Source organism: Phaeobacter sp. NW0010-22 (assembly GCF_040365955.1).
Taxonomy (GTDB): Bacteria; Pseudomonadota; Alphaproteobacteria; order Rhodobacterales; family Rhodobacteraceae; genus OMPR01.
The window spans coordinates 57672-115342 of record NZ_BAABWT010000005.1; the positions used below are offsets into that span (position 1 = coordinate 57672).

At 52.1% G+C, this 57671-nt stretch carries 54 protein-coding genes and 2 tRNA genes (1 of these 56 only partly in view); 14 read left to right on the forward strand and 42 right to left on the reverse strand.

The window, feature by feature from the left end; translation table 11 throughout:
• Positions 1-165: the 3' portion of an SDR family NAD(P)-dependent oxidoreductase gene (locus ABWV33_RS12075; protein ID WP_353331009.1), read on the forward strand. It extends 567 nt beyond the left edge of the window; 165 of the gene's 732 nt are visible here — the last part of the coding sequence; the start codon falls outside the window, past its left edge; the stop codon is at positions 163-165.
• The gene (locus tag ABWV33_RS12080; protein ID WP_353331011.1) at positions 162-758 is read left to right on the forward strand and encodes a 2-hydroxychromene-2-carboxylate isomerase; all 597 of its coding nucleotides are present in this window, start codon (positions 162-164) and stop codon (positions 756-758) included. Before ABWV33_RS12075 ends, ABWV33_RS12080 begins: the two co-directional genes overlap by 4 nt.
• Before the next feature lie 38 nt (positions 759-796).
• On the opposite strand, the gene ABWV33_RS12085 is transcribed toward ABWV33_RS12080, so the two are convergent.
• The 9 genes from ABWV33_RS12085 to ABWV33_RS12125 all read right to left on the reverse strand — a co-directional run bounded on the left by ABWV33_RS12085 (position 797) and on the right by ABWV33_RS12125 (position 9742).
• Entirely contained in the window at positions 797-2038 is a 1242-nt protein-coding gene (locus tag ABWV33_RS12085) for a branched-chain amino acid ABC transporter substrate-binding protein (RefSeq protein ID WP_113824232.1), read from the reverse strand.
• Between the two features lie 101 nt (positions 2039-2139).
• Positions 2140-2940 (reverse strand): IclR family transcriptional regulator, encoded by an 801-nt coding sequence (locus tag ABWV33_RS12090; protein WP_353331013.1) that lies wholly within the window; start codon positions 2938-2940, stop codon positions 2140-2142.
• Between the two features lie 11 nt (positions 2941-2951).
• On the reverse strand, positions 2952-3980 hold the full coding sequence (locus ABWV33_RS12095) for a phosphotransferase family protein (RefSeq protein ID WP_353331015.1): 1029 nt from the start codon (positions 3978-3980) through the stop codon (positions 2952-2954).
• 13 nt (positions 3981-3993) lie between these two features.
• Positions 3994-4644 (reverse strand): histidine phosphatase family protein, encoded by a 651-nt coding sequence (locus tag ABWV33_RS12100; protein ID WP_353331017.1) that lies wholly within the window; start codon positions 4642-4644, stop codon positions 3994-3996.
• Positions 4645-4647: 3 nt separating this feature from the next.
• Positions 4648-5658 (reverse strand): NAD(P)H-dependent flavin oxidoreductase, encoded by a 1011-nt coding sequence (locus ABWV33_RS12105; RefSeq protein WP_121999581.1) that lies wholly within the window; start codon positions 5656-5658, stop codon positions 4648-4650.
• A gap of 28 nt (positions 5659-5686) precedes the next feature.
• Positions 5687-6616 carry an SDR family NAD(P)-dependent oxidoreductase gene (locus ABWV33_RS12110; protein ID WP_353331019.1) on the reverse strand — a complete coding sequence of 310 codons (930 nt, stop codon included), beginning with the start codon at positions 6614-6616 and terminating at the stop codon, positions 5687-5689.
• 11 nt (positions 6617-6627) lie between these two features.
• Positions 6628-7449 (reverse strand): SDR family oxidoreductase, encoded by an 822-nt coding sequence (locus ABWV33_RS12115; RefSeq protein WP_353331021.1) that lies wholly within the window; start codon positions 7447-7449, stop codon positions 6628-6630.
• A gap of 9 nt (positions 7450-7458) precedes the next feature.
• On the reverse strand, positions 7459-8574 hold the full coding sequence (locus ABWV33_RS12120; protein ID WP_353331023.1) for an acyl-CoA dehydrogenase family protein: 1116 nt from the start codon (positions 8572-8574) through the stop codon (positions 7459-7461).
• A 4-nt stretch (positions 8575-8578) separates the two neighbouring features.
• Positions 8579-9742 carry an acyl-CoA dehydrogenase family protein gene (locus ABWV33_RS12125; RefSeq protein ID WP_353331025.1) on the reverse strand — a complete coding sequence of 388 codons (1164 nt, stop codon included), beginning with the start codon at positions 9740-9742 and terminating at the stop codon, positions 8579-8581.
• 135 nt (positions 9743-9877) lie between these two features.
• Here ABWV33_RS12125 and ABWV33_RS12130 point away from each other — a divergent pair, with 135 nt between their 5' ends.
• Positions 9878-10873 (forward strand): NADPH:quinone oxidoreductase family protein, encoded by a 996-nt coding sequence (locus ABWV33_RS12130; protein ID WP_353331027.1) that lies wholly within the window; start codon positions 9878-9880, stop codon positions 10871-10873.
• Between the two features lie 4 nt (positions 10874-10877).
• On the opposite strand, the gene ABWV33_RS12135 is transcribed toward ABWV33_RS12130, so the two are convergent.
• Positions 10878-11534, reverse strand: a complete 657-nt coding sequence (locus tag ABWV33_RS12135; RefSeq protein ID WP_353331029.1) for a histidine phosphatase family protein — start codon at positions 11532-11534, stop codon at positions 10878-10880.
• A 56-nt stretch (positions 11535-11590) separates the two neighbouring features.
• Between ABWV33_RS12135 and ABWV33_RS12140 the strand changes: the two genes are divergently transcribed.
• From ABWV33_RS12140 to ABWV33_RS12160, 5 genes are all read left to right on the forward strand, one after another.
• Positions 11591-12415, forward strand: coding sequence for an enoyl-CoA hydratase-related protein (locus ABWV33_RS12140; protein ID WP_353331031.1), 825 nt, complete (start codon positions 11591-11593; stop codon positions 12413-12415).
• A 3-nt stretch (positions 12416-12418) separates the two neighbouring features.
• On the forward strand, positions 12419-13423 hold the full coding sequence (locus ABWV33_RS12145; RefSeq protein ID WP_353331033.1) for an NADP-dependent oxidoreductase: 1005 nt from the start codon (positions 12419-12421) through the stop codon (positions 13421-13423).
• A gap of 19 nt (positions 13424-13442) precedes the next feature.
• A complete protein-coding gene (locus ABWV33_RS12150) occupies positions 13443-13913 on the forward strand; it encodes a MaoC family dehydratase (RefSeq protein WP_353331035.1) in 471 nt (156 codons plus the stop codon).
• A gap of 141 nt (positions 13914-14054) precedes the next feature.
• The gene (aroQ, locus tag ABWV33_RS12155; protein WP_353331493.1) at positions 14055-14513 is read left to right on the forward strand and encodes a type II 3-dehydroquinate dehydratase; all 459 of its coding nucleotides are present in this window, start codon (positions 14055-14057) and stop codon (positions 14511-14513) included.
• The gene (locus ABWV33_RS12160; RefSeq protein WP_353331037.1) at positions 14500-15255 is read left to right on the forward strand and encodes a helix-turn-helix transcriptional regulator; all 756 of its coding nucleotides are present in this window, start codon (positions 14500-14502) and stop codon (positions 15253-15255) included. The genes aroQ and ABWV33_RS12160 overlap by 14 nt, the downstream gene beginning before the upstream one ends.
• A gap of 405 nt (positions 15256-15660) precedes the next feature.
• Here the strand turns inward: ABWV33_RS12160 and tsf are convergent, their stop codons facing one another.
• From tsf to ABWV33_RS12185, 5 genes are all read right to left on the reverse strand, one after another.
• Positions 15661-16536, reverse strand: coding sequence for a translation elongation factor Ts (tsf, locus tag ABWV33_RS12165; RefSeq protein WP_164617170.1), 876 nt, complete (start codon positions 16534-16536; stop codon positions 15661-15663).
• A gap of 77 nt (positions 16537-16613) precedes the next feature.
• Complete coding sequence (gene rpsB / locus ABWV33_RS12170) at positions 16614-17387, reverse strand: 30S ribosomal protein S2 (RefSeq protein ID WP_113824248.1); 774 nt, start codon at positions 17385-17387, stop codon at positions 16614-16616.
• 161 nt (positions 17388-17548) lie between these two features.
• On the reverse strand, positions 17549-18400 hold the full coding sequence (olsA, locus tag ABWV33_RS12175; protein ID WP_353331039.1) for a lyso-ornithine lipid O-acyltransferase: 852 nt from the start codon (positions 18398-18400) through the stop codon (positions 17549-17551).
• A gap of 2 nt (positions 18401-18402) precedes the next feature.
• Positions 18403-19158, reverse strand: coding sequence for an L-ornithine N(alpha)-acyltransferase (gene olsB / locus ABWV33_RS12180; RefSeq protein ID WP_353331041.1), 756 nt, complete (start codon positions 19156-19158; stop codon positions 18403-18405).
• Positions 19159-19266: 108 nt separating this feature from the next.
• Positions 19267-19449 (reverse strand): DUF3553 domain-containing protein, encoded by a 183-nt coding sequence (locus ABWV33_RS12185; protein WP_121999569.1) that lies wholly within the window; start codon positions 19447-19449, stop codon positions 19267-19269.
• 48 nt (positions 19450-19497) lie between these two features.
• On the opposite strand from ABWV33_RS12185, the gene ABWV33_RS12190 reads away from it, so the two are divergent.
• Positions 19498-20094 carry a histidine phosphotransferase family protein gene (locus tag ABWV33_RS12190; protein WP_353331043.1) on the forward strand — a complete coding sequence of 199 codons (597 nt, stop codon included), beginning with the start codon at positions 19498-19500 and terminating at the stop codon, positions 20092-20094.
• A gap of 42 nt (positions 20095-20136) precedes the next feature.
• Here the strand turns inward: ABWV33_RS12190 and ABWV33_RS12195 are convergent, their stop codons facing one another.
• From ABWV33_RS12195 to ABWV33_RS12235, 9 genes are all read right to left on the reverse strand, one after another.
• The gene (locus ABWV33_RS12195; protein ID WP_353331045.1) at positions 20137-21399 is read right to left on the reverse strand and encodes a glutamate-5-semialdehyde dehydrogenase; all 1263 of its coding nucleotides are present in this window, start codon (positions 21397-21399) and stop codon (positions 20137-20139) included.
• A gap of 81 nt (positions 21400-21480) precedes the next feature.
• Positions 21481-22587: a glutamate 5-kinase gene (proB, locus tag ABWV33_RS12200; RefSeq protein WP_353331047.1), complete on the reverse strand. Its 1107-nt coding sequence runs from the start codon at positions 22585-22587 to the stop codon at positions 21481-21483.
• Positions 22575-23609: a GTPase ObgE gene (gene obgE / locus ABWV33_RS12205; RefSeq protein ID WP_353331049.1), complete on the reverse strand. Its 1035-nt coding sequence runs from the start codon at positions 23607-23609 to the stop codon at positions 22575-22577. The genes proB and obgE overlap by 13 nt, the downstream gene beginning before the upstream one ends.
• 172 nt (positions 23610-23781) lie before the next feature.
• Positions 23782-24321 (reverse strand): GNAT family N-acetyltransferase, encoded by a 540-nt coding sequence (locus tag ABWV33_RS12210; RefSeq protein ID WP_121999564.1) that lies wholly within the window; start codon positions 24319-24321, stop codon positions 23782-23784.
• Positions 24318-24926: a LysE family translocator gene (locus ABWV33_RS12215; RefSeq protein ID WP_353331051.1), complete on the reverse strand. Its 609-nt coding sequence runs from the start codon at positions 24924-24926 to the stop codon at positions 24318-24320. The genes ABWV33_RS12210 and ABWV33_RS12215 overlap by 4 nt, the downstream gene beginning before the upstream one ends.
• Before the next feature lie 95 nt (positions 24927-25021).
• On the reverse strand, positions 25022-25291 hold the full coding sequence (gene rpmA, locus ABWV33_RS12220; RefSeq protein ID WP_113824258.1) for a 50S ribosomal protein L27: 270 nt from the start codon (positions 25289-25291) through the stop codon (positions 25022-25024).
• A gap of 11 nt (positions 25292-25302) precedes the next feature.
• Positions 25303-25851 (reverse strand): 50S ribosomal protein L21, encoded by a 549-nt coding sequence (rplU, locus tag ABWV33_RS12225; RefSeq protein WP_164617149.1) that lies wholly within the window; start codon positions 25849-25851, stop codon positions 25303-25305.
• Positions 25852-26082: 231 nt separating this feature from the next.
• Positions 26083-26889, reverse strand: coding sequence for a DUF2059 domain-containing protein (locus ABWV33_RS12230; protein WP_353331054.1), 807 nt, complete (start codon positions 26887-26889; stop codon positions 26083-26085).
• 2 nt (positions 26890-26891) lie between these two features.
• Positions 26892-27737, reverse strand: a complete 846-nt coding sequence (locus tag ABWV33_RS12235) for a DUF2059 domain-containing protein (protein WP_353331056.1) — start codon at positions 27735-27737, stop codon at positions 26892-26894.
• Positions 27738-27860: 123 nt separating this feature from the next.
• Between ABWV33_RS12235 and ABWV33_RS12240 the strand changes: the two genes are divergently transcribed.
• Positions 27861-27950 (forward strand) — tRNA-Ser (locus ABWV33_RS12240).
• A 425-nt stretch (positions 27951-28375) separates the two neighbouring features.
• Here ABWV33_RS12240 and ABWV33_RS12245 read toward each other — a convergent pair.
• From ABWV33_RS12245 to iscR, 18 genes are all read right to left on the reverse strand, one after another.
• Complete coding sequence (locus ABWV33_RS12245; RefSeq protein ID WP_353331058.1) at positions 28376-32734, reverse strand: hypothetical protein; 4359 nt, start codon at positions 32732-32734, stop codon at positions 28376-28378.
• Positions 32735-33639: 905 nt separating this feature from the next.
• Positions 33640-34485, reverse strand: a complete 846-nt coding sequence (locus tag ABWV33_RS12250) for a hypothetical protein (RefSeq protein WP_502930912.1) — start codon at positions 34483-34485, stop codon at positions 33640-33642.
• A 178-nt stretch (positions 34486-34663) separates the two neighbouring features.
• Positions 34664-35728, reverse strand: a complete 1065-nt coding sequence (locus ABWV33_RS12255) for an HlyD family secretion protein (protein ID WP_353331062.1) — start codon at positions 35726-35728, stop codon at positions 34664-34666.
• Positions 35725-36804 (reverse strand): AI-2E family transporter, encoded by a 1080-nt coding sequence (locus ABWV33_RS12260; protein WP_113824265.1) that lies wholly within the window; start codon positions 36802-36804, stop codon positions 35725-35727. The genes ABWV33_RS12255 and ABWV33_RS12260 overlap by 4 nt, the downstream gene beginning before the upstream one ends.
• A gap of 192 nt (positions 36805-36996) precedes the next feature.
• The gene (locus ABWV33_RS12265) at positions 36997-37314 is read right to left on the reverse strand and encodes a potassium channel family protein (protein ID WP_113824266.1); all 318 of its coding nucleotides are present in this window, start codon (positions 37312-37314) and stop codon (positions 36997-36999) included.
• A gap of 492 nt (positions 37315-37806) precedes the next feature.
• The gene (locus tag ABWV33_RS12270; RefSeq protein WP_353331064.1) at positions 37807-42243 is read right to left on the reverse strand and encodes a VWA domain-containing protein; all 4437 of its coding nucleotides are present in this window, start codon (positions 42241-42243) and stop codon (positions 37807-37809) included.
• 100 nt (positions 42244-42343) lie between these two features.
• A complete protein-coding gene (locus tag ABWV33_RS12275) occupies positions 42344-43054 on the reverse strand; it encodes a hypothetical protein (protein ID WP_353331066.1) in 711 nt (236 codons plus the stop codon).
• 1817 nt (positions 43055-44871) lie between these two features.
• A tRNA-Arg gene (locus ABWV33_RS12280) sits at positions 44872-44948 on the reverse strand.
• 133 nt (positions 44949-45081) lie between these two features.
• Positions 45082-46302 carry a cysteine desulfurase gene (locus tag ABWV33_RS12285; RefSeq protein WP_353331068.1) on the reverse strand — a complete coding sequence of 407 codons (1221 nt, stop codon included), beginning with the start codon at positions 46300-46302 and terminating at the stop codon, positions 45082-45084.
• On the reverse strand, positions 46295-46888 hold the full coding sequence (locus tag ABWV33_RS12290) for a YIP1 family protein (RefSeq protein WP_353331070.1): 594 nt from the start codon (positions 46886-46888) through the stop codon (positions 46295-46297). Before ABWV33_RS12290 ends, ABWV33_RS12285 begins: the two co-directional genes overlap by 8 nt.
• Positions 46885-47370, reverse strand: a complete 486-nt coding sequence (locus ABWV33_RS12295; protein ID WP_353331072.1) for a YIP1 family protein — start codon at positions 47368-47370, stop codon at positions 46885-46887. Before ABWV33_RS12295 ends, ABWV33_RS12290 begins: the two co-directional genes overlap by 4 nt.
• The gene (locus tag ABWV33_RS12300; protein ID WP_353331074.1) at positions 47370-48650 is read right to left on the reverse strand and encodes a SufB/SufD family protein; all 1281 of its coding nucleotides are present in this window, start codon (positions 48648-48650) and stop codon (positions 47370-47372) included. The genes ABWV33_RS12295 and ABWV33_RS12300 overlap by 1 nt, the downstream gene beginning before the upstream one ends.
• The gene (gene sufC, locus ABWV33_RS12305) at positions 48650-49405 is read right to left on the reverse strand and encodes a Fe-S cluster assembly ATPase SufC (protein WP_113824273.1); all 756 of its coding nucleotides are present in this window, start codon (positions 49403-49405) and stop codon (positions 48650-48652) included. The genes ABWV33_RS12300 and sufC overlap by 1 nt, the downstream gene beginning before the upstream one ends.
• A gap of 34 nt (positions 49406-49439) precedes the next feature.
• Positions 49440-50258: a polysaccharide pyruvyl transferase family protein gene (locus tag ABWV33_RS12310; protein WP_353331076.1), complete on the reverse strand. Its 819-nt coding sequence runs from the start codon at positions 50256-50258 to the stop codon at positions 49440-49442.
• Between the two features lie 11 nt (positions 50259-50269).
• Entirely contained in the window at positions 50270-50833 is a 564-nt protein-coding gene (locus tag ABWV33_RS12315) for a hypothetical protein (protein ID WP_353331495.1), read from the reverse strand.
• A 94-nt stretch (positions 50834-50927) separates the two neighbouring features.
• Positions 50928-52448 carry a Fe-S cluster assembly protein SufB gene (gene sufB / locus ABWV33_RS12320; protein WP_113824275.1) on the reverse strand — a complete coding sequence of 507 codons (1521 nt, stop codon included), beginning with the start codon at positions 52446-52448 and terminating at the stop codon, positions 50928-50930.
• A gap of 18 nt (positions 52449-52466) precedes the next feature.
• The gene (locus tag ABWV33_RS12325; RefSeq protein ID WP_353331497.1) at positions 52467-53510 is read right to left on the reverse strand and encodes a cysteine desulfurase family protein; all 1044 of its coding nucleotides are present in this window, start codon (positions 53508-53510) and stop codon (positions 52467-52469) included.
• Between the two features lie 58 nt (positions 53511-53568).
• Positions 53569-54027, reverse strand: a complete 459-nt coding sequence (iscR, locus tag ABWV33_RS12330) for a Fe-S cluster assembly transcriptional regulator IscR (RefSeq protein WP_121997404.1) — start codon at positions 54025-54027, stop codon at positions 53569-53571.
• A gap of 182 nt (positions 54028-54209) precedes the next feature.
• On the opposite strand from iscR, the gene ABWV33_RS12335 reads away from it, so the two are divergent.
• The 4 genes from ABWV33_RS12335 to ABWV33_RS12350 all read left to right on the forward strand — a co-directional run bounded on the left by ABWV33_RS12335 (position 54210) and on the right by ABWV33_RS12350 (position 57620).
• Positions 54210-54863 (forward strand): alpha/beta hydrolase, encoded by a 654-nt coding sequence (locus ABWV33_RS12335; protein ID WP_113824278.1) that lies wholly within the window; start codon positions 54210-54212, stop codon positions 54861-54863.
• Complete coding sequence (locus tag ABWV33_RS12340) at positions 54863-55108, forward strand: hypothetical protein (protein ID WP_113824279.1); 246 nt, start codon at positions 54863-54865, stop codon at positions 55106-55108. The genes ABWV33_RS12335 and ABWV33_RS12340 overlap by 1 nt, the downstream gene beginning before the upstream one ends.
• Positions 55105-56271: an HD domain-containing protein gene (locus ABWV33_RS12345; RefSeq protein ID WP_353331079.1), complete on the forward strand. Its 1167-nt coding sequence runs from the start codon at positions 55105-55107 to the stop codon at positions 56269-56271. The genes ABWV33_RS12340 and ABWV33_RS12345 overlap by 4 nt, the downstream gene beginning before the upstream one ends.
• A gap of 134 nt (positions 56272-56405) precedes the next feature.
• Positions 56406-57620: an NADP-dependent isocitrate dehydrogenase gene (locus ABWV33_RS12350; RefSeq protein WP_353331081.1), complete on the forward strand. Its 1215-nt coding sequence runs from the start codon at positions 56406-56408 to the stop codon at positions 57618-57620.
• The last annotated feature ends 51 nt before the right edge of the window (positions 57621-57671 follow it).

Consider the following 57671-nt stretch of genomic DNA (forward strand, 5'->3'; position numbering starts at 1 on the left):
GTGAGGGAACGGATCAAGCAGGCTGGAGGAAATCCTGATACACTCCCGCCTGACACGTTGATGAACCCAAACTCCGTGGCCGAAGCATATTGGATGTTACACCAGCAGAACCGGGATGCCTGGACGTTTGAATTGGATCTACGCCCGTATGGAGAAAAATGGTGAAACAAGTTATTGATTTCTATTTCGATTTTGGAAGCCCGAACGCCTATCTTGTGCATAAGGTATTGCCGAATTTGGCTCAGGCAAATAATGCGTCAGTACGATACCACCCGATCCTGTTGGGTGGTGTTTTCAAGGCAACCAACAATCAAAGCCCGATGGCTGCGTTTGCTAATGTGAAACATAAGCTTGCCTACCAAGCCATTGAAATAAAACGGTTCGTTGAACACCACAAATTGACGTTCCATATGAATCCGTTTTTTCCTGTTGTAACTCTGGGCATCATGCGAGGTGCGGTTTTTGCTCAAGGAAAACCTTGGGAGACGACATATCGCGACGCCATTTTTGAAGCCATGTGGGTACATGGTCAAAAAATGGATGATCCGTCTGTTATACAAGAAGTTTTGAACGAAGCAGGCTTGCCAACTCAAGAATTTCTAGAAGCGACGCAAGATCCTGATGTTAAAAACACCCTAGTGACTGCAACAACGAGTGCGGTTGATCGCGGAGTGTTTGGTAGCCCATTTATGTTTGTTGATGATGAACCATTTTTCGGAAAGAACGCATTGCAAGATATTGAAATATATATGAAGTAGTGATGAGCCCGCCAAGGTTTGACGGGCTCAGAATAGATTTATGGACGCTTCATCTTACACGTTGTGGGGCTGTCGGCTGCAGCCATGTCCACCGTGTTCTCAACCAGAAGCCCATACCCAGAGTTGTCCATATCGTGGGTGACCTGATCGGTATGCCCCTGAATATGAACAGCTTGGATCGCCTGGTGATCAGATTCGCGCATCTTGATTTTGGTTCCCCAAATCGAGTCGTGCTCCATGCCTTCAAGTGCATGCGCAATTGCAACTACATCAGTGGCTGACCCCGCATCATCGATCGCACGTGCAAGCATCTCCATCACATTGGCGATACGTGGCTGCCCTAGATCATCATCAGGGTACCGGGCTTTGAATGCTTTGGAATAAGCATCTGCGCGATCCGAAACTGGTGGGTTGATTTGCCCTTCGCCAACCAACTTCAATGAACCTTTTCCAGATTCACCAAAGGCGGCTGTGATCCCTGTTCCGGCAGCATAATATGTATAAATCGGCCCCTCATACCCGTTTTCCAGAATGGCTTTGCCCAGACCGCGCATATCCGCGCCCCAGTTACCGGTGATCACAGCATCCGCTTCGGCGGCCATGATCTTACGGCCATATGGGGTGAAATCCTTGATCTTCCCGATTGGGTGCAGCTCGTTGCCGACGATTTCGATATCAGGTCGCTTTTCGCCAAGGAACTTGACTGCCGCTGCTGCGACCGCCTTACCAAAGGAATAGTCTTGGCCGATCACATAAACCTTCTTGATTTCATCTTTCTCAGCGATGACATCCGTCAGGGCGTCCATTTTGATGTCAGCGTTGGCGTCGAAACGGAAATGCCAGAAATTACATTTGTCATTTGTAAGCGCCGGGTCGACAGCGGAATAGTTCAGAAACAAAACGCGTTTGTCTGGGTTGCGTTTGTTATGTTTTTTGATTGCGTCAGTCAAAGCATTCGCAACACCTGAAGAATTCCCCTGTGCAATGAACCGGATGCCTTGATCAATAGCTACTTGCAGTTGGATCAGGGATTCTTTGGCGCTGATCTTGTTGTCAAATGGGACGATTTCGAATTCTTGCCCACCAAGAACGCCCCCTTTTTGATTCACCAGCTGATCTGCGGCAAATTCATATTGATGCAAACCATCTTCGCCCGTAGCGGCGAAAGGTCCTGATAACGGATCAATAAAAGCGATCTTGATATTTTCGGCGAAGCCAGCAGATGCACTTACAACCAATGCAAGTGCGGTAGACAAACCAAACCTTGTAATAGTGCGCATTTTGGATTTCTCCTCCCTAATCCAAGCCCGGCGTTTGTTGTTTGCCGTGGCTTTCTTAGGCTTGCACATACTCTCACAAAGTCAACAGTTTGATCCATTTGTCAGGGCTTGAGGCTGAGGAAATTGGCCGCTTCGATCAATTGAGGGGAATATTCGCGTTCTAGTTGCTCTGGTGAAACATGAAAACTTGGCCCACCGACATTCAACCCATAAACCCGGGCATTGTTCAACGATCGCACTGGCACTGCGATCCCGTTTACATCCGCGCGCCAATCACCAAATCCAGAGCAGTAGCCCTTTTTATCATACTCAGCTTGTGCCGCAGCATAGCTGTCCCACAACTCAGACGCAGGCACGCCTAGATCATTTGCGCTTTGTTTTATCATGATTTCGCGATCTTGTTCGGCAAGGCCAACAAGAATGGCCCGACCAATGGCGGATCGAAACAAGGGCAACCTTGACCCAACGTGCATCGATAAAGACACATCTTCGCGTGACCGGTGAACAGCAACATAGATGACGTCGCTGCGATGTGCCTCACCCAGAGCGGCGGTGATGTAAGAGTTGCCGCTGTTACGGAGGGATCGCAATACATCTGATGCGCGGTCACAAATATCCATACCGGACAGAACCCCAAATCCAAGGTTCAAAACCCCGACCCCCAACCGATACGTCCCGGATTGGGAGTCGTTAACAAGATAACCCAAACGACACAGGGTATAGGTCAACCGAGATATTGTCGGTTTGGGTAGATCGGTCCGCTCCGAAAAATCCAGGTTACTCAGAGAAACCTCTCCTGGGCGAAAGCAACACAACAGGTCCAGCCCACGAGAAAGAGCCGTAACAAAATTGCGATCTTTAGGATCCTCAAGACCCGCAGCGTTATTTCCCTGACCACCCATACCAAGCTCCGTTACATGTCCAGCGCCTCTAACCCGCGTTTTGCAAAGACCGGCACATACTGGCCTAGCGTGATCGCGCGTTCAGGGTTGGATGCATTGCCATCTAGGGCGCGTTTAAGGACCCCCTGAATAATGGCTGCCATTCGAAAAAAGTTGAAAGACAGATAGAATCCGAAATTTTCAATTCCATTCAAGCTACGGCGCTCGCAATACTTGGCAATAAACTCTGCATCAGAGGGCAAGCCAAGGGCAGCCCGGTTAATCCCTGCCATGCCACGTCCTTCGTTTCCAACGGGCATCTGCCATTGCATGATTACCGCGGCAAGATCCGCATAGGGATGACCAATGGTCGAAAGCTCCCAATCCAGAATGCCAAGGCATTTGGTTCCGTCTTTTTCAAACATCATGTTATCGATACGATAGTCGCCATGCACCAATGTACGTTGTCCATCATCTGCTGGCATGTTTGATTGCAAAGCCTCGATCAACTGGTCCATTTCCGGGACTTTATCAGTTTCAGATGCCCTATATTGCTTGGACCAGCGCCCGATCTGACGCTCGAAGTAATTGCCCGGTGGGCCATAATCGGACAATCCAATAGCATCGATATCAACCATATGCAGGGCTGCAAGCACCCGGTTCATTTCATCAATCACCGCTGTGCGGGTCTCATTGCTTTCATCAGGCATGGTCGGTTCAGAGAAATTGCGCCCGTCCAAATGATCCATAATATAAAATGAGGACCCAATGATCGCATCATCTTCACAAAGAAGATGCATCTTGGCGACAGGCACTTCGCTGTCAGCAAGCGCGCGCTGGACGCGAAATTCCCGATCAACTGCATGGGCGGATTTAAGCAAAACACCGGGTGGTTTGCGACGCAACACATAATTGCGCGTCGGTGTTTTCAACAAAAAGGTTGGGTTCGACTGCCCTGTTGCAAACTTGTCGGCCTCCAATGGGCCTTGGTATCCTGGCAAATTGGCGCTCAAATACGCATCAACGGCCGTCAGATCTAGCGTTTGTGCTGTATTGCTCATGTTGGGCTCCTCATCAGCTGTAGGTCAGCAATTTTGCTGCATCAGGTGTAGCAAAATGGGGTGTGGTATTGAATTCATGCAGAAAGAAAGCGCGGCTTGAAAAAATGAATTTTGTCATAGCCGTGTTTTTGACCTGTAGATTCAACGCAATCATCTGTTCAGGCGGAGCATTTAGACAATTTGCGACCAGCTGCCCAATTGCGCCACCTGAGCTGACAACCAACACTCGTTGTTTATCCGTGTCCACAGCGAACGTTTGTGCGTCCTGCAAGCGCGTCTTAAAGTTGATCCAGGTTTCGCTTGCACCTTCTAAGCCGCCAGCTTGCCATTCCCGCAAGGTTTCTCGCAACGTGCGAAAATGCGTTTTGCGATCTCCACGCACAAGATCGGGGATCGTTCCCCCAAATTTAACGCGCAACAGATCATCAAAGTCATACTCATTGAACCCGGGATGTTCTTCGGGGATCGCATCATACCCCATCGACGCAACCGTTTCTTTTTGGCGGGTCAACGAGCCAGTCACCAAGCGGTCAGGGACCCATCCCATCTCTCGCAGGGCGGCACCAGCCATCTCTGATTGCTGGTGGCCCAGATCGCTTAGACGATCATAATTGTCAGTTCCGAAAGACGCCTGAGCGTGCCGGACAACCAGAAGTTCAGCCATGATTCACCCGGTGAACTCGGATGCCAGCCGTGCACCTGCAGCGCGGTATTCCTGATCGATCCGATCGACCAGCTCCCCTGCAGTTACTACGTCTTGGACGTCGCCAATACCTTGCCCCGATCCCCAGATTTCTTTCCAGGCTTTTGGTTTGGAAGACCCCTGTCCGAAATTCATCGACGAAGAGTCTGCAGATGGCAGATCATTTGGATCCATTCCCGCTCGTTCGACGGATTTTTTAAGATAGTTGCCATGTACACCCGTAAACAGTGACGAATAAATGATGTCTTCCGCTGTGCTGTCCACGATCATCTGTTTGTATTCTTCTTGGGCGTTGGCCTCTTTTGTCGCAATAAAGGGAGAACCTGCGTAGCCAAAGTCAGCCCCCAAAGCGCGCGCTGCCAGCAATGCCTCGCCACTAGCGATGGCCCCGGACAGGGCAAGAGGCCCGTCAAACCACGACCGGATTTCACGGATCAACGCCAACGGCGATTGTTGGCCAGCATGACCGCCGGCACCCGCGGCAACAGCAATCAAGCCATCCGCACCTTTTTCAATCGCCTTTTTTGCGAATGTGTTGTTGATGATATCGTGCAGAACCACGCCACCACAGGAATGCGCTGCTTCGTTTACTTCGACCCGTGCACCCAACGACGTAATCCAAACAGGCACCTCCCATTTGGCGGATATCTCCAGATCTCGTTCCAGACGCGTGTTTGACCGATGCACGATTTGGTTCACCGCATAGGGCGCGGCTGGATTATCTGGATTTTGTTGATTGTGACGGTCCAGTTCTTCGGTGATTTGCTTGAGCCACGCATCCAGCAAGGGAGGTTCACCCTCGGCTTCGCGGGCGTTCAGTGCGGGAAACGACCCGATAATGCCCGCTTTGCATTGTGCAATCACCAATTCGGGAACCGAAATGATAAACAACGGTGAACCGATCAATGGGATCCGCAGCCCACGCAGGGCTTTCGGCAGATGGCTGTCGTCGCGTGTCCAGTTACTGTCTTTCATTTCAACACCTTGTCGTGAAAAATTAAGGTCACTCACCCCAAGGGAGAGAAAGGCCACGCGCTTCGGCAGCTTTGCGGGCATATTTTTTTGTTTGGCTAAAGGCATCTGTCAGCTCTTGCTGATTGATTGCATTCTGCATTTGGTCCATCTGCGCGGCCACGTTTTCAGGAGTGATTTCATCCCCCTGCAACAAGATTCCATCCGTTTCATAAACGCGCGTTTGAGCGAAACAGCCAGCGCCTGCCGACATAATCACACGAGACGGAGCATCTTCGCTGACAAGATATAGCAGACCGGGAGTGATGGTTTCTGGTGCGAGCAATTCAAGGGCTTCAGGTGGCATTAAGCTTTCAGTCATGCGCGTGGCGGCCGTCGGAGCCAGACAATTCACGCGGATATCTTCGCGAGCGCCTTCCAGATGGAGAACATTCATCAGGCCCATCATGGCGGCCTTGGCGGCCCCGTAGTTGGCCTGACCAAAATTCCCATACAGGCCGGACCCGGATGAGGTCAGCACCACGCGCCCGTATCCTTGGGCACGAAAAATTGGCCAACACGCGTGCGTGCAGTTCGCGCTGCCGATCAAATGGACATCAACCACTTTTCGGAAATCATCCATCGTCATTTTGCCGAACGTTTTGTCGCGAAGAATACCGGCATTATTGACCAGAATGTCGATGCGGCCCCATGTGTCCATGGTTTTAGCGACCATATCGGCCACTTCCGCCTCAGAGGAGACATCCGCTCCGTGCGCAAAGGCTTCGCCCCCGGCTGCACGAATTTCTTCGGCCACAGCTTCAGCGGCATCGGACGAACGACCCTGACCATCTGTTGAGACGCCTAGATCGTTGACCACAACCTTTGCACCGCGTGCCGCCAGACCCAATGCATGACTGCGTCCAAGGCCCGTTCCAGCACCCGTTACAATCGCGACGCGATCGTCAAATCGAATATCCATAACTGCGTCCCTTAATGCATTGCTTTTTCGAAAAGATTATGACCCGACATCACATTAATACCGCCAGAAACGGGGATAACCGCGCCTGTGATATAAGCGCCGCCGCGTCCGCAAAGGAACAACATGCATCCGGCGATATCTTCGTCACGTCCGACGCGCCCCAAAGGAACATCGCCTCCAACTTTTTCACGCATATCCTCATCTGCAGTCGCAAAGGCGGTCATCCGCGACACAAAGGGGCCCGGTGCAAGAGAATTGACAGTCACGGCTTGTCCCGCCAATTCTTTAGCTAAAATCTTGCTCATATGGATCACCGCGGCTTTTGATGCGGCATAGCTATAAGCGCCATCTCCCATAGGGATTTCGCCCATGACAGATCCAACGTTCACAACACGCGCTGGATCATCGACAGATCCAGATTCAATCAACATTGGCAATAGTTTCTGAGTGAGATCAAACACGCCAGAGACGTTGACGGCCATCACTTTTTCCCACGCTTCGTGCGGAAATTGGCCAAGCGGTGCGCCCCAAGTAACCCCAGCATTATTCATAAGAATATCAAGTGTTTCAGTCCGCTCTTTTACGCTAGCAACGAGCGCATCAACCCCTTCTTTGGTGCCAACATCGCCAGCGAACCCTTCGGCGGTGCCAGGCGCATCTAGATCGTTCAGTTGCTGCGCCACGGCTTCGCAAGCGTCTGCTTTACGAGACGCAATAAGGACGCGTGCCCCTGCACGCACGAGCGATTCGGCCGCCATGCGACCAATGCCAGTTGCGCCGCCCGTAACCAGAGCTGTTTTACCGTGAAGTGAAAAAAGTGCTTCGGGTGTCATAGTTAATCCTTAGAATCCGCGCGCTTGCGCGATAATGTTAGCGTGATATCCATAGTCGCCCAACCATTCCGTAGCGACACGTGCGCGCTTCATGTAAAAGCCCATATCAAAGGCGTCGGTCATGCCGATGCCCCCATGCATTTGCACGCCTTCTTGAACCGCGAGCTGTGCTGTCTCTGTTGCGCGGGCTTTGGCAAGAGACACAGCCATAGAGGCGTTCTCTGGGTCTTGGTCCAATGCGCGACCAGCGTTCAAGATCGCTGAAGCTGTCACTTCACACTCGCACCACAGATGCGCAGCACGGTGTTGCAAGGCCTGAAACGCTCCAATCGGAATACCGAACTGCTTGCGCTCTTTCAGGTATTCAACCGTCATTCCAAACGCGCCAGCGGCAAGGCCAGCCATTTCAGCCGCAAGTGCGGCCTGCCCGGCTTCGAGTGCTGGTTTCAGAACACGCATTGCGTCATCGACCTCTCCCAACACATCCTCACCGTTCGCTTCGACATTGTCGAAATTGACCAAAGCCGCATTTCGGTTATCAATCATCGCTTTGGCTTCGCGTGTGATACCTGGTCGATCGGTCGGTAAATCAAATAGGGTCAACCCATCATTGGTTCGAGCCAGAACCAGCATGCGATCCGCGTTCCCACCATCAACAACAAACCGCTTTTCACCTGAAAGACGGAAACCATTGCCTTCGCGACGCGCTTCGAGTTGCGAGGCTTCCGGATTGAACTTGGCGCTTTCGTCAACAGCAAGCGCATATGTAACGTCGCCCGACGCAATCTGGCGCAGAGCCTCGGTTGCGCGTGTATCACTGGCCTGTCGCAACGCCGTCGCAGCGATCACCGCTGTCGCAATAAAAGGTGATGATACAAGCGTTTTGCCCATTTCACCAGCCAGAACACCGGCAGCGGCATGGCCCATATCTGAGCCGCCCGCGTCTTCGGGAACAAGAATACCAGCCCAGCCCATTTCGGCCATGGACTTCCACAATGCCGCATCTTGAGTTTGCCCAGAATCGCGCAATCCGCGCAGATGTGAAACGGGTGCAGCATCGTCAAGAAAACCGCGTGCCGCATCCGCGAGCATGACTTCTTCTTCTGTTATTACCAGTTTTGCCATTTTCTTACCCCGGAAGCCCAAGAACGCGTTTGGATAGGATTGACAGCATCACTTCGGATGTCCCGCCTTCGATTGAATTAGCTTTGGTGCGAAGCCAATTGGGTGCGCGCCCGTCATCCCATTCCAAAGCGTCTGCACCACCGGCCGCCATAACAAGCTCCAACCGTCGTTTGTTCAGCTCGGTGCCCATGTATTTCAACATGGCCGAAGCATCGCCCGTGCCCTGCCCGGATTCGGATTGATCTTTGTAGCGTTCCAGCGTCAGCTCGACCGCCAATGTGTCAACTTCGGCGCGCATCGCGTCTCCGCGGAGTATCGGATCGCTAAGCCCCGTCTCACTGTCAGCCAACACAGCCCCCAAGGCACGACCACCGCCCATGGATCCGCCACCGGCTGAAATCATCTCGCGCTCGTGGGTCAGTAGGTATTTCGCAACATCCCAACCCCGATTGATTTCACCAACAACTTGTTTCTTGGGAAAGGGCACATCATCAAAGAACGTTTCGCAAAACGGAGATACACCAGAAATCAGCTGGATTGGTCGTGTAGAAACACCCGGTGTTTCCATATCGATCAATACAAAAGAGATCCCTTTGTGTTTGGGCGCATCCTTATCTGTGCGAACCAGTGCAAAGATCCAATCAGCTTTGTTTGCGTATGAGGTCCAGATTTTTTGACCATTGACCAACCAGTGATCGCCATTGTCCTCACATTTGGTTTGGACGTTGGCCAGATCCGAGCCAGCACCCGGCTCAGAATAGCCCTGGCACCATCGCACTTCGCCTCGTGCAATCGGTGGAAGATAGTGCAGTTTCTGCTCATGAGTCCCAAAGTGCAAAAGAGCGGGTCCAAGCATCCAAATGCCAAAACTCTGCAAGGGATAGCGGGCGTCAATCGCCGCCATTTCTTCGTGGAAAACCTTCTCTTGCGCCCGGCTCAGACCTGCTCCACCGTACTCGACCGGCCACGTCGGCACTGTATACCCTTTGGTGACGCAGCGTTGTAGCCAGGTACGCTGGTCATCTGACGTAAAGTCCCAGTTCTTTCCGCCCCAGCAGATGCTAGCCTCGTCATTGCCACCATCACGCATCGATGCAGGGCAGTTTTGTTCAAGCCAGTCACGCAATTCGCTGCGAAATACCTCTAGCTGATCCGCGTCCTCTGTCATGCTTCCTCCTACCCGCATATATCTGTTTCGCTATGCAGAATTGCATTTCGAAATTCGGTTGACAACAGGCAGAGCGGTCCCAAGACTTCACGTCAAATGGCAGTACGGTGGTTTTTCCACCAAGGAGATTGACGAATGGAAGCGATGTTGAGCGTGGCCGTAGGTGGCCCCGAAACACTTGAATTGACTAAAATGGCAGACCCGACACCGGGTAAGGGCGAGTTGTTGATCCGGGTTCGTGCGGCGGGTGTGAACTTTCCAGATACATTGATAATCCGGGATCTTTACCAGATGAAGCCGCAGCGCCCGTTTGCGCCGGGTGGGGAGATTGCGGGCGAGGTTTTGGCCATTGGCGAAGGCGTTAGCGGTTTCACCGAAGGGGATCGCATTCTGGCCCTCACAGGGCATGGCGGCTTTGTCACGCATCTAAACATCAAAGCCAGCGCAGCAGTCAAAATACCCGATGAAATGACTTTTGAGGATGCCGCCTGTTTCATTTTCACCTATGGGACGTCGCACCATGCGCTTAAGGATCGCGCTCAAATTCAACCGGGTGAAACTTTGCTGATCCTCGGTGCGGCAGGCGGTGTTGGTGCGGCTGCTATTGAATTGGCTAAGGCTGCCGGGGCCAAAGTCATCGCCGCAGTATCGTCAGATGAAAAAGCTGAGTTCTGCCGCCAGATTGGCGTCGATGAAACTATCGTATACCCGAGAGAGTTAGACCGCGATGCCCAGCGTGCCCTTTCAGCCGAAATCAAAAAGCTATCAGGAGGCCAAGGTGTCGATGTCGTTTATGATGCTGTCGGCGGAGATTATGCAGAACCCGCCCTACGCGCGATGGCTTGGAAAGGACGTTTTCTGGTCGTTGGCTTTCCTGCAGGCATCCCAAAAATTCCATTGAATCTGACCTTGTTGAAAGGCAGCCAGATCGTGGGCGTTTTCTGGGGGGCATCCGTATTTCAGGAACCCAAGGGTCATGCCGAAAATATGGCAGACCTGTTCCGCCTCTATGCAGAGGGTAAGATCAAACCGCAGATTTCGGCGCGTTTCCCATTGGTTGGGGTCCCGCAAGCATTGGAGATGATGCAGGACCGCAAGGTGATGGGCAAAGTGGTTATCACGCTGGACTAAAGGCTCAGGTGAGATGCGCGCAATCGTTAAAGCCCCGGATTTCCATTCGATCGCCCAGGATAACCAGGCGGCTAATGGACCCATTGGCGGCCCCATTGAACGCAAAGGGCGCGGCACCGCTGGCAACCGCCATCGCCGCGCCAATTACACCACCGTGAACAAACGCCGCGACCCGTTGATCCCCATGGTTCTTGGCAATGCGAAGCAATCCCGCACGCACACGTTGGTGCAAAGTAGCTGTGGTTTCTGCGCCGGGGATTTCGCCCCACTCCTGCCCTTCTTTGGCACGCTGAAATGCCGGATCGTTGTTTGCTGCACGAACCCGGTATTCCCCACCGTCCCAATCGCCCAGGTACACTTCGCGCAGGTCGGGTTCAATAATCGGTTCAATCCCCAAATGCCCTGCCAAAGGGGCGGCCGTTTGATGAGTCCGTACCAACGTCGTGACATACAAGGCGTCCAGCGGTTCAGATTTCAATCGATTGCCCACGGCAATCGCCTGCGCTTCGCCATTGATATGCAACGCCGGATCGCCATGGCCATCCTTCAACGGAAAGCTTTCACCGGGACGTGCCGGTTGGCTTTCTCCATGACGGACCAGCAAAAGATCTACGGCGCCTTTGGGCGGTTGATACACGTGCTGCCTGTATTCCTGAGCCATCTCGGCCTCCCTTATTTTGTTTCTCGCATCCTGCGCCAAAGCTGAAAGGATTTGCAATGACCACTCGAACCTTGGACACGGGCACCGATATGTTGCTGTGTTCTGTCACCGATCACGTAGCAACAATCACCCTGAACAATCCCAAAAAGCGCAATGCGTTGGGGGATGAAATGACCCCTGCCTTGCGCAAAATGCTGACCGAGACCGAGGCCGACCCCGATGTCCGTGTGTTGGTTCTGACCGGATCGGAAGGCGCATTTTGTGCCGGGGGTGACATCACCAGCATGGGCAGTGCACTGGCCGGTGGAGGATCACCAGACGCAGATGCTATGATCCGTCGACTGCGCGAAGCGCAAAATACCTGCAGTTTGCGGCTGTATGAATATACCAAGCCCACTATCGCGGCCCTTCCTGGCGCTGCTGCTGGGGCTGGCATGTCGATTGCTTTGGCCTGTGATTTACGGATCTGCGCGGCAAGTGGCTTTATGCTGCCCGCGTTTGGGGCGATTGCGCTCAGTGGTGATTTTGGCGGCAGCTGGTTACTAAGCCATTACATCGGCCCTGCGCGCGCCAAGGAATTCTATTTTACCAATCGGCGTATTCTCCCCGAAGAGGGCTTTGAATTGGGGCTTTTCAACCGATGTGTCGCAGATAAAGACCTGCAAAAAGAAACGCATGCGATGGCCCAAGAGATTGCGCAATTTGCGCCAATGGCCCTGCGTTACATGAAAGAAAACCACAATCGTGCGCGGTCAGTTGATCTACGCACAGCATTGGACATGGAAGCTGATCGTATGATCCGCACCATGCTAAGCGCGGACCATTCCGAGGGCGCACGTGCCTTTATTGAAAAGCGGCAACCTGATTTCAAAGGACACTGAGACATGCAAAACCGACAAATCGCTGTGGCTGAATTGCCAACCGGCACGCTGACCGAGGCCAACTTCGCACTCGAAAAGGCGATCATGCCAACGCCAAAGGACAATGAGGTTTTGCTACGCACAATCCTGATGTCGATTGATGCCGCGAACCGCTCTTGGATGCAGGGTGCAACCTACCGCGCGGCGGTAAAAGCCGGAGACGCAATGCCGACCTATTCAATCTGTGAAGTGGTCGAAAGCAAATCTGAACGTTTTTCCGCGGGTGATATCGTTGCAACTGAGTCTGTATGGGCAGATTATGTCGTGTGCCCTGCCCGACAGTTGCAAAAGCTGCCAGACATGGCCCCGCTATCTAATTTGATGTCTGTCTATGGTATTGCAGGGAAAACTGCGTTTCACGGGCTGGTTGGCGTTGGCAAACCTATCGCCGGTGAGACAGTTTTGGTTTCAGCTGCGGCTGGGTCTGTTGGCGGATATGTTGGGCAAATCGCTAAGGCGCTGGGCTGTCGTGTTGTTGGCATCGCCGGTGGACCCGATAAATGTGCCAGTGTTGTGCAAGACCTTGGGTTTGACGCCTGTGTTGATTACCAAGATCCTGGCCTGTTCAAAGCACTCAAGGCCGCTTGCCCAAATGGGGTCGATATCTATTTTGATAATGTTGGCGGCAAAGTTCTGGAAACAGCCCTGTTCCACATGAATGAACGCGGTCGTGTAGTGTGTTGTGGGGCGATAAGCCAATACGACACCAACAATGCAACGGGACCCCGCAATTTGCCCGGACTAGTGGTGGTCAAGCGTTTGCGGATGGAGGGGTTCATCGTCATGGATTTTGCCGATCAAGATGCGACTGCCCTGCGTGCGCTAAAACATTGGGTTTCGACGGGACAGATCAAAGTTCAGGAAGACATAGTTGAAGGGCTAGAAAACGCGCCTTCAGCCCTAATCGGTCTTCTGGCTGGGCAAAATCGTGGCAAGCGCATGGTTCGAGTCTCAGCTGACCCTTCTTAATAGCCGAAAAGGAAATGACATGACCGCGATAGACGCAGCGCTTGCCGCAGAAGAATTGAAACTGAATACCGAAATTGGTGTCGCCAACTGGATAACCGTAGATCAGGCAATGATCGACCAATTTGCAACGACGACCCAAGATGAACAATGGATCCATATTGATCCAGATCGTGCTGCAACCGAGACCCCATTTGGCGGTGCGATAGCACATGGGTTCCTGACGCTCTCGTTAGCAAGTCGCTTTGCATATGACTGCTTTGAGGCACATGATGGACAAGTCATGGGGATCAACTATGGCTTTAACAAACTGCGCTTTCTTTCACCGGTTCTAGCTGGTTCGAAAGTTCGTGGCCGTTTCGAACTCAAATCCGTGCGAAAACGGTCAGAGACAGAACTGCTGCGGGAACATCAACTCACCATCGAAATCGAGGGTAAGGAAACTCCAGCTTTGATTGCCGAATGGCTGGGATTGAGCATTTTCGAGGCTTGAACTTCGACAACCCCATTCAAGGGCGTGAATCTGTTTCTTATTAGCGTCACCTTCGCAGGAACACGCCCTCTTTCTGTCAGGAAATCTAGACAGATCCCTTTCGAGGTGACTATGACAGCATAGAATGGGGAAATGGCTGTTATGAATAGAATTTTGGTCTTGAACGGCCCGAATCTGAATTTGTTGGGGAATCGTCAACCCGAAGTGTACGGACGCACGACGCTTCAGGATGTTGAAACAGCTTGCACGTCCCACGGAGAGAGCCTGGGTTTCGCAGTTGAATGCATGCAGTCCAATCATGAAGGCACATTGATCGATGCGATCCATGCTGCCAAAGGCGTTCAGAATGGTCTTGTTCTGAACGCTGGCGCCTACACTCATACGTCGATCGCCCTGATGGATGCCATTGCTTCGGTAGAGTTGCCATTGATCGAAGTCCACCTGTCAAACATTCACGCTCGCGAACCCTTTCGCCACCGATCCTACATTGCACCCGTAGCCGTTGGGCAAATCTGCGGGTTCGGGGCACATGGGTATATTCTGGCACTAGACGCTCTGGTTGAGCATCTTGGAAAGAAGCGATTCAATGACGCTCAGTGAATACCTTCAATTCATCAGTTATACGACAACGCTCGAAGAGCTTTGGGCAGCTCACACCGAACAGATGGCCGAGTATGGGTTTGACCGCCTTTTGTATGGTTGTACACAACACCGTACTGAAACCTCTTTGGGTGATCCTGAAGATTTCGTGATCCTGACCAACCATAGTCAGGACTATATCGACGGGTTTCTGCATTCGGGGCTGTATTTCCACGCCCCCATGCTGAGATGGGCATTGGACAACGATGGTGCGGCAAGCTGGGCCATGATCGGGCGACTGATGTCCCAGCAGGCCCTAGGAAAGAAAGAGCAGCAGGTTTATGATTTTAACCTGAGCAAAGGTGTAACCGTCGGCTACACTGTCAGTTTCAATTCCGTTTCCCAACGCTCCAAGGGGGCCATCTCACTTTGTGCCCAAGTTGGAATTACCCAAGAAGAACTGGATGCGGTTTGGGCAGAACGTGGTCAAGACATCTTGCTGATGAACAATGTTGCACATCTCAAGATTCTGACTCTTCCTTATAGCGCGCCCAATCGGGCACTGACAAAGCGTCAACGCGAGGCGTTAGAGTGGGTCGGAGACGGTAAAACGACGCAAGATATCGCGCTACTTATGGGGCTCACTTCCGCCACTGTAGAAAAGCATCTGAGGCTGGCGCGGGAATCCTTGTCAGTGGAAACAACAGCCCAAGCGGTGCTGAAAGCCGCATTGCACAACCAGATGTTTATCATGGAAGCTTGACCTAATTTGACTGCTTTTGCCGGTAGTTTACCCAAGGTAAGGAATACATGACTTTCAAAACGAGCCTAGCCGCCGCAATATATTTAAGTTCCGTGAGTGGTGGCTTTAGCCTGGGGACAAAGGGAAAGACCCCTGCGATTTCAGGGCACTCTTTCTTGTTCGGTGTTAGGTACGTATTGTTCCGTACCTGCCCCGGAAAAAATTGAGGGGCTCCATCCATCCCCATCGTTGGGGTCCCTCATCTCAATCCTGTTTTGATCCGGGTCGCGTTTTCGCGGCCTTTTTTGTTTACTTTCTGACCGCCTATTTGGGGGACACACAAAAAAACCGGCCGCAAAAGATGCAACCGGTTTTCTTAATCTTGCGGGCTATCGCGGAACGTCGGCGATAGCCGGATCAGGAAACTTAACCCTGAGCGACTTTGGCAACTTCTGCTGCGAAGTCTTCTTCTTTTTTCTCGATGCCTTCACCAACTTCGAGGCGAACAAAACCAGTGATTTCTGCGCCTGCTTCGGCAGCAGCAGCACCAACAGTCAGGTCAGGGTTCACAACGAACGCCTGGTTCAACAGAGTCGCTTCGGCAACGAATTTCTTCATCCGGCCAACGATCATCTTTTCGATCACCTGCTCTGGTTTGCCAGATTCACGAGCGATGTCCATCTGGACCTGCTTTTCTTTCTCGATGACGTCGGCGTCCATGTCAGCTTCGGACAGAGCGGCAGGGTTTACGGCAGCGATGTGCATCGCAATCTGCTTGCCCAGTGCGTCGTCGCCGCCTTTCAGGGCAACCAGAACACCGATTTTACCCATACCTGCGGCTGCGGCATTGTGTACATAGGATACAACAACGTCACCTTCCAACGCAGCCATGCGGCGTACAGACATGTTTTCGCCAATTGTGGCGATCTTGTCGGTGATGGTCGCTTCGACGGATTTGCCACCCATGTCCGCGGCTTTCAGCGCGTCGATGTCGGACACACCCAGAGCTGCCGTAGCAATACCTGCAACCATTTCCTGGAATTCGGCGTTCTTACCAACAAAGTCGGTTTCCGAGTTCACTTCGACGGCAACACCTTTGGTGCCTTCGACCATGACGGCCACAAGACCCTCGGCGGCGGTACGGCCGGATTTCTTGGCGGCTTTTGCCAGACCTTTGGTGCGCAGCCAATCAACTGCGGCTTCCATGTCGCCATCAGTTTCGGTCAGCGCTTTTTTCGCGTCCATCATGCCTGCGCCGGTGCTGTCGCGCAGTTCCTTAACGAGTGCTGCTGTGATTGCCATATCTTGGCTCTCCTCAAATCAAAACGGATTTGGGGCAGGTCATACCCTGCCCCATGTATCAAATCAGTGACAGGCGATTAAGCTTCTGCAGGAGCTTCTTCGGCCAGAACTTCTTCGACAGGCGCGTCTTCCATTGCACCCAGATCGACGCCAGCAGCGCCCAGCTGAGCGGACATGCCGTCCAGAGCTGCGCGCGCAGCCAAGTCACAGTACAGAGCGATTGCGCGTGCCGCATCGTCGTTGCCTGGGATGATGAAATCAACACCGTCGGGCGAGCAGTTGGTATCAACCACAGCTACAACTGGAATTCCCAGTTTGTTTGCTTCGGCGATGGCCAATGCTTCTTTTTTCACGTCGATGACGAACAGCAGGTCAGGAACACCGCCCATGTCGCGAATACCGCCCAGGGAAGCTTCGAGTTTAGTCTGGTCACGTTCCATGCCCAAACGTTCTTTTTTGGTCAGACCTTCGGCGCCGCCTTCCATGGCTTCGTCGATTTGCTTCAGGCGGTTGATCGACTGGGAAACAGTTTTCCAGTTGGTCATGGTGCCGCCGAGCCAACGGTGGTTCATGTAGTATTGAGCCGACTTTTCAGCTGCTTCTGCAACTGGCTGTGCCGCCTGGCGCTTAGTGCCAACGAACAGAACGCGGCCACCTTTGGCAACAGTTTCGCGGATGACAGTCAGAGCCTGGTCCAGCATAGGAACAGTCTGTGTCAGATCCATGATGTGGATGCCGTTACGCGCACCATAGATGTATGGTGCCATGCGTGGGTTCCAGCGCTGTGTCTGGTGACCAAAGTGAACGCCAGCTTCGAGCAGCTGACGCAATGTGAACTCGGGAAGAGCCATGCTCAATATCCTTTTTCCGGTTTGCGCCTCGGCGGGGGTTCAGAGCGGATGCTCCAACCGGCGGTCACGTCAAGGATGTCTCCCCTGAACAGACCCAAACCCCGCCTGCGGGTTTGAATGGCGCGCGTATACGACAGGTCGGAAACGGGTACAAGTGATATTCACTCGTTGCCGGTTTCTTTCCTATCTACGCGCGCCAATGTGTGGGCGTGACGGACCGCTTCTTCGCAATGAGCGGCAAGTGCTTTTCGATTGTCAAAATCGGAAACCTTGGCGGGGCTGTGATAAATGAGCTCTACCCACCCCTGCCGTTGCGCCGCAAGAGTTTTAAGAAGATGGGGTGCGAACTCCATATCGCCCCACCACCCGTAGAACCGATCCGGTTCTCCTTGAGGCGCATGAAACACCGCAGAAACCGGCTGAACGTACATGATTTCACGGAGTTGTTCTGAAAAGAACGCAGCAAACAGGGTTGTTTTAAAGGGGAGAACTCTCAACCCGTCTGTCGACGTTCCTTCGGGAAAAAACAACAACTTGTGCCCTGCTTTCAGGCGACTTTTGAAAACTTCTGTCTGTTCCCGCGCTTTCTTTGGGTTACGCTCGATGAACACAGTACCAGTAGCGCGCGCCAACCACCCAATTCCGGGCCAGTTTGCGACTTCGGATTTGGACACAAAGTAGATCCTCTTGCGGGCATTGAGCGCAAAGATATCCAGCCACGACGTATGATTTGCGACCACGGCTCCGCGTTGTATCATCAATTCACCGGTGGTCTTGAAACCAATTCCAAGAATTCGAAACGCATTCCGGCATACAAATTGAGTAATGAACGGTGTGACGGGGCGGTGAACTCCGCAGATTGGGCGTTCAACTAGTCGAATCAACAGCAAGAGTATCAACCCGCCAAAGACCAGCCCCCCTAGCGGCACACCGCGCAGGATGACCAAAACCCATCCCAACGGTCCGATAACGATTGGTTCTGCGGCTTCTTCGCTATCCCAAAGGGGTGCCATTCTTAGGTCCCACCATAGATACGGCGTTGGCGGGCATTCATTCGGTTTGTGTCCAAAACCAAACAGACATCTGTGGTGTTAAAGGCATGATCCAAAAACGCACCATCACCGACAAATCCCCCTAAACGTAGATACGCCTTGATCAACGCCGGAACCTGTCGCATTGCCTCGCGGCGATCCAAGTCCATGACTGCAAGCCTGTTCATGTCCACATAATGGTCTGGCTGAGTGCGGACGCGCAGCTCTTCGGGTGCGAGATGGTTGTGGTGCAACATTGAAAGCGGTTGTGCCAAATCGTTAAGGTCAGTCCCATGAAAGCTGGCGACCCCAAACAAAATTTCGATCTCGTGTTGGGCGACATATTGGGCCAGACCAGTCCACAAATGAAACATCGCCGTGCCACCGCGATAATCTGGGTGCAAACAGGAACGTCCCAATTCCAAAAGTTTACGGCCACTGTTTCTAAGCGAAGTCAGATCATATTCGTCTTCGGAATAGAACTGCCCCATCGCCTGTGCTTGCTCGCCTCGCAACAGTCGATACACACCAATTACCTCACCTGTGTTGATGTCCGTCGCAAGCATGTGGTCAAAGAAAGGGTCAAAGCGATCTTGTTCTAATCTTTGATTATGGTCGACCATCTCTCCGCCGCCGCCGAGTTCCTTAATAAAAACATCATAGCGCAAGCGCTGCGCTGCGCGCAGCTCCTCATTGGTTTGGGCGATTTTGATGGTAATATTAGGACCGTCAGTCGCCATAGGATTTCACTACATCAGAGAGGTTGCCTGCTGATACCTCAGTCTTGTCGGAATTGGCAACACATCACCACAACTTCCATATCGGCGTTAACCTTTCATCAACCAGTTTCACGGATCAAAGACAGGTAACAAGGCGATGCGCGCGCCATCAATCACGACCTTTCCTTGATCGCGGAAATTCACGGTGATTTTGCCACCGATGTTGGATTGGACTTGGCCAATCCCCCATTCATCGAAATCGGGATGGCGCACGAACATGCCAGGTGCAAGGATGGCATTAAGGTCTGTCATATTCGGCTCCTCGCCGATGGGGATGGACACACGAGTAGGAGGTAACGCATGGGTGAAAGCAACGTCAACCTGGCGGCATTAATTGGTTCTCGGATCTGTCATGATCTTATCAGCCCCATTGGGGCAATAAACAACGGGTTGGAGCTGCTGGGAATGGGTGGAAACACCCAAGGCCCTGAAATGGATCTTATTTCAGATAGTGTTGGCAACGCTGGAGCGCGAATCCGATTTTTCCGTATCGCTTATGGTGCAGCCAGCGAACAACCTGTGGGACGCGCCGAAGTTGTAGGCGTTTTGCAAGATTTGAGCACCGGCAGTCGTTTGGTTACACAATGGGCATCACAAGGTTCCCACCCAAGATCCGAGGTGCGATTGGCTTTTTTGGCTTTGCAATGCTGTGAAACAGCCATGCCCTTTGGCGGGACAGTGCATCTCATGTGTGATGCTGGAAAGTGGATGATCATGGGGACGGCGGATAAGCTAAAAATCGATAATGCCCTGTGGTCTAACCTAACCTCGTCAGAGAATGCTCAAAACGTGACCCCTGCACAGGTACAGTTTGCGCTGCTGCCACTCTATGCAGCTGAACTTGGCCGGGTAGTCTCAACCGATATCACTGATACAAGCGTGACAATTCGGTTTTAAAAGCAGCACCCGGCCTGTGATCAGGTGCTGCCCATAAGCTTTTTAACGGCGAACTGTCCCGTTTCCACGCACCAGATATTTAAAGCTGGTGAGTTGTGCCGCCCCAACGGGTCCGCGTGCATGCATTTTGCCTGTTGCAATGCCGATTTCTGCACCCATCCCGAATTCACCGCCATCTGCAAACTGGGTTGAAGCGTTGTGCATCAAAATCGCACTATCGAGACGTTCAAAGAACCGAGCTGCGGTTGAGTTGTCTTCGGTCAAAATGCAATCCGTATGGTTTGAACCATAAGCGCGGATGTGATTGATCGCGTCGTCAACGTCTGCAACAGGTTTGGCCGCAATGATCATATCAAGGAATTCTTGCCCCCAATCCGCATCACTTGCTGGTGTCGTTCCGTCCAACGCCAACGCGCCTTGGGTGTGAACATCCACGCCTGCGGCAACCAGTGCTGCCACGACATCGTGCCCAATAGTGTCAACGATATCTTGGTGTACAAGCAAACATTCGGCCGCTCCACAGATCCCAGTGCGCCGCGTTTTGGCGTTCAACACCACGTCCATCGTTTTTTGCAAATCCGCAGCTTTGTCGATGTAAATGTGCACGATACCTTCGAGATGGGCAAAAACCGGCACGCGGGCTTCGCGTTGAACCAACCCGACCAGCCCTTTACCGCCACGCGGTACAATCACGTCAACGGTATCGGTCATCGTCAACAACTCTTGAACAGCGGCGCGATCCCGTGTTGGCACCAATTGAATGGCTCCTTCAGGCAGGCCAGCAGTCTTGAGCCCTTCGACCAAACACGCATGGATTGCACCTGAAGAATGGAAACTTTCAGATCCACCTCGCAGTATGACAGCATTCCCTGATTTCAGACACAGGGCCCCGGCATCAGCAGTTACATTGGGGCGGCTTTCGTAGATCACACCAATTACACCCAATGGCGTGCGAACACGCTGGATGTTCAACCCTGATGGCATATCCCATTCAGCCAGAATCTCACCCACAGGGTCAGCTTGTTCGGCGACGGTGCGCAAACCATCAACCATCCCCAGAATGCGGGCTTCGTCGAGCATCAGGCGGTCCATCATTGCCGGGCTCAACCCTTTGTTACGCCCAAAATCAAGATCTTTGGCGTTGGCGGTAATGATATCTGCACGGTTGCGCCACACGGCATCAGCCGCTCCAATCAGGGCCGCGTTTTTGCGTTCAGCGGAGGCAAAGGCCAAATCTTTTGAGGCTTCTTTGGCCCGCGTTCCAATGTCGGCCATCAGGGCGGGAATGTTATCGAGATCTTTCATATTGTGCGCCTTAGGTCTGAGTTGGGGCAACTGAACGTTATGCCGCTAGAAAGAAAAGAGAAAGCATTTGAGAGGATCGGTTTACAGCGCCATGTCGTCGCGATGGATCAAAGCTGCGCGTCCCGGATACCCAAGCGTTGGTTCGATGTCCGCAGATTTGCGCCCCTTAATGGCTCGGGCTTCCTGTACGGTGTAGCGCGTCAAGCCCTGCCCCAGAATACGCTGATCCGGTCCAACAATCGCAACCGGATCCCCGCGACCGAATTTTCCGGTCACCTTGGCAACGCCCGCAGGCAAAAGACTTTTCCCATTCCCAAGGGCCTGAGCAGCGCCCGCGTCCACGTGTAGCTCACCGCGAGGCTTCATGGCAGCAATCCATCGTTTGCGGGCCGCTTGCGGATCTTCGGTGGCGCCAAACCAGGTAGAATTAGCACCGTCTTCGAGTGTTTTCAGTGGGTTGAGAGGCGAACCTTCGGTGATCGCCATATCACACCCCGCCACCGTTGCCATCTTGGCCGCAAGCAGTTTTGTTTTCATTCCACCTTTTGACAAACCAGATCCCGCATCACCGGCCATGGCTTCGATTTCAGGCGTGATCTCGCGAATTTCGTCATACCGGGTTGCGGTTGGATCTTCGACGGGATTGCCCGTGTAAAAACCGTCAACATCGGACAAAAGGATCAATTGATCCGCCCCAACGGTGACCGCAACCTGTGCAGCCAGCCGATCATTGTCGCCATACCGGATCTCATCCGTGGCGATAGTGTCATTCTCATTCACGATGGGAACCACACCTAAGCCTAGCAAGGTTTCCATGGTGGCCCGAGAATTTAAATACCGACGTCGATCTGCGCTGTCTTCGAGCGTGACGAGGATTTGTGCGGTTTTGATACCATGAGGGGCCAGCGCCTCCTCATAAGCGCGCGCCAATCGAATTTGCCCCACTGCCGCGGCCGCTTGGGATTGCTCCAAGGGTAGCTCTACAGCGGGTAATCCAAGAACACCCCGTCCAAGGGCGATAGACCCCGAAGACACCAAAATCACATCCGTGCCCAATGACTTGAGCCAAGTAACATCTTCTGCCAGTGAATGCAGCCAATCCGACCGCAACGCCCCGGTGTTACGGTCAACAAGCAAGGCTGATCCAATTTTGACCACCAAGCGTTTGGCCTGTTTTAGGGATGCCACTTAGGGGCCTCCTCAACGGGTTTGTGGCGCAGGCGATCTTCGTCAATCTCTGACCGTAAGGCACGCAAAACCTCAGGAACGCCCTGATGAGCGACACCGGACATGACCATCACAGGCGCACCGACTGCCTCTTCAAGCTCTGCTTTGGCCTCGGAGAGTTCGTCTTCGTCCAAGGCGTCAATCTTATTGAGCACAGTGATGCGAGACTTGTCCGCTAAATGCCCACCATAGGCTTCGAGTTCGCCAATGATGGTATGGTAATCCTCCGCGACGGTTTCCGACGTGCCATCCACGAGGTGAAGCAACACGGCACACCGTTCGACGTGACCCAAGAACCGATCTCCGATCCCGCGCCCTTCGTGTGCGCCAGCGATCAAGCCCGGAATATCCGCAATCACGAACTCCACACCATCGATGCCAACAACACCCAAATTTGGGTGAAGGGTCGTAAAGGGGTAATCCGCGATTTTTGGACGCGCATTGGACGTTGCCGCCAAAAAGGTCGATTTCCCGGCGTTAGGCAGCCCCAACAACCCCACATCCGCAATAAGCTTAAGTCGCAGCCAGAGGGTCCGTTCAACCGCTTCTTGACCAGGGTTTGAACGCCGCGGCGCTTGGTTGGTCGACGATTTGAAGTGGAGGTTGCCAAACCCGCCGTTCCCGCCACGTGCCAACAAAAAGCGTTGACCAACTTCGGTCAAATCCGCGATGATCGTTTCTTGGTCTTCATCCAGAATTTCAGTGCCAACAGGGACGCGCAAAATGATGTCATCACCATCTTTACCTGTACGCTGCTGCCCCTTTCCGGGTTGGCCATTGTTGGCAAAAAAATGTTGCTGATATCGGAAATCGATCAGCGTATTCAGCCCATCAACAACTTCGGCCCAAACCGATCCACCAGTACCACCGTCCCCACCGTCAGGGCCGCCATATTCCATAAACTTTTCACGCCGAAAACTGACGCAACCGCCGCCGCCAGCCCCGGATCGAATGTAGACCTTTGCAAGATCGAGAAATTTCATCGCTTAGGCCCCTGAACCAATGGAAAAAGTGGGTTTAAGACGGAGGCAGCAAAGCGTCAACTCTGTTTTTCTCCGTCCTTTTAGGCACTGGCTGCTCAGGCTTTCGTTTGCCCATGCTCTCCAGCACCTGTTTGGAGTATTTCTGTATGTTTTGAAGGACGACGGTCCTCACTCAGATCAGCTTGTGGCTGTACGTCCATGTCGGAACCGTAGCATCGCGCGCAACAGCAAAGCTTTCGGCGTCGCCCAGATATTGGAACCCGCAATGGGTCAGGACTCGCGCCGAGGCGGGGTTGTCCTGAAAGACACTCGCAAACATTGTATCGTTCTTCATCGGGTTGGCTGTAACCAACGCTTCAACCGCCAAGGATGCGATGCCACTGTTCCAAAATATCGGAGCAACCCAATAAGCAACTTCAGATTGGTTGCGATCAAGTTTTTTCAAGGAAATCACGCCCTTCAGCTCGTTGCCGCCATCTTTGGAACCATCGATCGCCCAGACATCTTCGTCACGACTTTCCGTCATGGCCCGCGCTATGAAACCTTCGATCAATCCAGGGGGCAGAGGATGAGGAATAGATGTCGTCATTCGCGCCACCCGTTCATCCGATGCATAGTGCTCAATCAGACCTAAATCCGACCGGCGCAATGGACGCAGATCAAACCGTTCCGTTTCAATCACGGGCTGATTTATTATTGCATCAAGTTTCATGTGTGCGCTCCTCCTCCGAACAACACAAAAAGAACAGAAGCGACGGTTAACCCCGCCAATGTCCACATCAAATATTTCTCCGAAGGCCGACCTTCAACCGCATGCGCGATCCGATCCCCAGCAAATGTCCAGATGGGGTGCAAAACCACCTGACAGCTCAACAGAACGAGAGCAATGACTGCAGTAGCCTGAAAAACAGGCGTTCCAGGTTCAACAAACCCCGTAAATCCCGCAATGATCATCCCCCAAGCTTTGGGGTTTAACGGGTGCACCAAAAGCCCAGCTGCAAATCCAGGCGCTTTTTCGGGCCCTGTACCACTGCTGAGACGCAAGTTCGCGACCTTCCACGCCAGCCAAAAGATGTAGGCTGCCGAAATGTATTTCAACGCTTCAAACAGCCACGGCACCTGATCCGCTATTGTCATCAAGCCAAAACCGACAGGCCAGATTACAAGTTGCTTCCCCAAAGCGACACCAGCCACAAAGGGCAAAGCAGCCCGAAACCCAAAGCGCGCGCCTGTTGCGAGCAAAGCCATATTGGCAGGGCCCGGTGTGCCGACCTGACTGGCGGCGAAAATCAGGAAACTTGTGGCAGCTACGGCCATGATACTCACTTAGGGTAACAATAGGGTGAAACGGGAAAGGGGACCGGCGTTTATCGCCGATCCCCCTGAATTTTTCTTAACCTTCAGGTTACGGCTTATTCTGCAGCTTCCGCCACTGGCAGAACCGAAATAAAGGTGCGGTTTTTGAGACCTTTGTGGAAGGTGACAGCACCTTCGACAGTTGCAAAGATCGTGTGATCTTTACCAAGGCCTACGCCTTCGCCCGGCCAAAATTTGGTACCGCGCTGACGCACGATGATGTTGCCCGGGATAGCCGCTTGGCCACCATAGAGTTTCACACCAAGGCGGCGACCAGCAGAGTCGCGGCCGTTACGGGAGGAACCACCAGCTTTTTTATGTGCCATTCTTTCTCTCCTTAGCCTTGAGCCAGCTCTTTGGCCTGCTCAACCCACTCGGGTTTGATCTTGACCGACTCGATAGCAGCAATTGCGTCATCCGACAATGCCGCCAATTGAGCGAACGAAGTCACGCCAGCATCAGCCAGCTTGGCAGCGGCCGCGGGGCCAACACCGTTCAACTTGGTCAGATCGTCCGAACCAGCAGCGGCAGGTGCTTCTGCTTTGGCAGCAGGGGCAGCCGATGCAACAGCGCCAGAGGCGATGATGTCGGTGATTTTGACCAAAGTCAGCTTCTGACGGTGACCTTTGGTGCGCTTCGAGCTGTGCTTACGACGGCGCTTGACGAAGTGGATAACCTTTTCGCCTTTGATCTGGTCGATTACTTCGGCCTTAACCGCTGCACCGTCTACCAGAGGAGCTCCAACAACTGGGGCGTCGCCGCCCAGCATCAGAACTTCGTCGAATTGTACTGTTTCGCCAGCATCTGCAGCCAATTTTTCAATGCGGAGGATATCACCCGCCTGAACTTTGTACTGCTTGCCGCCAGTCTTGAGGACCGCAAACATGCGTCTTTTCCTTTTCTACCGCGTTCTTCGGTCCCCTTGTGGGCGTTCCCGATCTTGAAACCCAAGATCACCTACGAACAGCGCGCCCGATGTGCGGGCGTATTTTCAAGCCTTGCACAAAGCGAAGGCCAAACGATAACGAAACCCGGCGCGGGAATCCGTGCCGGGATGCGCGCTTATTGAGGATTTAGGATAGCAAGTCAATCGCTTTATCGCACAGTACTGACCTGATCAAAGATCTTGGGCGACCATTGAGCGTCCAATCACAAGACCCAGCTCAAATGAAATTTCATTATACATCTGTTCAAATCCCACGAACAGTGCCGAATTCAAAGCCCGCCCAGCATCCGTTTTTGAAAACGCAAGGTTTTCCTGCATTTCACGATCGTTTAGCGGTTGGTAGGCGAGCAACAAGAACCCAAACAACCAATCGCGGGTCTCTTGCCGCGTCACATCCTTTTGGGCCCAAAGATCAGAGAGCACGGCCTGATCGTCTTGCCGCACCCCCTGCCCCTGACTGATGCCTCGAAAAAACTCGTAGTCTGCGCGAATGGCAGAGTCGACATTCTGCCCGATCAGATCGTTTGTGGCGATATACTCTTCGATCAAACCATACAGTGGTTTTGATCTATCCATCTTCTGGTACTGGGTTTTGGCGATGTCTTCGACTGTTGGGTCGGAATACGCTCGACGCGCGGAATTCTCGAGCGAGATAATCGTTTGCCCCAACGGGGTCTCAAAAAACAGGACAGATTCTTCAATATCTTTTTGCGTCATGCTGTCTGCAAGAGCGTGACGTAGAACGCTTTCCATTCTGTCTGAGGAATAGATTTCATCTACTTTCTGATCAACGAACGCACCACCTGTCCCATCAAGCAGCTCATCGTTCAATGTCTTGCCGTATTGGATCCCCTCGTCCCTGAGAATAGAAACGACGTCTTTCAAACGCAGAGCGCGGGATAAGTCGTCGACGTTGTTCTGGGCCAGGGCAGACGTGGCAATACAAAGAACCACCCAAAAGCAATAAAAGAAACGCATACCTAAATGTCCTGCCCTGTTTCCAAGTTTTTCATTTTTTGCGCCAGGGCTTCGAACCGGTTGGCCATGATCTCATACTGAACGGCATTCAAGAGTTCGTAAACTTCCTGCATCAGCGGATGTTCCAACTCCTCCGCATAGGTCTGAATGTCCTCATCAGGAAAGACCTGATATGTATACGCTGCCCCAGCCAAAGCGGACATGCGCAAGGCCGTTCGCGTCGCGGATTCGTTTTGTTTAATGGCTTGGCGTAAATCGTCACCGTCAAGATCGAGCTCAATAACGCCTGCAGAATGCGCTGCCAGTAGAAATCTGATCTGAATTTCCTGCAAAGCTCTGAGCGCGGAATCGCTTGAATCGATGGCTCGGTTCATTCGATTCAAAATCTCAACCCTGGGCGCTCCATTTTTGACTAAGTCGGCAACGATTGCCCTGCCTTGCTCTTGTTTATATGTGTCATCTTCAATTTTATGCGACGCATTTTCGACCTCGACCAATCGCTGCCCCAGCTCGCTGGAGTAAAAGGTTATAGCATGTTCTAATGCAGTTTCAGTCAGGGTTTGTTCCAAGATCTCAACGGCGAGTCGGTGCATGATTTGAACATCAAACACCTGCTTCGCTGCACGGGCCCAATCCGTCCCAAAATCATCTGGCACCATTCCCAACATCTGTGGGGCGGATGTCGAGGCAAACGCAATGCCATCCAAGGCCACATCAAATCCAGTTGTTTCTAAAAAAGCTTCGATCCGTTCGCGGCTCGTCGCCTCGGCTGTTGTCGACAACTGTAGGCTAAAGCCCACAATCAGCAAAAGACGAAAGAAACCGGAAAAAGAAAATGCATGTTTCATGATCCCAGCCTAAGTGATTTGCGACTATGGGCAACGGAAAACCAGACATTGTCGAAAAACTACAAAAATTCCGCTTGCGCCCCCGGACATAGACAACTAAATCCCCTCCTCACAGACCCCCGCGGAGAGGTGCCGGAGTGGTCGAACGGGGCGGTCTCGAAAACCGTTGTGGGTGCAAGCCTACCCAGGGTTCGAATCCCTGTCTCTCCGCCATCATCCCTTAGGGTCGGCTTTTCTTATTTTTTAGAAAGATAAGTGAATAGATACATACGCTCACCACTCACTTTGATGAGAGGTGAAGTTTCATCGTATGTGATTAATCCACCAGCACCGTCTTCGCGGGAGCCAACCACAGATGACATGTTCGCGGGACATGTCGGGTGGGTTCAGCCAGTCGCTGCAAGTGTTCGTGCCTTTACTCAGTTCGATGAAATCAATCATTCTAGGTTAAACTGTTTAGCGGACACTGCGATCTGCGCAATGGTTGACGTTGTGAAGAAGCAATCATTGCGCAAATAGGCAGAACACCCTCACCGGACTTAGGCCCACGATGTCAGGCGGAAAATGAAACGAGGCCCTTAGTAGGAGCAGGTAATAGGGAGAAGTTTGCTCCTTGCCCGTCTGTTAAAGGGTTTATCCTACACAACCGTTACATCGTCCTGCAGTTGGGCAAGGGTGGCATTCTCCACCAGCAAAAGATCCTGTGCGTCAAAATCAAACTGGACGTTGGCACCGATCTGGGTCGCATAGCTAAAAGCGCTATTGCCTGAGGCGATCAAGGCCCGATCCAACTCGATGATATCCACATCGTCCTGATAGTCTTTGATAACATCTGTTTCGCTACCTCGGTTGAAGACAAATAAATCTGCACCTGACCCACCCCTGAGCTCATCAGTTCCGGCATCACCGACTACTGTGTCATTGCCGTCGTCACCTCGCAATCGGTCATCACCACCGCCACCAAACAAGATATTGTCTTCGGCATCACCGTAAACGTAGTCATTGTAATCGGTTCCGATGACATTCTCGATGGATGTGAAAGTGTCATTTGCCGCATCACCGAAGGTCCCGCGTGACCTGAGATCAAGGTTCACCCGGCCCGCCGCACCCGCGTAACTCGCGACATCGACACCTGACCCTCCATTCAAATCATCCGCCCCGGTGCCGCCAATCAACGTGTCATGGCCATTGTGCCCCCGCAAGCGATCATCGCCGTCGCTGCCATTCAGCATGTTCTGACCATTATCGCCATAGACATAGTCATCAAACTTCGATGCCATAACATTTTCGATCGCGTGGAAGGTGTCGTTCAACGCATCACCAGAAGTCCCTCGCGACCGCAAATCAAGGTTAACGTGAGATTGAGCTGTCTCATAACTGGCGGTGTCGATACCCCCACCCCCATGCAGATCATCAGCGCCGGCACCACCGATGAGCGTGTCGTTGCCGTTGTGCCCGCGCAACCGGTCAAAACCATCGCCGCCATCTATCACGTTGTCTTTATCGTCCCCGTAAACATAGTCATCAAACTGCGAAGTGATCACATTCTCGATTGACAGAAATGTATCCCCTAAAGCGTCTCCTGACGTACCCTGCAAACGTAGATCAAGATTGACGCGCTGAGCGGCTCCCGAATAGCTGGCCGTGTCTATGCCTGCTCCTCCCAAAAGGGCATCCGCCCCAGAGCGGCCCCTGAGCGTATCATTGCCAGCATCGCCATAAAGAGAGTCGTTGTCGAACCCGCCATGCAGGTCGTCATCCCCGTCATTGCCGCGCAAAATGTCATTGCCTTCATCACCGCGGATGCGATCGTTGCCCTTGCCCCCATAAATCGCATTATTGGCAACATCCCCATAAATGTAATCGTCGTAATCGGTTCCGGTGACATTTTCGATGGACGTGAAAGTGTCATTTGCCGCATCCCCAAAAGTCCCCCGAGACCTGAGGTCTAGGTTCACCCGGTCCGACGCGTCCGCGTAGCTTGCAAAATCGATGCCGGAGCCGCCATTCAAATCATCCGCTCCGGTGCCGCCAACCAACGTGTCATGACCATTGTGCCCCCGCAATTGATCATCCCCTTCCCCACCGATCAGCAGGTTCTGACCATTATCGCCATAAATGTAATCGTTGAAATTCGTCCCTACGATATTCTCAATTGAGCTAAACGTGTCACCGACAGCGGCGCCCCCGAAAGTGCCAGATCTCAGGTCAAGGCTGAGGGAACGTGTGGCCGACGCGTAGCTGGCCGAATCTGATCCCGCGCCGCCTATTAATTCGTCCGCACCGGTACCGCCATCCAGAGTGTCATTACCACCGTCGCCGCGTAGCGTGTCATTTCCTGCACTCCCCAAGATGAGGTCAGCTGCGCCACCCCCAAAGAGAGCATCTTTGCCAGAGTTGCCGCGAATAACATCCTTGAAAGCCGATCCAATGATGGTGGAGTTTGAAGTCCCGGCTATCATTTCGACCAGATCGCTCGTCATATTCCAGCCGACAAAGCTGACATAGCTAGGAAGAACAAAAGTGCTCAACGATTCCAGGTGAATCTGCAAACATTCAGCAACTGCATCATTGCTGTCCCCGTCGATGAGCCCGCTTGAGCCAAAGTTTTGAATCTGGACCGCTGTTGCGATAACTGTTCGGCTGCCTTCTGAAAGTGATCCGAATTCGATTTCTTCGACACCGCTGATGATATGTGACCGCAAATCGTGCACGACATTGCCGCTGCCACCTGCCAGCAAAAGCGTGTCGTACCCGGTCCCGCCATCATAGGTTTCTTGCCCCATGTCCTGCCCGGCGCCAATGACAATTCTGTCCGCCCCGGCCCCACCGACAATGGTATCCTGCCCCTTGCCAGCCCGAAGGGTGTCATTCCCGCCTCCGCCGTTTAGGGAATCGTTCCCCGTATCAGCGACAAGGCTGTCATTTCTTGTTCCCCCTATGAGGTTCATGTCCTCGGGACCATAGGCGATCATTGTCAGATCTTCGACGGCCGCGCTGGCGTCAAAGATTTCTCGTGCAACGTCATTCACCTCGATCGTGAACGTCCGGGAGCCAGACAACAATTCGGCCGTCGCTGTTTCCGTCGCCGTCACCTGAACGTCGATGCTGCTTGCCTGTTCAAAGTCAATGTTGCTGCCTGCCCGAACGGCCAACTCAAACTGACCTGCTGTTGACGTGGTATTGATTGTAAAGCGGGCATCATTGACGCTGAAATCAAAAACATCTGTTTCGGGATCTGTTGCAGTGAATGTACCGATCAAGATTTCAGTATCAATCCAGCCTTCGGTGACCAAAGTACCGGACAATTCGTCAGAGATGACTGGGGCATCGTTTACAGCAGTGATGTTCACGTGCGTGGTACCTGTGGTTGTTTTTGCACCACCGCTGCCTTGTGCACCCTGATTGCCATCATCGAATGTCCATTCCAAATCGATGGCCGAGACGGGCGTGTCCGCTGTGTTGGCATAGGTGATGGCCTGCATCACCTCATCAACAAAAGCAGAGTCGGGAATAGCTCCGTTTGCATCAGTAAATACAATGCGCAACTGCCCACCAATCTGAGCGATATCGGCGATGACCATGCCGCCCACTTCAATGGCTAACCCGTTAAGCATTAATGCGCTTTCAGGAGTGAACTGAAAGCCAAAAAAATCCTGGGGCTCGGAACCCGCGCTGCGTTCCAAAGTCAGCGACGCGCCATCAAAGTTTCCGTCTCCTCCGTTCGCTGCCGACAGTTCCTTGTCAAAAATTTGCACACCCATATCAAGGTGGATGGCCACACCGTTTTCGGTAAAACTAACTGTGTCTCCCAACGTGTCATCACCGCCGAATGGATTGTCTCGATCTCCGCCAGGATCCAAGCGCAGCACTGACATGCGGTCTCCAGTGACCAAGATGCTGCCATCAGCCTGTATCGCAACCTTTCCCAGGCCAAAATTGGGCGTGTGTGCAACGCCGTTGTTGCCATAAGTCGTATCAAGCACGCCACTTCCGTCATAGCGGGTCGCAACAAAATCATGCCTGCCGATGTTGGGGTCGTATTTGAACCCTGTCACGGTGATCGTGTCATCATCGTCAATAAACACCGCCCGCGCGCTGTCACCGATCGTCCCGACCGGGGTGATCACAATGCCATCCCCGCCGCCAAAACTGGTGTCTATACTTCCATCCGAGTTGTGCGCAACCAGTGCGAAATCGCCACCAATTTCGCCGACCATAACAAAGCCGCCGTCGGATCGCAGGGCCATCGAGTGGCCAATGAAATTGATTGCACCGATATCCATCGCCAGCTTGCCGTTACCCCCGGCAAAAGTCAGATCGCGATCAAGAGTTTCGGTCAAACGAATGACGCTCCAACCCGTCGTCAGTTTGACAGCAACAAGTATCTTTCCGTCAGGAAGAAGGGACATATCTCGCATATCAGGATCAGACGAGATAGGCATGTCACTGCTGCTAAGCAGACGATTTATCTGTTGCTGATTACCCTCTGAATCGTATTCGACAAAGCCATAAGGGCCGTCGGCAAGACCGCCGACAACAAAGCTGTCATCATCGAGGACCACAATATTCTTCGGTATATTGTCGCCAGCGGACCCGAATTGTTCAACATATCCGCGTCCGTTGGCAAAATCTCGATCCCGTGATCCGTCTGCATTGATGCGATATATGCGCCAGTAAGAACACGGCTCTGTCGAGCAGTTCCCATATACGGAAGCCACCAGGAACTTTCCGTCTGACTGTGCAACAATGGTGGTTGCTGAATTGCTACCGTAATCAGGCCCGCTAACGTTGGAACCACCAATCAGCCCCCCAACAGGATTTATTAAACGAATTAGGGAATCAGGGTCAACATTAACAGCGTTTGTGAGAATTCCGATAGTTCCGTCCGGTGCAACAGCGATGTCCGCCATCCGTGGGTTACGATAATCATCGTTACCTGTATAGTCCGGCGTCTCACCATCACCGACACGAAAACTGGGGGCTGCATTGGTCATCATTGGTTTCCTTAAAGAAGGATTTCCAGGAAGGTCGGAAAATTCACTGCTTTAAGATAAGTAATACAATTCATAGCGACAAGAGAAACACCGTTGTGTTTCTAGCGACCACATTGTCGTGGGCCTTTTCATGTAAACCTTCATGGCAACATCTACATTGGCTCGGACTGAAGTTCTCGCATATCTTGCAGGGTGTTAACGGCATTTTCGAATTTCGCAAAACAAATTGTTGCGCAAGTTGGGTTAGAGCCTAGCCAAAAATTATGGACGCTAAAATGAACGAACATTGATACCGATTTCCGCACCGTTCTTTCGAGCCGATGATATGCACATTGGTTTTCACTTGATGCATGTCGGGGCTAATTCCTCATTGAAGTACCCATTCATTGTATGGGCTGGGGTATAATCGGCACATAGACACCCTTGAACTGCTTGTGATTACTAGAAACATAAGTCGTGGTCAGGTACTGGGCGTTGCCCACAATATCTGCGTGGCAAAATTTTTGAACTTCCGTTTGTTCCTTTCAAATTTGACAAGAGCCAACAGGCACTTCGTCAAAAATGTAAGTGAATGCTGAGGGTCGACGTATGACAACTCGCGCCGATTTTGCGAAATTATACACGGAATGCCAGTACCGTGACCGAGCCTGCCAGCGAGCCTAGTGACGCCTTTCAGGCATTGGGTTGGGCGATTGACTCTCGTAGAGACAATGAGGCGATTGTTGCGAGAGATGCCTGCCTCAGAGGTATTGAGGTAAGCCGTCTGGGAAAAGATAAATGCAAGCATTAGTCGATTTTTGAAAAATGATTTTTAATAGGCAAAGACAACCGTTCTTCTCCGATGTAACTGGAAAAACGGATGTGCTTTTCCATTTTGGATGTCCCGACAGTGAGGAAATGGTATTTTAAGTTGTTGATTTAGATTTTAATCGACTGCTTCGTCGCTTTCTTTCCGGCCAAAACTCGTCAACAACCACGTAAGCCACGATCACAAAAATCGAGGCACTGGCAACCTGCAGAACACGCGTGATACTTTTGACGTCTGCATCGTCTGAGAAGGGTGCAATTGAGCCGCCATAAACAACCAAAGCAGTCGTAATTGCCGAACCCGCAGCGGATGCGAATAAGTTTTGAGATTTACCAAGCGCTCCCAATGACAAGCAAAAGAAAAAGCAAAGGAGGATTGGCGTCATGATGACCGGTGCAATGACATTGATCTCGTAACAGACTATCGAAACTGCTGCACCTAATAGGTTTGCTGTCAACATCGCCTTGGCAACAGCTTTCCCTGCTGCAGGCAAGGCGGCAAGCTGCTGGCTCAACAAGGCCACAAAAAACAATACCAGCAAGGCTGACGCACCGGACAAAAAGAACACCAACGCAAACGGAACCGTGACCAGCGACATCCTGACAATACGCCGATATGGGTCAAAGTCCTGCGCTGCGGCAGCCGCTTTTTTCTGAGCATTGGTAGGTGGTGCAGCAGGAATGAGTACAAACATTAAGGTGGAAGCAAACCCGGCTAGAAACAGATTTGCCGGAATCCAGAGCACCAGGACAAATGCAAGATCCGATGATTGTAAGACAAGATTGGGGATCATCAGCGCGCCCATCAAGGCGATGACACCCGGTAAAACTCCGGCCCCTGACACAGACCAAACAAACGATAAAATGATCGCACTTGCCACCAGAATGAGAAACACAGCCGGATAAGGCGCGGTGATAGACGCCAATACAAACGAAACGAACATCAATCCGATCGAGAATACGAACAGTTTTCCGAATGCGGCCAATGGCAATGCGTTGGGTGCTTGCAGAAACAACGCTGCAAATACCGCCCCGATGACAGAAAGCGGCCACCCCAACAGCAAGCCAAGGGAAAAAAGGCCCGTAACGCCGATTGCGAGCCTCAGAACTGATCGGCGATCTTCAATACGCATAAGACAGAATTGAAACCACGCGGATGTAGGCGCGTCCAACCAAGTTCAACAAAGAGTTGTCGCTGAGATACATGATCACATCAGCCTGGCCGTTCAATTGAAACCTCAGATCATCGTCAGCGTTTCCGGCCTCGTATCCTGGCAACACAATACGCACTGGGAACCGCTCTGGTTCGCGCAAGAACCCTTTGGTGCTCGGCGGGCTGGCCAATTGGCCCGGCACGTCTCCACCGCTCATTGATACGGCAGAACTAAAACTTTCGATGACACCTGGTATGATCTGGCCCGGGTGCATATCCAAAACCACATCAACAGGCGACCCCACTCCGGCACGACCAAGGTTGTTTTCGGTGAAATATGCTTCGATCCAAATGTCCGTTGCATCAAGGAATGTCAGCAGATCCTGACCTGACCGTGCATAGGTGCCCGGCGCAATGAGCAGGTTAGACACGACCCCTGTCGCCGGGGCACGCAATTCCGTCCACTCAAGGTTCAGTTCCGCATCGGCCAATGCGGCAAGAGCACGCTGAATCTTTGGATTGTCCTGCCCTTTTGACCCTAGTCTTTGTTTTGCTTTTTCCAGATCAGCCTTGGCATTTTCCAGATTAGCCTCGGATTCAGCCAGTTGACCACGCGCGTCATCTGCGCGTGTGAGGGCGATCAACCCTTTCTTCTCAAGCGCGAACACACGTTCCGTTTGAATGCGCATGGTATCGAGATCACTCTGCGCTCGGGCCAACTTGGCCTGCGCGCCGCTGACTTCGGCCGAAGATGCCCCAACGTCCTGCGTTGCGGCCTCGAGGTCAGCTTCGGCCTTGGATTTTTCAATCTCGTATGGACGCCGATCAATACGCAGCAACACATCGCCTGCGTTAACAATCTGTCCGTTTTCCACCAGAACCTCGGTCACAGTGCCCGTCACCTGTGGTACTATCTGGGTCGCAATAGCCTTAACTCTGGCATTGCCGGTAAAGGGAGTTTTGCGGTCCGCAACCAGATACCAGACAAGGAAAAACAGAATGACCGCAAGTGTCGTCCAAATCGTCTTCCTCATTCTGCCGCTCCCTCGGCAGGGGTTTCGGCCTCTGGCGACTCATCGATCCAGACTTTGAACAACTCATAGAAGACCGCGAACAAGACTGGCCCCATGAATATCCCGATCAGACCATAGGCCATCATTCCGCCAAGAACGCCAATCAGAATGACAAGCATCGGTGTTTCCAGCCCTTTTGAGATGAACACCGGACGCAGGAAACTGTCCATGATCATCGTAGGGACAGCAAGCACTGTAAACGCAAGCGCCGCGCCTCCAGACATCGAACTCCATGCGTAGATGATCACTGGTATCAGAACCAAACCGGGTCCAATCTGTACGATTGACAGGATGAGGCTCACAAACGCCAACGTCGCCGCAGATGAGATCCCGAACACAGCAAGCAATGCCCAAACGACAAAGGCTTGAATTGCGGCGACCCCGATCACGCCTTTGGTCACATTCCGGATAGTCGCACCGGCCAATGTAACAAACTCACTGCCACGCGGCGCAAACACGCGATCTGCAAACCGCTGCAGCCCCTGAACCACTTGCGGTCCGGGAGAAAACAGAGCGCCCATGATGATAACCGACAACGCCAGCCCAAGTAGGCCGATCCCAATTCCTAAGACTTTCCCAAAGAGCGATTTGGTGACTTCCAGAATTTGAGCGCCATATTTTGCAAGCGCACCGCTTAGGTTGCTTTCAAACATTGTCCAGACATCGGACACCTTGCTGCCGACCAACGGAAATTCCTTAAGCCCCTCTGGTGCGGGTGGAACTTTCAACTCTCCGCTTGCGGCCTGTTCAGCAAATTCTGATCCAAGCTCGGCGGCCCCTGAGACCGCAGTTGCAACCGGGCCTAATGTAAGTAAAAGTCCAAGCAAGACTAAAATCGTTGTAGCCAGCGATTTGCGCCCGCCCAGTTTTCCTTGAAGCCAATCGAATGCAGGGTAAAGGGCAACGCACAAAATCGCCGCCCAAATGACCACGCTGGCAAGCGGCGCGACCATTGCAAGCGCGCTATAGAGAAATAATCCAAGGAACAGCAGGCGTATTGCGAGATCGATGATCTTAGCGTCTTGGGTCTTTTCCATTCCGTCCCTCCAGAACATTGTTTTCTAAATGTTACACTCAAAAACCTTGATATGTATATGCTTTTGATTTTTTGCATTTTTACATCAGGTCTAGGGCGAAATCGAATAGCATAAAATCATCGTTTTTGGGACGATGAAACCATCGACGGACGTTAGAAAACAGCAAGGTAAAACTGACGTCAGTTCTGTATTTTATTCGTCTTCCTCTTGAGACAGGATCGCGTCTGCAACTGTGGTGGCTGCCGTCACAAAGACACCCAGACCGACAATAATGTAGAACATGGTAAAGATCTTACCAGCCGCCGTTTCGGGGGAAAAATCACCAAACCCCACAGTCGAAATAGTCACGACAGAAAAGTACACAGAATCAAGCCAACTCCAGCCTTCTACATATCGATAAAAGATCGACGCCCAACAAATCATGCCAACAGTAAAGGCCAAGATACCTTTTACCCTTCCGTCGCTCAGCGCGACGCCGACCCCTCGTGTTATTTTAGCTATTGCGTTCATGGCGCCCTCTTTGTTCCATGAATCTATTTGTATCAGGTTTTTTAAAAATATGAAGAATAGGCTGAAATATAAGTGATTTGTTCAAGGAATCGCCTCTTTTCTTCCATTCTAGAATCTTCTCACTGCCAACGCTGGCTTTTCTAATTGAACAATTGGTTCAGGTTTTTTCGTTCGTGAAATCATTGCCACTCAGCCAGGAGTTCGACCTGAGATCAGGCCGAGCAAAAACGGTCCAAGCATCTAGTCACCTTGGATTCCTATCTAGTCACCTTGGATTCCAAAGTGTAATTCAGACGGTCCAAAAGATGCACTATTTGCGTGCCAAGCATCCGATGGCTTTGGGACATCCTACCGGCGAAACAACAGCGCAGCCAAACAACCAAGCCAAAGCTGTTTCAACGCTCAAACGCTTCCGGCGTCCCAAATTTGGGACGCCGGAAACTTCTGAATCTCGATACGTTCTGTCGTGCTGTGCGGATGTGCGTTCAGCTCTTAGACCAAAGCCAGATCCCAAATCGTTACATCCATGTCGTCAAATCGGAAATACTCCACGTCGATTAAGCTGTCATTTCCATCCGCCCCACTAACCGACACTTGGTTCGCTGCGGTCCTCGTAAGCGTGTAGTCGGCCCTGTTCCCATCAAAAAGAGCATAATCCGAAGATCCACCGCCATTGATCGTATCGTTACCAGCGCCCCCTTTGAGATAATCGACATTGCCATATCCGAACAAGAAATCATCTCCGTCCAATCCTGACAACTGGTTGCGCTCGTTCGAACCCGTTAGGTTGTCGTCAAACTCAGACCCAACAAGGTTTTCGACTTCAAAGTACAAGTCCCTTGCCGCCCAACCTTGAGTACCGTAGCCCGTTTCGCCGCCATTGACCGTGGCCCCATTTCGAAGACTGGCTGTCACCGCCCCCGGCGCGTTGAAATAAGTGACCGTGTCCACGCCGTCGCCACCGAAATACCGTTCACGACCACCATCGGAAGATACGAACCAGTCAAAATCGCCAAGGCCCCGGAAGTCGTTTTGGTTCGCGTCGCCGTAAAACACGTCCTGACGCCCTGAACCCGTCACTCGCTCAACACTGTTCAGTGTTAAGCCCGACGCTAGGTTTGTATTTTCTGAGGGGTTTTCCAGATTCACAACAACACCAGTAGCTTGTGTGCCTGAGGGGGGAGCGCCAGTTTCGGTGAACGCATCACCGATGACGTTGGCAGCTGTGTTCATCCATTCGAGGAACGAAATCATGTCCTGTCCGGTGCCGCCATCGATCGTATCCCGTCCCTCGGAGGCAACGATCCAGTCATAGTCACCCAAGCCTCGAATAGAGTCGTCACCTGACGTTCCGTGGATGCGGTCTGCAAAAACCGTGGCCGTCAAACGTTCTATATTTTGGAACATAATACGTTCCATTCCGTCGTGGCTGACAGCGGTGCCCGCTTCCATATCAATTTCGAGGCGATATTCCGTGTTTGTACGTCCTGGTGTGTCTGGTAGGTTGAAGAAGCTGAGCATGTCGTTGCCACCTCCACCATCCACAGTGTCTGACCCACCACCTGGTGAGATCCAATCAGCGCCTCCCAGCCCGTTCACGACCTCTGCCGCTGTCGTCCCATTCACGTTTTCACCGGCGTCGGTGCCGTTGACGATGCTGGGGATTGTACCCATGAGAGCCCCTGCAGCAGCAAGTGTTAGCGTCCCATCATTGAATTGGACCCTCTCAATATCTGACGCTAGGAAGTCAACGCCTTCGGAGGACGTCAGTTGGATGCCACCTGTAACCGTTTGGCCAATGACATTTGCTTGAGATGTGTTCAAAACTGCCGTGTCATCACCAGAACCGCCGGAAAGTGAATCATCGCCGAGCCCGCCTATCAAAGTCTCATCACCGGAACCCGCGATCAGAGTGTCGTCACCGGAACCACCGTCAAGTTGGTTCATATCGGTTGTGGAGGAAGGCGGTATCGTTATTCCCGTGGCCGAGATATTCAACGTTGCGGTCTGGGTGTTTGAAATTGGACCGCTGGAGTATGGGTGCAATGCGATAATATAGGTGCCGTCAGCAGTGAAATCGTATTGTATGAACGAATCCCGCCCGCTCGTGGATCCGCCGGCTCCGGTTGAGGCGCTGCTGTCGTCGTTCGTGGTGATTTGCACCCCGGCAGAGTCATAGAGGGTCAACCGAGTATCATAGTCCGCCCCATCAACATCAAAGGTCCATTGCTGACCTGCTGTTGCGTCAAATTGGAATGCTTCGTGGGTATCCCTTGATCCAGTAATGACAAGTGTTTGGTTCGGCACAGTGGTTGGATTTTCGACATCTGAAAACGGAGCAAGCGACCAGTTCGACGGCAGGGCCATTGGGCTTGCTACTGGATTGCTTACGGTATCGCCGATTTCCGTTGTCGCACGTGTTTCGGAAACACGCAGCACATCGTTGCCATCTCCGCCAAGCAGGGTGTCCTGGCCACCTCCACTGAGAAGCTCATCATTGCCGAAACCACCTTCAATCAGGTCGTCACCGTCCAAGCCCGATACCGTATCATCACCGTAGCCGCCCGCCAAAGTGTCGTTGTTCGGTGTGCCAAGGATTGTCTGATCCCGCAATGCAGCGACATCCGCGATAGACATGCTCCCATCTGTAAACCGAACGTTCTCGATGTTCCTTAAAGTGACAGTACCTTGGTCCGTCTGGATACTGAGCTGACCTTCGGGGCCATCGACAACAGCGTTTTGACGTGTAGCATCTATGACGACGGTATCGTTGTCCGCGCCACCATCAAGGGTATCGTTGCCTCCACCACCTGACAATTCATCCGCGCCCGCGCCGCCGTTGACCATGTCATTGCCCAAGCCGCCGTTCAGTGTATCGTTGCCGCCCAACCCCTCTAAGGTGTCGTTGCCACCACGCCCCCAGAGCCGATTGGAGAGTTCATCACCCTGCATCAAATCATCTCCGGCGCTGCCGAAAGTGTTGGTGCCCGCCAAACTGTCAAGATTTGCAAAAGCGACAGTCCCATCAAGGAACCTTACATTCTCAACGTTCCGGATTGTAACATCACCGTCAGCGCTTTGAATGACGACTGGATCGGTAGAACCGACAACATTGACGTCCCCTCTGTTTGCATTGACGATTGCCGTATCATCGCCTGCGCCGCCATCAATGGTATCATAGCCGGCGTTACCGCGAAGGCTGTCGTCGCCTTCGCCACCGCTCAGGAGGTCATCCCCTTCGCCACCCGACAGAGTATCGTTGCCTCCTAACCCGTCGATGGTATCATTCCCGCCTAGGCCGCCAATTGAGTTGGCCATAGCGTCACCAGTCAGAGAGTCCGGGCCATCCGTGCCCGAACTTGCATTGATCGCCGCGATCACGTTCTGAGCAGCCTGTGACGGATCACTTGATGAGGCATTAAAAACTTGCCCGTTGGTTTGATCTGCAAGGGCTTCGAGGTCGGCATTGGCAGTGCTGGAGTTGCCAATCACAACTGGGAGGATCTGTAGCGGACTTGGGCCATAGGGATCTGAGAAGGGCTTGTCATTATAGTCTACAAAGCTAGCCGATCCTGCTGGCGCACCTGCGCCGGCTGTTGATGAGGCACCTGACAAGCCAGACGGATCAATTGCAATATCCCCACTCAACGATTTTGCAACAACTTGCGCGCGCAATTCTGGATCGTCCGCGTCCTCATCCGTGAATACGATGATTTTGTTAGATTTGTTGCCAATATCCCAAGTTCCGGCATTGCCGTTAAGTGCGTGCAGTAGGGCCGTATTGAGGTTTTCCGTACCACCTTGCGTTGACGTTGAAAGAGCGTCGAGCGCAGCGAGCGCTGCGGCCTTACGGTCTGCCACACTGGCTTGCTTGGTAAAGCTGAGATTGGTTACAGTATTGCTATCCCAGTAGGTGACGATAGCCAGCGTACTTGCCACCGGCTTTTCCGTGGTGCCAAACAGAGCATTTGCAATTTCAATGGCTGCGGCCTTGGCAGCTGCGATATCGTTGTTCATCGAACCGGTCCGGTCAATCACGATGACAACATTTTGCCCAGGGCAGGCAAATTCACCTGTTGTAAGGTCTATCTCGCCATCCGAAAATCGAGCGAATTCCACATCTTTCAGGGTATCAGTACCATCGGGGCTACCCGCACGGATGTCGGTTACCGTGATCGTTCCATCCGCATTGCTTGTGAAGGAATAATCCTCGCACTTGCCACTGAAAACTGCACGGTCTGTTCCGGCGCCACCATTGACAGAGTCATTTTGACCACCGCCCTCGAGCACATCGTTACCGCCATTACCGTAAAGAAAATCTGTACCATCACCAGACTTGAAGTAATTGCTGCCATTGCCACGCCCCCAAAGTAAATCTTTGGTAGCGGGATTGTTGGCAGACGTATCTTCGTTCCCCGAACGCGCAAGAGCGATATCAATGGCCGCTCCACCGGTATATTCGGTGCCCGGTACGATCGCAGTATCGATATCTACACCTTCATAGGATAGCCGGTTAGGCAATGAGAGCTGATCATTGATTGCCTTTTCGAACACCAATGTCGGTCCCTTGGCATTATCTGTGCTCGCGGTGCCTCTTGGCGTATCAGATAAAGATTCAAGTGCATGTACCAGCTCGTGACGCAGCACATGTTCGATCTCGACTTGCACACCTTTGCCATTGGCGTCGAAATAAGAAAGATCTTCAACGGCGGCAAAATCAAACTCAACCCTACCGGTGCCTCTAAAGGCTTGCGCCTTTCCATTCACAAATTTGATGTTGAGAGGCAAAGCAGCTGAAACGTTGTCGAGCAGAGTTTTACCTGTGGCCGAACCCGAGTACATGCCTCGTAACGCGGCCTCAAGCGTCGCCTGCTGCGCTGCTGTGTAACCAACGAATGTTGTATGTGATAAAACTGTTTCAATGGTCATGGAAAGTCCCTTTCCCTTAAAAATGTGGGGCAACGCTGCCGCACCAACAGATTTTTGGTTTTATTGCCCTTCGACACCAGGTACCGAAAGGCGGTCTAAATTAGCTGGTGGCTTCGCGCAGGGCTTTGTGCCACCAGGTCAATTCGGTGCCAGCCTCGTGGTTCAAAGCTGAAATCCCAGACCGGATTAATCCGACGTACAATCGTTCGTAGAACTTCATGCTCTCGTAACGCTCAGTTTCAATCCGGCCCATCACGGATATTTCGAACGGAGCAAAGAAATTTTGAGGTGCTGATTGAAACAGCCACAGAAGATGAGAGGCAAAGCTTTTTGGTACGCAATCGGTGCTGATCTTGATTTGCTCCGATATGCGTTCTGAAGTGACCTGTGTCACATATTCTTCAGTGGCTTGGGCTAGGCAAGTGTACGGCATCGCCGCCCATTCTGGCCCCGTCTGATAGCTTGTCGGCGCTGCCCCTCGGTCACGCAGCGCACTGTCCGCAATCACACGTAAATCTGACACAAAAAGTGTCAATCGAATTGTGTCAGATCCCGTCTTGGTCATCGCCAACCACGGCGATATTATAGTCTCGCCTAAAGGCGGCCACGGAATAGGTCCTAAATCCGCATCAGTGAATGCGTCCGCGAAGACAACCGACATATCTATCTGAGAAGCATCGACACCCCCATCCGCAATCGCGGCTGTAATCACTTTGGCATGCCTTTGTGCCAAAGAAATCGCATCAGCGTCCAGATCGCTCTGACCGTTATGCACGTATTGAATTTCGTAGGGCATTTCCCAAGCAGCCATTCCTATATTTGATCCTTTGTAAAATGTGCCTGCCGCATCAGCACTGATGCATCCCAGGTTTAACACTAACGCGGATGCAAAAAGATGCTGGTGTTTAAAGGAAGCAGTCCGGAAACCTTCACGTGCCGAACAAAGGCGGCGAGCCAACTGCCCTAGCCAGAAAATGTTCAGCCTATTTTTCACCGACCCAAACTGCATTCGTGTTAGTTTACCCATGACACCTCCCCCAAAGAGCCAATTAACATAATATTAAAACAAATATCCCCGGTATCGCTTGATTCAGATCAATTTTTGGATGATCCATTCAGGATTCTTAATATAAGTTGCCTTATTGCACAGATTAGTTGCAGGCCGTTCTTACCTGTTTCCCAAAGGGATTCACCCGGTTTCCCCGTTGCCAGATAGGCCAAGCGCTGTGTGGCGGTTGAGGGGGAACATGCGGGTTTGGACCTCTGCGAGTTATCTTTCGAACTCCCCTCCCATCACTTACACGTCAGATATGTGTGTCTACTGCCCCGCAGGCGTTTACCTGCATACCATGCGAGGGAGGCCGTTACCTCGTGGAAGACACAGGGGTCATACCAAGCTTTCAGGACGTTGTTTCGCGATTCTCCATAGGAAAATGGGTCGAATATGACCCGCGCGGCGCTGAAATACCAACGTCGGCTTTTAAGTTTGTGGTCTTGAAACACGTAAGAGCCAAACTGCTCGTGCCTTCGCGCCATCACGCAGGTTTCATAAACTGCATCCCATCAGTCGATTTGTGCACCAAAGACCTAGAAAACAAATGGTTTTAGATTCTTGAACCTATAAATGCGTTCTGTGCTGTTGATTTTTTGACACCAACAGCAGCCTAAACCAAGCGAGAAAATCGCGGATCTGGTTGATTTGAATTTGCACACAGGAAACCTTCGTCCAAGGTCTTTCATGATTTGATCTAAGCCAAACAAATTGTTCGCTCTGCGGCGTAGCTCTTTGACTCCATTGATCTTAACCCGAGGGGCGTTATAGCTAGGCACCGGATGCTCTGTGCCTTCTTTCTCGCCCCAATGGCTTTGACCGCGAATATGCAAGACATACCTTCCTGTGTTGAAACATGCACAACCAACTAAGCTAGGACTATTTTCAATAGACAGGTTCTTTCCAACTAAACGCGTTTCGCGTTTGATTTTGACTAGCCTTAGCTATGCCCTAATCCGGTGCTTCATTACGACTTCGATGTTATATCCAAACAGGCTGTTATGGGCTTTATGAGCAACATAAAGTCATGGCCCTACACCCCAATCAGGCGCCACAGGCGTCCTGTGAAAACGTTTTTTTTCGCATAATTGGAACCTTAACAGTTCGAATGCACCCGCCATCGTGTTCGACGCTTGGCTGGTTCTCAAACTCAGCAGAGATTAACAAATCACATTCTACCAAACACACCATTTCACCGTAACCTTGGAACGGATGTTGTAGATTGGCTATCATTGTACAGCGTATTTGGTGTTGGGCTCCACAGGTATTGTGTCAGTCAGATGCGACTAAGAAGTTGCATGTTAGTTGGCCCTTCAACCGTTAGAATGTTGCACGTGCGTATCTGTTTCGCCTGCATATGCGTTCCGGCTAAACAGTGGCTACTGGCCGCCCCTCAAAACGCTTGTCAGGTCCACTGTATGGTACAATTCCCACGTTTTGGACACCACGAGGCAATCCACTCCAAACCTTTCTAGCTGCAGTGCAAATTAGTGGTGCGGATAGAACAAGAGCCTCAGCCAAAACCACCCATCTATATGGGAATTCAGTAACTGGTTGAGGGCAACTCTATAGAACAATGGCGGTCCAGATAGGATTCGAACCTATGGCCTTCGCCTTCGGAGGGCGACACTCTATCCAGCTGAGCTACTGGACCGCATTATTCTCTCGGACCTTCTGAGCGGGTTCGCCCTGCAAGGATACCATGGTTCGGGCTATAAAATACCAGCACAGATACCGCAATCAGAAAAGCCAAAATTCAATGCCTTTTCTGGATGTTTTTGATGTGACTAAGCAAACAGGTCGTGCGCAAGCTCGAGCGCATCAATCAGAGTGTCGACCTCAGCTTTGGTGTTATACAAGCCAAAGCTGGCCCGACACGTTGCTGTCACACCTAAGAAATCCATCAACGGACCCGCGCAGTGATGTCCAGCCCGAACAGCCACTCCCTTTTTGTCCAGAATTGTTGAAATGTCATGGGCATGTGCGGCACCGTCCAACGTAAAGCTGAATATAGCAGCTTTGTCATGGGTCGTGCCCTGAACATGAAGCCAGTTCAAACCATTCAAACGCGAAACGGTGTAATCCCTTAGCATTGCCTCATGCGCGGCAACGTTTTGCATCCCAAGGTCCATCAAGTAATCCAACGCAACACCAAACCCTATGGTTTGAACAATACCCGGTGTCCCTGCTTCGAATTTCATTGGGGGATCGTTGTAAGTTACCGCATCTTTGGAAACTTCGCGGATCATATCACCGCCACCAATAAAGGGGCGCATTTCCGCCATTCGTTCGGACTTGATATAAATCGCACCTGAACCGGACGGTCCATAAAGCTTGTGACCCGTGATCGCGTAGAAGTCGCATCCGATATCCGTGACATTCACAGGCATATGAACCGAACCCTGACTGCCATCCACCAGAACAGGAACACCCTGAGCATGCGCACCATTCGTGATCGCCTTGACGTCAACCACTGTTCCCAGAACGTTGGAACACTGTGTCACAGCAATCAATTTGGTTCGCGGAGTTATCGCGTCTAAAATCGCTTGGGGATCTAAGTTACCCTCAGCATCGACATCAACCCACTTAAGCACCACACCCTGACGTTCACGCAGGAAATGCCAGGGAACAATATTAGCGTGGTGCTCCATGACACTCAGGATAATCTCATCACCAGCCTCCATCCTGGGCATGGCCCAGCCATAAGCAACCAGATTGATACCCTCGGTGGTCCCTGAATTCAGAACAATTTCGGATTCGTCTGAGGCGTTCAGGAACGTGGCGATTTTTCCGCGTACGGATTCATATTTGTCCGTGGCTAGATTCGAAAGAAAATGCAAGCCCCGGTGGACGTTGGAATATTCCATCGAATAGGCTTGGGTGACGGCATCGATAACCACCTGCGGCTTTTGCGCCGAAGCCCCATTATCTAGGTAAGTCAAAGGCTTCCCGTTCACTTCTCGTGAAAGAATTGGGAAATCAGCCCGGATTTTTTGGACATCATACATAAGGAGTAGAACCCATTATCGGCCCTCCGATGAGGGACAGAAGAATGAAAAACGTAGCAGCAATCGCAAACAGGGACGCCAGCAAAACCCCACCAGCGCGCATCATAGAGCCGAGGCGATGTGCCTGATCTATAAAATGTAGAAAGATAAACAACCCAACGATGGTAGCACCGAATATCAGAAAAACCGATAAAATTGGTATCGTGAGAACCAGAAGCAAAGCCAGCGCCTGTACCGTCACCCGCAAAAATTGCATCCAGACCATCAGGATCATAACGTCATCGAACGATCCAGTTCCGCCAAGCATCCGACCAACACGATGGAGGGAGAAGATCGTTAGAACCAATCCGCCACCGACAAACCCACCGTAAAAGACGGGATTGTCTAGCAACCCCGGAATTGGCGACGGCCCAGTTGGCAAGACTATATTAGACAGTGAAAAGATCAGCGTGTTCAGCACCACCGCTAAAGCAAGAGCAATCCACAACACATCCCTGCCAACATTCAAAGTCAGGATGACTTTAGCTGCTTGAGCAGGTTGCTTGATCGTCAACAAGGCCAATGAACCAAGATTTGGAAGTGTCATGCCCGAGACCTTTCTGCCTGTCGCAAACCTGATATCCAAAACCAACTGAAGACCGCAACCCAAAGTCCGCCAACAATATTCAATTCCGTTCCCGGACCGATGAACCCCGCAACCAAACCCTGCAACAACAATAAGGGTGACGCTGCAAGCAACGCCCAGAACAAGGCTAGTCGCGCCCCATACCATTCGCCTCGCCCGCCAAAGATTTGCGCCACGATGTGGCTAACGGCCGCGATGATGTAAAACATCAAAGGCGCAATAATGACCCACCCCAACAACGCCCCACCCAAAAGCATGTTCAACTCTTGTCCAGTCAAGTGTGCCTCGCGGGCCAAGCGTGGCATCTGGGCGACGAACACCATGCTGCAGCCTGCCATCAAAATAGCCAGCGCGCGATCTTCGCGCTGCCCCATTTCAAGCAAGCGGTTGATGACGCGTCCGGGACCCCGATACGTCGCCAAAATATCCGTTGTTACCGGCATCAGCTTCGACGTTTAAGCCAGGCTTCAAGCCGCGCTACGATGTCCTCAGCCAAAGCGTCGTCTTCGATTTCTTCGACAGCTTCCGCAAGGAAGGCCAATGTCAGCAGATCGATGGCTTCGGAATGTGGCACACCGCGAGACCTCAGATAAAACAACGCAGTTTCATCAATCGCACCGGATGTTGACCCGTGAGAACACGCAACATCGTCCGCGTAAATTTCGAGTTCAGGCTTGGCCAAAAACTGACTGTCGTCATCCAGCAAGAGCGATTGGCTAATCTGGTACCCGTCTGTTTTCTGAGCGCCAGCTTTCACAAGGATTTTGCCTTGGAAAACGCCAGTTGCCCCGTTTCTCAGAACTTTTTTAAAGACCTGACGGCTTTCACAATTCACTGCATCATGTGTCACGAACACTGTGTCATCATGCAGAAAATCACCATCACCAACGCAGGCACCTGCCACATGCGCCACCGCATCATCACCGGTCAATTCGATAACGCATTCATTGCGGGTCAGGACACCGTTGACGGTCAGCGTAAAGCTCTTGAAGACTGACTCTGTGCCCAACCGCGCAAACATGTGCGTAACGGCACGGCGTTCGTGGTCGCGGCCCTGCGCACGAATATGGTGCAATTTACCACCATCGGCGATGTCAATTTCCATGCACTTGTTGAACCGTGATGCCGCTGGACCGTTCTCAAGAATGGTCACTTCGGCACCTGTTTCTACACGCACTACATGATGCAGAGTGGCGTCCGAAGCGGTATCTTTATGAACATAGATCAAGCTGATTGGCTTGCTTGGTTTACCTGTTACATGGATCGCAACACCATCCGCGGCGAATGCAGTATTCAATGCTGCCAAGGGACGCTGAACGGGCGATTGTCCGCGCTCTTCCAATACGCCATACAGGTCTTTTGCCCAATGGATGTCGGTACAACAGATGTCTTCTAGTCGGTCAATTTCAACACCCTCAAGCGACAGATCATCTGACACTTCAGGATCAAAGATTCCATCCACGAAAACAATCTTCAACCGATCAAAGGTGCTGAACATCATCGCTTCATCGTGTTCAAAAACAGCAGCCTCTGGGGCTACGGGTTGCACGAGGGTGTCGGGACGGGTGTATTTCCAATACTCGTCCCGGCGATCTGGAAGCCCCATTTTGCGCACGCGGGCCACTGCCGCCTCTCGGGCCGCTCTGGTACAGCCAGCATTTGGGAACTCCATCGTGGCCAACCGGGCCTCGGTAGCCGTTTGTTTCAGTTCGGGAAGTGCCATTAGCCCACCTCAGCCAAAATGTCGGCATAACCGTTGTGTTCAACTTCCAGAGCCAATTCTGGTCCGCCCGACTTCACGATACGACCATTGGCCATGATGTGAACGACGTCTGGTTTAATGTGGTCCAACAAACGCTGATAGTGAGTAATAACGAGGAAGCTACGACCCTCGTCCCGCAACGCGTTCACGCCTTCAGAGACCAATTTCATTGCATCTACGTCCAGACCTGAGTCTGTTTCGTCCAAAATGCACATCTTTGGTTCTAGCATCGCCATCTGCAGAATCTCGTTACGCTTTTTCTCACCACCTGAAAAACCAACGTTGACCGGCCGCTTAAGCATGTCTGCATTGATCTTGAGTGACTTGGCCCGCTCGCGTACGATTTTTAGGAAATCAGCCGCGCTCAGCTCTTCTTCGCCACGGGCCTTGCGCTGCGCGTTTACCGCCGTCCGCAGGAACGTCATGTTGCCGACGCCAGGGATCTCAACTGGGTATTGGAAAGCAAGGAACAAACCCGCTGCTGCGCGTTCCTCTGGTTCCAGATCCAGCAAGTCTTGATCATCCAAATGAGCGGATCCATCGGTCACTTCGTAGCCATCACGACCGGACAAAACATAGCTGAGAGTTGATTTTCCAGACCCGTTCGGGCCCATGATCGCATGCACTTCACCGGCACCAACTTTCAGGTCAACACCTTTGAGGATCTGTTTTTCCTCATCTTCAAGTTTCACGTGCAAGTTTTTGATATCGAGCATTTTTTCCTCGTTTCTTTTCAAGCCATAACCTAAGTTAGGCGGTATTTACTGACGTCCCTAAAGACGCCGGGAAGGTGTTGATCAGGTCGTCACACGCACGGGCAACCCCGTCACGATAGATAAGACCATCATTGTCTTTCAATGACTGCAGCAATTCTGGTATGTCGGTCAGTTGAATCGGATTGATCATCGGACGACCAATTGAAGCTGCATAATCGTGATATTTCAGATGCGATTGCTTGCCAGGGCTTAGCCAAGTGTTTGGAACACCGTAAGAATCCGCTACGATCAAGCCATGCAGGCTAGCCGAAATCACATGCCGGCACTGCGCAATTTGACGACAAACCGTTTCTGGACTTTGTGCCACATCAATAACTTGCAACGCTGGTTCATCCTGCGCGAGGCGTGCAATCTCAGGATCGTCCATTTGGCTATGATGGGGCACCAGTGCGACACGATCATTCCTACCTGTGCGCTCACGCAAAACCTTTGATGCCAATAGCCCTGGATCACCAAATTCAGTTCGACGCAGCCCAAGCAGCGCCGCTGTGATTGGTCCACGTACAAGCGCAACGCGAACATGTTTCAAGAAATCACGTGGCACGGGGTGCAACAACCCTGCCCCCCAGATCCAAGGTTTAAAACCACCTGCCCTAGCTTCGGTGTGATTTCTGCGCATGACTTGAATTAACGATCCAATGCCAAGCATATCACAATCCAAAGGGCCCCCGTGTGCAATCTTTCGATCAGACACATGCGCAACGATCACCGAGGACAGCACGTCGCCGAAATTCGGTTCGCCTCGCCACCAGTACAACCGCAACGGCCCTGCATTTTGAACAGTCTCGCCCATACTCATCGCACCTACGGTTGCGTCATTTGCCGGATCACCTTGGTCAGGCGATTGGCCGGGATAGTTGTGGGTTCAACATCAAAAACGCCGAGGCGTCCAATGATGGTGGGTGTGCCTAAAAACTCTTCGACGCGGTGCATCCATTTGCGAGCTGCATAATCATCGAACAGCAACGTGACGGGACGAGTGATATTGAAAGCAGTTGCCAGTGCGCAGCCAGTCCGAAAGCGGCCATCGACCAGAACAACATCAGGGTGACGAAAGTCATCACGTTCCCAAACGCCCAATGGGTAATTAGGATAGGTCCGCCAATAATCGTCGGTCTCAGGGTGGCCCCAATCGCGTGTGGGTCCAATATCGACCCAAGAAATGTCAATTTCGGTGCCTTGCGCCGGTGGGTTCGCCTTAAACCATTGTTTCATCATGTTGGCCCAGTCTCGGTCACTTTCGACCGAGGTGACGTGTTTTCCTGCTAGTTCCGAGGCCAGTACCGTGGATCCACCAGATCCATATTCAAGGATCACTTCTGATTCTTCATAGGCCATTTGCAATGCCGCCGATTCAGCCGGCGGCATTGTCAATTTTGGGCGGGTCATGGTTTCAGATAGGGCAGTCACAGGACCCCCTTGACCGGTCTCACCGGCTCCTGAAAACGCAGCCCGCAGAGGATCATCCAACCGACCCTTCGAGCGAGATCGCAACCAGCTGCTGTGCTTCCATGGCGAATTCCATCGGCAACGCCTGCAACACGTCTTTACAGAACCCGTTTACGACCAAGGCAACGGCCTCTTCCTCGTCCATTCCCCGTGAGCGGCAATAGAACAGCTGATCGTCATCCACTTTGGACGTGGTTGCTTCGTGTTCGACACGGGCCGAGTTATTTTTGACTTCGATGTACGGAACCGTATGAGCCCCGCATTTGTCGCCAATCAACAACGAGTCACACTGCGTGTAATTCCGGCCATTCTTGGCTTTAGGGTGCATGGAGACAAGCCCGCGATAGGTGTTCTGCGCTTTCCCTGCGCTGATCCCTTTGGAAACGATACGGCTCTTGGTGTCTTTACCGAGATGGATCATCTTGGTGCCTGTATCAGCTTGCTGCATATTGTTCGCAATCGCGATTGAATAGAACTCACCTTGGCTCTCGTTGCCACGCAGAATGCACGATGGATATTTCCAAGTCACGGCCGACCCGGTTTCAACTTGAGTCCACATGATCTTGGCACGATCACCACGGCAATCCGCACGTTTGGTCACAAAGTTATAAATGCCGCCTTTGCCGTTCTCATCACCGGGATACCAGTTCTGAACTGTTGAATATTTTACTTCTGCATCTTCTTCGATGATGATCTCAACCACAGCGGCGTGCAGCTGCGCAATATCGCGTGCCGGAGCGGTACAGCCTTCCAAATAGCTGACATAGCTACCTTTATCCGCAATGATCAGAGTGCGCTCGAACTGGCCTGTGTTTTCCGCGTTAATACGGAAATATGTGCTCAGTTCCATCGGACAACGTACACCCGGTGGCACGTATACAAACGATCCGTCTGAGAATACGGCCGAATTCAGCGTCGCGTAGAAGTTATCGGATACTGGAACAACAGTACCAAGGTATTTCTTGACCAATTCCGGGTGTTCTTTGATCGCTTCTGAAATGGAGCAGAAAATAACGCCCGCCTTTTTCAGCTCAGCTTGGAAGGTTGTCCCGACGGACACAGAATCAAAAACCGCGTCAACCGCAACTTTGCGACCTTCGGCTGGCATATCCTCAGCACCTTCGACGCCGGCCAAAATCATTTGCTCTTTCAGTGGGATACCAAGCTTTTCGTATGTTGCCAAAAGCTTAGGATCGACTTCGTCTAACGATTTGGGTTTGACTTCCATCGATTTGGGGCGCGCGTAATAGTATTGATCCTGAAAATCGATTTCGGGATAATCTACCATTGCCCAAGTTGGCTCTTCTTTCTGCAACCAACGCTCATAGGCCTCAAGACGCCAATCCAGCATCCACTGGGGCTCTTCATTCTTTTCAGAAATCAGCTTCACAATATCCGTGGTCAGCCCTTTTGGGGCATATTCCATCTCAATATCGGTCTCCCAACCATATTTGTATGTACTAACCTCGGCCACCGCTTCTACGGTTTCCTGATCAACACCATCTTTTACCTGTGTCTGGTCCAAAGCGGCCATGACAAACCCTCCGTCAGATCACGCAGCACGCGCGCGATGCTTCTTTTCTTTTGCAAGCCACGCATCCGCAAAGCGCAGCACATCCGTTTCTGTTGTCAAAGGCCCGAGTGACACGCGGATCGCGCTCTCGGCTGTGGCCTCATCATACCCCATCGCGCGCAACACACCGCTGGCACGAACCTTTCCACTAGAACAGGCGCTACCGGCGCTAATCGCAAAGCCGGCGAGATCCATCTGCATCACCTGTGTTCCGCCCTTCCACCCCGGAGTCGCAAAGCACAACGTGTTCGGCAGGCGCTGTTGTTCTTTCCCGACAAAAATAGTCTGTACAGTTGTGGTAGCAAGGGCCTTTTCTAGAATATTTCTAAGTTCTGCAACCCGTTCCCACACGCCATCGGCTAAATCTTTCGCCGCAGACTGGGCCGCCGCACCAAACCCTGCAATGCCGATCACGTTTTCGGTACCTGAGCGCCGTCCCATCTCTTGGCCGCCGCCTTTGATTTGCGCAGGCAAATCAGTGCCCCGTCGCATAACAAGCGCGCCGATGCCTTTTGGGCCGCCAAGCTTGTGGGCAGAAACAAGTGCCATTTCCGCGCCACACCAATTAAACGCCACCGGCAATTTACCAAAAGCCTGCGTCGCATCCGTTACGGCAATACCCTGCGGCAGTGACTGAATCACACCGGTTTCTGAATTGGCCAGTTGCAATACTGATCGTGTAGGATCGCTTACTGTTACGAGTCCCTGTTCGTTCACAGGCAGCCCGTTCACAGCCCAGGCCCGGACCGCATCGTGTTCAATTTCGGACCCCATTAGGTCTCGACCAGCCATAGCCAAAGCGGCGCCTTCGGTTGAACCCGAGGTGAACACAAGATCAGCGCCATCCGCGCCAAAAGCTGTGGACACCTGTGATCGTGCCTTTTCGACGATGGCTTTGGCAGCGCGCCCTTCAGCATGAACCGAAGACGGATTGCCGCACAGATCCATAGCCTTGATCATTGCCTCCCGGGCAGCCGAACACAGCGGCGTCGTGGCATTATGGTCAAGATAAACACGCATTATAGAAACACCATTTGAGTGGCACCCCTGCACATATCAAAAGTTAAGAGTGGCTTAGACATCAGTCGTCGACGATCGCAAACAAGGTAGGAACAGCGGGGCATGGTGCCAGATCATTCTTGATAACATCAGACAACCGCGTTTGGTGGAGAAAGACATATACATTTGCACTTAGCCCCTCCCACAACCTGTTGGTCAGAGATTGTGCACGGCTCCCCGACGCGCCCCCCGAGGCACCTGCCCCTTTGTGCATCGCATCAACGGTCTCATCCACGGCTGCCAAGATCTCGACAACGCGAATTTCTGAAGTTGGGCGAGACAGACGATAGCCACCACCTGGACCACGCACCGAGTCAACCAGACCTGCACGCCTTAGCTTGACGAACAGTTGTTCCAGGTACGGCAGTGAGATATCTTGCCGGCTAGAGATTTCACCCAAAGTCACAAGTGCTTCAGCAGGTTGCAGGGCAATATCGGCAAGCGCGACCATGGCGTATCGACCCTTTGTGGACAATTTCATATGGCGCCCCTTACACCTGTGACATTTACGCGCAATCATTGACCTTTTGGCTGCCAATGCGTATTCCGCATCTACAGCGTAGCCAGTCGGCGCGCCGCATTTAGAACCGTTCTAAAGTGCCTTACAGATTTCGTCAAGAAATTCTCGGGTACTCCCGAAAAAGAAACAGGATAAACGCACACATGCCCGAGGTGATTTTTCCCGGACCCGAAGGCCGCCTTGAAGGCCGCTACCACCCACAAAAGGAAAAAGACGCACCGATTGCTATCGTTCTACATCCCCATCCTCAATTCGGCGGGACGATGAACAATAAGGTGGTCTACAATCTCCACTATGCGTTCTACAACATGGGCTTCACCGTTTTACGGTTCAATTTCCGTGGAGTCGGACGGAGCCAAGGTGAATACGACCAAGGTGTTGGCGAACTTTCGGATGCCGCCTCGGCGCTTGATTACCTGCAATCGATGAACAACAACTCAAAGCATTGCTGGGTTGCGGGTTTTTCGTTTGGAGCATGGATTGGCATGCAGTTGCTTATGCGCCGCCCAGAGATCACAGGATTCATTTCTGTTTCTCCACCGGCCAACATGTACGATTTCTCGTTCCTGGCACCCTGCCCATCTTCTGGTTTGATCATCAATGGCAGCTCAGATCGCGTTGCACCGCCAGCCGACACCACTGCGTTGGTGAACAAGCTGCATGACCAAAAAGGGATCACCATCACTCATCAGGAAGTCGAAGGCGCTGACCACTTCTTTCAGGATCCTCACATGGACACCCTGATGAACAGCACTACAGATTATGTGAAACGCCGCCTGACCGAGAATACCCGCTAATGGGAACTATCGAAACCTTGGCCGCTAAATTGGCCGAGGACACCCTTAAGGTGATGGACCAAATCGGAGATGACCGGTTTTATGTCGAGGTTGGCAATGTGCTGGCTGCGTCATCCCAATCGCTAGAAGAAGCTTTTCTAACAGAAATTCGTGTTCGTTTATCTGAACGTATAGCACGTCGTTTTCTGGTCAAGAAAGTGACGGAATACAAAGCCTCGTTAACCCAGAAAGATCCCACCGAATGACCGACCGCCTGTCCGCCCAAATTGAATTCCTCAAAACAGCGGACAGGTTAAAAACGGTGGAACGGGCAAGCACCCTGTTGGATCAGTCACGCCCTGAGAATTCTGCAGAACACAGCTGGCACCTAGCCCTTTATGCGCTGATACTGTGCCCTGTGAATGCGCAAGGGGCATCTGTGGATCGGGCAATCCGAATGTTGCTCCTGCATGATTTGGTTGAAATTGTGGTCGGCGATCACCCCATACACGAAGAAACAGACTGGGCTGCTGTGGCAAAAGCAGAACATGCCGCGGCGGTTGAGTTATTCAAAATTTTGCCCAACGATCAAGCAGACACGTTTCTGGCGCTTTGGCTTGAATTCGAAGCAGATGAAACCGCCGATGCGCGATACGCCAAGCGGTTGGATCGCTGCCAGCCCATGTTTCAAGCTCTTTATGCTACGCCTCAACAGGCTGATCACATTGACGTTGTACGCGATAACATTGCCGGTGGGCGCGCTGCCTATTTGCAAGACACATTCCCTGAAGCCTTTGCCCTTGCGTCCTCTCTCCTAGGCAATCCGTGCACTATCGATGTAACCGCCCTGACGGATCGGCTAGCGTTTCTGAACGAAGCGGACCAGCTGAAACGCATCGAACGCGCATCCAGATTGAATGACAATTCACGGTTTGAAAACTCAGCCGAGCACTCTTGGCATATCATGTTGCATGCTATGGTGTTGGAAGATCAAGCAGGAGCTGGGGTTACATTAGACCGCGTTCTAAAGATGCTGTTGATCCACGATATCGTTGAAATTGATGCAGGCGATGCCCCCATCCATGGTGTGGTTGATCACGCAGTTATGGCCGTGAAAGAACAAAAGGCAGCTGAGCGCCTGTTTGGCTTGTTGCCAGATAGAGAAGGCCAATCCTTGATCGCATTGTGGCAGGAATTCGAGGCAGCAGAAACGTCCGATGCCTTGTTTGCCAAAGCAATTGATCGCGTTCAGGTCCCTATCAGCAATCTTGTGAATGGTGGCGGATCATGGGTCACGTATCAGGTCTCTCTGGCCCAACTCGATCAACGGGTAGGCATACCGGTAAGTCGAGGCGCTCCGCATGTTTGGGCTTGGTTGCGCCCTCAATTGGAATCCTTCTTTCGTGAACATCCTGCACTGACAGGATAACTGGCTAACATTTCAATTTTCCCGGGTGAGAAGCGTTGTAATTATTCAATTGTATACCATTGCATACTTTGTTAGTTGAGCCGTATTCTGCTAATAGATCGTCGTCTGACGCTCACAGCCCGAAGGACCAACCCATGTCCAAAATCAAAGTTGAAAACCCGATCGTCGAAATGGATGGTGACGAGATGACCCGGATTATCTGGCAGTTCATCAAAGACAAACTAATCTTGCCATATTTGGATGTGGATCTACTATATTTTGATCTGGGTATAGAAGAACGAGACCGCACCGAAGATCAGATTACAATTGATGCCGCTGAAAAAACCAAGGAAGTTGGTGTTGCCATCAAGTGCGCCACCATCACACCGGATGAAGCACGCGTTGAGGAATTCGGTCTGAAGCAGATGTGGCGTTCGCCCAATGGGACCATTCGCAACATTCTCGGTGGAGTTGTGTTTCGCCAACCTATTATTTGTAAAAATGTTCCACGTCTTGTTCCCGGTTGGACCAAACCGATCGTAATCGGCCGCCATGCCTTTGGGGATCAGTATAAAGCCACCGACATGAAGTTTCCTGGCCCCGGTAAGCTGACCATGAAATTTGTCGGCGAAGACGGCACTGAAATCGAACAAGAGGTCTTTGATGCCCCATCAGCTGGGGTTTTCATGTCGATGTATAACCTCGACAACTCAATTCTGGATTTTGCGCGTGCGTCGTTGAACTACGGCCTTCAACTCGGGTGGCCCGTCTATCTTTCAACCAAAAATACAATTTTGAAACAGTATGACGGGCGTTTTCTCGAGCTTTTTCAAAAGGTCTATGAAGAGGAATTCGAGGACAAATTTAAAGCTGCAGGCATTTGGTATGAACACCGCCTGATCGACGACATGGTCGCCTGCGCGATGAAATGGAATGGCGGGTTTGTTTGGGCTTGCAAGAATTACGATGGCGACGTGCAGTCGGACACGGTTGCGCAGGGGTTTGGCTCACTTGGTTTAATGACTTCACAGCTGATGACACCCGATGGAAAAATCGTCGAAGCCGAGGCGGCCCACGGAACCGTCACACGCCACTATCGACAGCACCAAAAAGGCGAAGCAACATCAACAAATTCGATCGCATCAATTTTTGCTTGGACTGGCGGCTTGAAGCACCGTGCAAAACTGGATGGGAACGATCAACTCAAACGTTTTGCAGAAACACTGGAACGGAATATCGTTGATACCGTTGAAAGCGGCCATATGACCAAAGACTTGGCATTGCTTGTCGGGCCTGATCAGGGTTGGCTGACCACAATGGGTTTTCTAGAGAAGGTCGAGGAAAACCTGAACAAAGCGTTGGTGGGGTGAACAATCGCGACCTGTGACATGAATTCACAGGTCGCGCACACTTTTATCGCT

Coding starts and splice junctions, on each gene's coding strand:
- ABWV33_RS12090 (WP_353331013.1), bottom strand. CDS start 2,940: ATGGGTGGTCAGGGAAATAACGCTGCGGGTCTTGAGGATCCTAAAGAT.
- aroQ (WP_353331493.1), top strand. CDS start 14,055: ATGAATAGAATTTTGGTCTTGAACGGCCCGAATCTGAATTTGTTGGGG.
- ABWV33_RS12300 (WP_353331074.1), bottom strand. CDS start 48,650: ATGGCACTTCCCGAACTGAAACAAACGGCTACCGAGGCCCGGTTGGCC.
- ABWV33_RS12145 (WP_353331033.1), top strand. CDS start 12,419: ATGCAAAACCGACAAATCGCTGTGGCTGAATTGCCAACCGGCACGCTG.
- ABWV33_RS12310 (WP_353331076.1), bottom strand. CDS start 50,258: ATGGGCGAGACTGTTCAAAATGCAGGGCCGTTGCGGTTGTACTGGTGG.
- rpmA (WP_113824258.1), bottom strand. CDS start 25,291: ATGGCACATAAAAAAGCTGGTGGTTCCTCCCGTAACGGCCGCGACTCT.
- tsf (WP_164617170.1), bottom strand. CDS start 16,536: ATGGCAATCACAGCAGCACTCGTTAAGGAACTGCGCGACAGCACCGGC.
- ABWV33_RS12350 (WP_353331081.1), top strand. CDS start 56,406: ATGTCCAAAATCAAAGTTGAAAACCCGATCGTCGAAATGGATGGTGAC.
- ABWV33_RS12105 (WP_121999581.1), bottom strand. CDS start 5,658: ATGAAAGACAGTAACTGGACACGCGACGACAGCCATCTGCCGAAAGCC.
- sufB (WP_113824275.1), bottom strand. CDS start 52,448: ATGGCCGCTTTGGACCAGACACAGGTAAAAGATGGTGTTGATCAGGAA.
- olsA (WP_353331039.1), bottom strand. CDS start 18,400: ATGGCACCCCTTTGGGATAGCGAAGAAGCCGCAGAACCAATCGTTATC.
- ABWV33_RS12340 (WP_113824279.1), top strand. CDS start 54,863: ATGGGAACTATCGAAACCTTGGCCGCTAAATTGGCCGAGGACACCCTT.
- rpsB (WP_113824248.1), bottom strand. CDS start 17,387: ATGGCTCTTCCCGAGTTCACATTGCGTCAGCTGCTCGAAGCTGGCGTT.
- ABWV33_RS12250 (WP_502930912.1), bottom strand. CDS start 34,485: ATGTTCGTTTCGTTTGTATTGGCGTCTATCACCGCGCCTTATCCGGCT.
- ABWV33_RS12115 (WP_353331021.1), bottom strand. CDS start 7,449: ATGACACCCGAAGCACTTTTTTCACTTCACGGTAAAACAGCTCTGGTT.
- olsB (WP_353331041.1), bottom strand. CDS start 19,158: ATGGCGACTGACGGTCCTAATATTACCATCAAAATCGCCCAAACCAAT.
- ABWV33_RS12315 (WP_353331495.1), bottom strand. CDS start 50,833: ATGCCGCCGGCTGAATCGGCGGCATTGCAAATGGCCTATGAAGAATCA.
- obgE (WP_353331049.1), bottom strand. CDS start 23,609: ATGAAATTTCTCGATCTTGCAAAGGTCTACATTCGATCCGGGGCTGGC.
- ABWV33_RS12160 (WP_353331037.1), top strand. CDS start 14,500: ATGACGCTCAGTGAATACCTTCAATTCATCAGTTATACGACAACGCTC.
- rplU (WP_164617149.1), bottom strand. CDS start 25,851: ATGTTTGCGGTCCTCAAGACTGGCGGCAAGCAGTACAAAGTTCAGGCG.
- ABWV33_RS12270 (WP_353331064.1), bottom strand. CDS start 42,243: ATGACCATTGAAACAGTTTTATCACATACAACATTCGTTGGTTACACA.
- ABWV33_RS12185 (WP_121999569.1), bottom strand. CDS start 19,449: ATGACAGACCTTAATGCCATCCTTGCACCTGGCATGTTCGTGCGCCAT.
- ABWV33_RS12255 (WP_353331062.1), bottom strand. CDS start 35,728: ATGAGGAAGACGATTTGGACGACACTTGCGGTCATTCTGTTTTTCCTT.
- ABWV33_RS12195 (WP_353331045.1), bottom strand. CDS start 21,399: ATGAAAGATCTCGATAACATTCCCGCCCTGATGGCCGACATTGGAACG.
- ABWV33_RS12295 (WP_353331072.1), bottom strand. CDS start 47,370: ATGCCGGTAACAACGGATATTTTGGCGACGTATCGGGGTCCCGGACGC.
- ABWV33_RS12215 (WP_353331051.1), bottom strand. CDS start 24,926: ATGGCCGTAGCTGCCACAAGTTTCCTGATTTTCGCCGCCAGTCAGGTC.
- ABWV33_RS12260 (WP_113824265.1), bottom strand. CDS start 36,804: ATGGAAAAGACCCAAGACGCTAAGATCATCGATCTCGCAATACGCCTG.
- ABWV33_RS12100 (WP_353331017.1), bottom strand. CDS start 4,644: ATGGCTGAACTTCTGGTTGTCCGGCACGCTCAGGCGTCTTTCGGAACT.
- ABWV33_RS12120 (WP_353331023.1), bottom strand. CDS start 8,574: ATGGCAAAACTGGTAATAACAGAAGAAGAAGTCATGCTCGCGGATGCG.
- ABWV33_RS12245 (WP_353331058.1), bottom strand. CDS start 32,734: ATGACCAATGCAGCCCCCAGTTTTCGTGTCGGTGATGGTGAGACGCCG.
- ABWV33_RS12290 (WP_353331070.1), bottom strand. CDS start 46,888: ATGACACTTCCAAATCTTGGTTCATTGGCCTTGTTGACGATCAAGCAA.
- ABWV33_RS12275 (WP_353331066.1), bottom strand. CDS start 43,054: ATGGCTGCTTGGGAAATGCCCTACGAAATTCAATACGTGCATAACGGT.
- ABWV33_RS12265 (WP_113824266.1), bottom strand. CDS start 37,314: ATGAACGCAATAGCTAAAATAACACGAGGGGTCGGCGTCGCGCTGAGC.
- ABWV33_RS12345 (WP_353331079.1), top strand. CDS start 55,105: ATGACCGACCGCCTGTCCGCCCAAATTGAATTCCTCAAAACAGCGGAC.
- ABWV33_RS12235 (WP_353331056.1), bottom strand. CDS start 27,737: ATGAAACATGCATTTTCTTTTTCCGGTTTCTTTCGTCTTTTGCTGATT.
- ABWV33_RS12095 (WP_353331015.1), bottom strand. CDS start 3,980: ATGAGCAATACAGCACAAACGCTAGATCTGACGGCCGTTGATGCGTAT.
- ABWV33_RS12125 (WP_353331025.1), bottom strand. CDS start 9,742: ATGACAGAGGACGCGGATCAGCTAGAGGTATTTCGCAGCGAATTGCGT.
- ABWV33_RS12210 (WP_121999564.1), bottom strand. CDS start 24,321: ATGAAACTTGATGCAATAATAAATCAGCCCGTGATTGAAACGGAACGG.
- ABWV33_RS12190 (WP_353331043.1), top strand. CDS start 19,498: ATGGGTGAAAGCAACGTCAACCTGGCGGCATTAATTGGTTCTCGGATC.
- ABWV33_RS12230 (WP_353331054.1), bottom strand. CDS start 26,889: ATGCGTTTCTTTTATTGCTTTTGGGTGGTTCTTTGTATTGCCACGTCT.
- ABWV33_RS12135 (WP_353331029.1), bottom strand. CDS start 11,534: ATGGCTCAGGAATACAGGCAGCACGTGTATCAACCGCCCAAAGGCGCC.
- iscR (WP_121997404.1), bottom strand. CDS start 54,027: ATGAAATTGTCCACAAAGGGTCGATACGCCATGGTCGCGCTTGCCGAT.
- ABWV33_RS12085 (WP_113824232.1), bottom strand. CDS start 2,038: ATGCGCACTATTACAAGGTTTGGTTTGTCTACCGCACTTGCATTGGTT.
- ABWV33_RS12150 (WP_353331035.1), top strand. CDS start 13,443: ATGACCGCGATAGACGCAGCGCTTGCCGCAGAAGAATTGAAACTGAAT.
- ABWV33_RS12110 (WP_353331019.1), bottom strand. CDS start 6,616: ATGGATATTCGATTTGACGATCGCGTCGCGATTGTAACGGGTGCTGGA.
- ABWV33_RS12130 (WP_353331027.1), top strand. CDS start 9,878: ATGGAAGCGATGTTGAGCGTGGCCGTAGGTGGCCCCGAAACACTTGAA.
- sufC (WP_113824273.1), bottom strand. CDS start 49,405: ATGCTCGATATCAAAAACTTGCACGTGAAACTTGAAGATGAGGAAAAA.
- ABWV33_RS12335 (WP_113824278.1), top strand. CDS start 54,210: ATGCCCGAGGTGATTTTTCCCGGACCCGAAGGCCGCCTTGAAGGCCGC.
- ABWV33_RS12140 (WP_353331031.1), top strand. CDS start 11,591: ATGACCACTCGAACCTTGGACACGGGCACCGATATGTTGCTGTGTTCT.
- ABWV33_RS12285 (WP_353331068.1), bottom strand. CDS start 46,302: ATGTATGATGTCCAAAAAATCCGGGCTGATTTCCCAATTCTTTCACGA.